We start from the raw sequence: 56,530 nt of genomic DNA, 5'->3' as shown, positions 1-56,530 counted from the left end.
GGGCACCATCGCCCAGCGCACCGCGCGCGTCGTGCCTGCGCCGTCGGTAAAGCGGAATGCGTTGATCCCGTAGTACGCGGCGTTCGCGAGACTCGACGAAGGCGGGTGCGCTTTGACCCAGTTCTGAAACGGCAAGGTCTCGGGGTTGCCCGCATAGAAGGCCTTGAGTTTGGCCGGGTCCGGTTTGCCGGTCGCCGGGTCGGGCTTCGCGGCGAGCAATTGCTGATAGAACTGCGCGGGTGTATGCACCGCGAACACGGGCGTCGAATTCATGCCGGTGCGCCATTGCTCGCCGTTCGCCAACTGGAACTGCAACGCGAGGCTGCGCACGGGCGAACTGGTATCCGGGGCGGACGGGTTGCCGCCGGGCACCGCGAAGCGTCCCGTCACCGGCGTGCGTCCCGGCGCGAACACCGCCGCGCGCGAGAGCGTGGCGCCGTTGCCGTTGCTGTCGAAGTACCCTTCGACGCACAGGCCCTTCGCATGATTGCGCCGATAGCCGGGATGCGGCTGACCGGCCACTGTTTCGAACGTGTTGATGAAACGCGACGCCGTCAGACGCGCGGGCGTGAGCCAGCCCGCCGTGTAGGCGAAGCCGCCGGCCACGGCCAGCACGAGTGCGCCGATCGCGGCGAGCCGGCATGGCACGCAGCGAGGCTCAGAGTTGGGAACGGAAGATTGGGTCACGACGACTCCTGAGTCGAATGGATGCACAGACCGGCTAACACACGATACGACGATCTATTCCACCGCTCCGCTCGACACCGTCGCCACTCGACACACCGGCGCGCGTTCCGTTCGCGCGCCGGCTGCCGACGCTTCAATTGGCGTTGCCTGCCGGCGCGCTGCTGCCGTTCGCGACACGGTTGGCCGCCGCTTGCGCAGCGAGCGCTTCCTTGTGATGTTTGACTTGTTGCGCGAAGACCGGGTTGACATCCGGATACGACGCGTCGGTGATGTAGTCCAGTCCGTTCTGTTGCGCCTCGATCAATTCCTGGTACACCTGAGCACGTGTCTTGCCTTGGGCAAACGCGCCCGACGAAGCGGCGAGAACGACAACGGACAAGGCGGCAATGGCGAGCTTCTTCATGATGAACTCCTGAGAGTGTTGTGCGGGATCGCATCACGGAGAACCACGGCCTGGCGGCTTTTATTCCTGCTTCGAGCGCGTGAAAAAAACATATCTGGAAACCGGGAATAAAAGCGGCCGCGCGACGGTTTGCTCGCCCGGGTTGCTCACCGTCCAGCGGCATTGAAAACGGCAAACGGGAGCCACCGCAATGCGCGGAATAAACCCGCGCGTGCCCGTGTTCACCAACCGATAGCCGCATTCCGAGCCCCCCCGTCACCATGACCTCGACCAACGCCCCACCCGACTCGCCGCTTTCCGAAGCCGACATCCAAGCCTACGCCGACGGCACGCTGTCGCCGGAACGCGCGGCGTTTCTGCGCGCCTATCTCGGCAAGGATCCGACGGAAGCGCGGCGTGTCGCGTTTTACGGCAGGCTGAACGCACAGATCCAGCAGGCGTTTCAAACCGTCGACGAACCCGCGACGAACGGCATCGACCGATGGCGGCGCGCAATCGCGCGCGTCAAGGCCATGAGACGTCTGCGCAAGCTGACGGGTGCGCTCGCGGTGCTCGTTCTGACGCTGGCAGCCGCGACGGGCTGGCTTGCGGCGACCCAGGTGTCGCCCCAAGCGCTCGACAACGCCGCGCTAATGGCGTTGGCGGAAGTCGCCGCGGGGCCGTTTTCCGCTGCAACGCCGACGCGCGCCGATCCGTCGGCACCCGAACTCGAGGCCATCGGCCTGCGACTCGTCGAGCGGCGAGCCGTGCCGCTCGGTCCATTTCAGCGCGCCAACGAATTCATCTATCTGAATCGCGACAACCAGCCGGTCGTGGTGATGTCGACGCTGGCGCTGCTCGCGCCGGCGCAGCCGCAGTGGGCCGCGCGCCGCATCGGCGAGATCCGGCTGTTGACGTGGACCGCGCAGCGTCAGCGCTTCGTGGTCGCCGGCGCCGCCCGCACCCACGGCCTGATGCGCGCCGCCGACGCGCTGACCGCGCGCTGACTTCAGTAACGGGTCAGAACGCTCGCCCAAACTCGCGGAATAAAATCCGCTGACCCGTGTTCGCCACTCGAAAGCATGTCACCGCCCAAGCCGCGGCCGCCCGCCCTATGCTTCAGGAAGAGCCCCATGACCGGGATCAGAATCGGGATGAAAAATGGATGTCCGTGACGAGTTGATGGAGCATGTGCCGCGCTTGCGGCGCTATGCGCGCGCGCTGATCAACAATCGCGATCTCGCCGACGACCTGGTGCAGGACACGCTCGAACGCGCGCTCGGCCGCACCGGCATGTTCCAGCCGGGCACCGACCTGCGCGCATGGCTGTTCACGATCATGCACAACGTCTTCGCGAATCAGGCGCGCAAGGCGTCGGCGCGCGCCGTCCACGTGTCCGTCGACGACGACAGCGTCGCCGAGAGCGAACTGGCGGTGTCCTCCGAGCAGACCCGCTCGCTGGAAATGCGCGACCTCGACTACGCGCTGCAGCGTCTGCCGATGGAGCAGCGCGAAGTCGTGCTGCTGGTCGGCCTCGAGGAAATGAGCTATGCCGACGTCGCGCTCGCGCTGGACATCCCGATCGGCACGGTGATGTCGCGGCTGTCGCGCGGACGTGAGCGGCTCAGGGCATTGATGGCGGGCACCCGGCCCGGAGCGAAATTACAGGTGGTGCGATGAGCGACCAACATATGCCGATCGGCGAAGAAGAACTGCACGCGTACGTGGACGGCACGCTGTCCGACGAACGCCGTCTCGACGTGGAACGCGCGCTCGAACAGAACCCGGAACTGGCCGCGCGCGTCAGCGATTATTTTTCGCTGAACAACATGTTCCACGAGCGCTATGACCGCGTGCTCGGCGAACCACTGCCCAAGCGCCTGCGAGCGCCCGCGCCGCGCCGCTGGCGCATCGCCGCGAACTGGCCGCAGTTCGCCGGCATGGCGGCGGCGCTCGTGCTGGGGGTGGGCATCGGCGTGGGCACGCAGATGGGGCGCGACATCGGTGCGCCCGCAGCGGCGGATCACGCCGACACGCGTCCGGTCAGCGCGGACAGCGCCGAGGTGTTTGCGCGGCGCGCGGCGGTGGCGCACGTGGTCTACATGCCGGCCATCGACCGGCCCGCCGACATGAGCGCCGACCACGAGCAGGATTTCGTGCAGTGGCTCGCCAACCGGCTGGGCACCGACGTGCATCCGCCGGTTCTGTCGAAGAGCGGCTTCGCGCTGTCGGGCGGCCGCCTGTTGCCCAGCGCCGACGGGCCCACCGCGCAGTTCATGTATCGCGGACCGAACGGCGAGCGCGTCACGCTGTGCATCTCGCATCGTCAGGCGAGCGCGAACACCACGGCGTTCAAGCTGTATCAGGACGGGCCGGTGAACGTGTTCTATTGGGTCGACGGCGACTTCGGCTATGCGGTGTCGGGCGGGATAGACCGCAAGGTGCTGTTGCAGCTGGCGCATGACGTGTATGCGCAATTGACGGGCGCCGCGCCCGGTTGACGGCGGCGCGTGTTCCGTGGGGCGCGCTAGCTTTTCTACCCGTTGCCGCGAGTCTGCAACGCAGTGCTCGTCACGTCGCCCGGCCGGGTGAAGCTCAGCTCGCGCGGCGTGACACCGAGCAGGTGCCCCATCCAGTGCGCCATTTGACGTCCTCCGCGCCCTCAGTCGTGACCGACTGCCGCTTGCGCGGAAAGGGCGGGGATTCCTCCTGCGAGGCGGTCACGTCCGACCGCGAGAATGTTGCGGGCAGCATTGCAATCACGATCATGTGTCGTTTCACAATGGATGCACGTCCACTCTCCTATTCCAAGGCCTGCGACACCTTTCGGCCCCGTGCGGCTCGCGCAGCACGAACAGGTCTGGGTAGAAAACGCTTCGTCAACCTCATCGAACCACACGCCTGCGTCATCGCACTTGTACCGATGGTCCGGAACGTCGACCAGCCCGCGTCGAGCACAGACTTGCTGTGCTGTCCTTTCGCGAGGGCCGAAGCATTCACGTTGCCGACAAAGATTGCACCATACTCGCGAGCGAGCCGGGTGCTGAGTTGATGCAGAAAGTCCTTCCTGCGGTTCGCGATCCTGGCGTGGATCGCCTTCACCCGGCTCTTCTTGCGTGCTCGCTGGGCAGTGGCGAGCGCGGGCTCGAGGTCGCGGTAGAAGCGCTGCGCGTCGACATTCGGAAGACGTTCGTCCGAGAAGCCGGCAAAGGTCTTGAGCCCGAGGTCGATGCCCAGATCCCGATTGGCTTCATTGGGCCGGGCAGACTTCACCTTGACCGTCACGTACAGATACCAACGGCCGCGGCTGTCTTCGGAGATGCAAGCGGCGCCGAACTCATAGCCGGCCAGGCCGTAGCTGTCCCAGACGCCAAGATGCAGGCCCTGAAAGTGGGCCTGACCATGGCGCCATACGACCGAGCGGGCTTTGAATGGAATCCATCCCAGCGAGCGTCGCACGCCGGCCGAGCGCCGCCATCGAAGCTTTACCTTGCGGTGCTGTTTGCGGCGCGTCGCGTACTCTTCGGCGATCTGCTGAAACACCGCCGAGCCGACCGCCAGGCCTTCTTTCGAGGCCCCGTTCAGATAACGCTGGATCTCAATGCCAGAGGCAAAGCGCCGCTCGCGGCGAAAGATCTGGAGCGACAGGTCATTGCAGTAGTTCCAGACAAAGTTCACAGCCCGCGCCATCTCGGCAAGCGACGGAGCATGCTTGTCCTTGATTCTTATGCGCAGAACTCGAACTGGATCCTTGCAACGTGCCACGCGTCGACTCACTCCGGTTTGACTGTATGGATATACAGTATCAGATCAATACGAAAAGGCAAGTCAGGCCTCGGTGGCGCGCGTGATCGACGGTGCGCACGCCGTGCAGATGTTGTGTCCGGTGCCGCGTGCGCACGATGATCCCGCGGCGGCGATGCGCCACATGATCGACGCGGGCATCGCGGCATTGCGCGCCGATCCGCCGCCGCGCGTCGTCGCGCTCTCCGACTACGGCGCGCAACATCCTGACGGCACGGGCATCACGACGCTGTTTCACTACCTCGAAACGCAATTGCGCGGCATCGATTCGCAACTGACGTTTCTACGCGCGGCCGAGCACATGCACAACTGGGCTCGTGTATTGCCGGTCGCGCTTGCTCAATCAAGGCGTGCTGACCAGCCTGCATCATCCGTTGACCAAGCTGTTTCCGACGGTCGCCTCACAGGATGTGGGGTTGCTGGCCGCCGAACTGTTGCTCGATACAAAGCCTGCGCCGGTTTCGCCGCGCGTCGTCAGCATCGAGAGTGAGCAGCGCGTCGGCGCGCTCGACGTTGCGCGCACGATCGGTGAACTGGCGGGCCGGCAGCTCGGCGCCCACGAAGTGCCGCGCGACGGATGGACCGCCGTGCTGCGGCGTGCCGGGCTCAGCGAGCAGCACGCGCGTCTGATCACCGAACTGTACGACGCGCATAACGCGGGCCGCATCGACGTCGACGCGGATATCAGCGAGCGGCGCTTCGGCTCGACGATCCTGCCGCACGTGCTTGGCGCATTGCTGCCGTCCGAAGCCGGGACCGGAACCGCTGCGTCAGTTGGCTGACCGGCAACCGTTCATCACCGTCACACTCACTGAGCCCGCGAACTAGCTCTCGTTGCGTCCGGCTGATGGCCAGTCCCTTTATCGGATGCCAGCCACCGGCGTCCCCTGGCGCTTCAGTTCGATCACTGTCAAGGCGGCTCCGCCGGAGTCGAAAACAGAAATAATTTGTGAAGTACGCTACAGTCGAGTAGTGTACTTTACATGAATACTCTAACCACTTGGGCTGTCCTCGTCCTGACGTTCCCAACCGAGAATGCCACCGCGCGCATGCGGGCGTGGCGGGCGCTGAAGGCGAAGGGGTGTGCCGTCCTGCGCGACGGCGTCTACGTGTTGCCGCATACCGTAGAGCGTGAGGATATGTTGCGCGAACTCGCTGGCAGCATTGACGAAGCCGGCGGCACCGCGCATCTGCTACGCGCGCAAAGCCTCGAAGCGTCGCAGGAAGCGGACTTTCGCGCACTGTTCGATCGGAACGACGATTACGCGACCTTTGTCGCGTCACTGGGCGCTGCGCGGAAAACGCTGGGAGGCCAGCCACCGGCAGACGTCACCCGGCTGTTGCGTCGCCTCCGCAAGGACTATGACGCGATCCGGACGATCGACTACTTCCCGGGCGCCGCTTCGACCGACGCCGAAGTCGCCTGGGAAGACTTTGTAGCGCTCGCGGATACGGTCCTGTCGCCGGGTGAGCCGCATGCGGCGGAGCGCGCCATCCGTCCGCTACGGCGCGACGAGTACCAGGCCCGCACGTGGGCAACCCGGCAACGGCTATGGGTCGATCGCGTCGCGAGCGCGTGGCTGATCCGTCGGTTCATCGACCCGACGGCACGGTTCCTTTGGCTGGCTTCGCCGGAGGCCTGCCCGCCGGATGCACTCGGCTTCGACTTCGACGGTGCCCCCTTTACGCACGTGGGCGAGCGCGTGACGTTCGAGGTGCTGGTCGTGAGCTTCGGTCTCGATGACGACGCGGCGCTTCTTCGGCTCGGTGAAATGGTGCACGCGCTGGATGTCGGCGGCGCACCGGTGCCCGAGGCGATCGGCTTCGAAGCGGTAATGGCCGGCGCGCGGCAACGCGCCTTGGACGACGATCAACTGCTCGATGAGATGGGCCGGGTGCTCGATTCGATCTACGCGCACTTTGCAGCGAGCACAAAAAACAGCAACGCGGGAGACCGGTCATGAACAGCACGACGGCGACCGCGCCCGGCTACACGCTCGGCCAGATGGTCCTTTACATGCTGCGGCTCGGCACGTTCGGCTTCGGTGGCCCCGTGGCGCTCGTCGGCTACATGCACCGCGACCTCGTCGAGCGCCGGGCCTGGATCAGCGAACAGGACTACAAGGAGGGCTTGGCGCTGGCTCAAATGATGCCGGGTCCTCTCGCCGCACAGCTCGGCATTTACCTCGGCTACGTCCATTACCGCATCGTCGGCGCAACGCTGGCCGGTATCGCTTTCGTCCTGCCTTCGTTCCTGATGGTCGTGGCGCTCGGCTGGGCCTACGCCCAGTATGGCGGCCTCTCCTGGATGCAGGCAGTCTTCTACGGCGTGGGTGCCGCGGTGGTCGGAATCATCGCGATGAGCGCGTACAAGCTGACCAGGAAGACCATTGGCAAAGACAGACTGCTGTGGGCGATATTCCTGACGCTCGCGGCCGTGACCGTGGTCACCGAATCCGAGATCGCGTGGCTGTTTATCGCGGGGGGCCTGCTCAACTGGTTCTGGCGGGCGCCGCCGAAATGGCTACACAAGGGCGGACTGAACGCTGTAGCCATCGCGCACCTGCCCGCGACCAGCGGCATCCTGAGCGGAATCGACTTGCCGCTGCTCGGCCAGATCGGCGTTTTCTTCGCCAAGGCCGGCGCGTTCGTCTTCGGCTCGGGACTCGCGATCGTGCCGTTCCTCTACGGCGGCGTCGTGACCGAACACCACTGGCTCAACGACAAGCAGTTCGTCGACGCAGTCGCCGTCGCGATGATCACGCCCGGACCGGTCGTGATCACAGTCGGCTTCATCGGCTACCTCGTCGCGGGATTTTCAGGCGCTTGCGTTGCCGCACTTGGGACATTCCTGCCTTGCTACCTGTTCACGGTGCTGCCAGCGCCGTACTTCAAGAAATACGGCAAGCTGCCCGCCGTCAAGGCGTTCGTCGACGGCATTACAGCCGCAGCCGTGGGTGCCATCACGGGCTCAGTGATTGTCATCGCGCGGCGCTCCATCGTCGACTGGCCGACTGTTCTGCTCGCCGTTGTGACTGTCGTGCTGCTCTGGCGCTTCAAGAAGCTGCAGGAGCCGGTGATCGTCGTTGCGGCGGCCCTGTTTGGTCTCGTTGTCTATCCGCTCGTCCAATCGCACGCCATCTAACGGCACGCGCGCGCATTCTACAAGGAACGTAACCATGGCAACACGTCGTACCTTCCTGCACAACACCGCTGCGGTTGGCGCGGGAATCATGCTGGCCCAGGCGCAAACCGTACGTGCCGCAGAAGAGCCGGGGTACATCGACAAGCTCACCGACGCGGACGGCAAGTATGCCGCTGGACCGCTGCCATTCGCCTACGACGCGCTTGAACCCGTCATCGATGCGCGCACCGTCGAACTGCACTACAACTTTCACCACAAGCCCGCTGTGGTTGCCGCGAACAAGGCTGAAGACGGCCTGGCGAAAGCGCGGGACTCAAACGACTTCGCGCTGGTGAAGTACTACGAGAAAGAACTCGCATTCCAGCTATCGAGCCACATCCTGCACACCATTTACTGGACCAGCATCTCGGGCAAAGGCGGTGAGCCGAAGGGCGAGCTGGCCAAAGCAATCGACAGGAATTTCGGTTCGTACGCGAAGTTCAAGGCCCAGCTGGTTGCGGCAACGATTGCAGTGGAAGCGTCCGGCTGGGGTGTCGTCGGCTACCATCCCGCGACGGGCAAAGTCATGATCCTGCAGTGCGAGAACCATCAGAAGCTGACCGCGTGGGGCATCCAGCCCATCCTCATCCTCGACGTTTTCGAGCACGCGTATTACCTGAAATATCAGAATCGACGCAACGAATACGTCAACCAGCTTTTCAGCCTGATCAACTGGGACAACGCGGCGCTGAGAATGCAGGCAGCGTCGCCGGCGCGGAGGCTGACATGAAACGGGTGACGTGCGAGCGTCCCAGGATCGATCGCATCGCCTGCCCGTGGCTGATCGCCCGTTTCATCGACAAGGAGCCCGAGTTCCTTTATGTCCATCGTGATGAGGTGACGCGGCTCGTACAGGAAACAGGGGCCATTCCGTTCGATGTCCCGGACGTTGAGCTCGGTCACAAGGGCAAGCTCTGCAGCTTCGATGCATTCCTGCAGAAATATCAACTGGACGATCCCGCGCTTCTCAGGCTTGCCCGCATCGTTCGTGGCGCCGACACTGGCCGGCTCGATCTTGCGCCTGAGGCGACGGGTCTTTACGCAATTTCGATTGGTCTGTCGCACAACTTCGGTAACGATCACGAGCAGTTACGACACGGCATGATCGTCTATGACGCACTGTATGCCTGGTGCAAAAGCAGCCATGAACACACGTGAGGAAGGTCGCACCGCTTCATTGGCGGACCGCATGTCGCGTTGGGTATTGCCGGCCGGCGTCGATAGCGCAGCACGGTTGCTGCTGGTAAGCCGCGGACTGCGCGGTTTCTGTGACGGATTCATCGCGGTTCTGCTGCCGGCCTATCTGCTCGCGCTTGGATTAGGCCAGCTCGACGTCGGGCTGATCAGCACCACGACGCTTATCGGCTCCGCCGTGGCAACGATCGCGGTCGGTGCGCTTGCCAATCGTTTCGCGGCACGCCGGATGTTCGTTTTTGCCGCCGCATTGATGATCGCCACCGGACTCGGGTTTGGCGGGTTATCGTCGCTCCTGCCGATCCTGATGGTGGCCTTCGTGGGGACGCTCAATCCGAGTTCAGGCGACGTCAGCCTCTTTCTTCCCCTCGAACAATCACGCCTTGCCGAAATGGCGGTCGGCGAAGCGCGAACGACATTGTTTGCCCGCTACAGCCTGATCGGCGCGATGTCGGCAGCGCTCGGTTCGCTCGCCGCAGGCCTGCCCGCGTGGCTGGTAACGCATACAGGCATGCCCGAACTCCTGGCCATGCGCACAATGTTCCTGCTGTACGCGGCGACGGGCATCGCCATCTGGTTCCTGTACCGTCGGCTGCCGCATTCCGGTACACCGACTCAACGCCGCACCGCACCGCTTGACCAGTCGCGCGGTATCGTGACGCGTCTCGCGCTGCTGTTCAGCGTGGACGCGTTTGCCGGTGGCCTGCTCGTCAACTCACTGCTGTCGCTGTGGCTCATGCAACGCTTCGGCCTGTCAGTCGGCGCGGCGGGCCGGTTCTTTTTCTGGGCAGGGCTGCTTTCCGCTCTCTCCCAGCTTGCGGCACCCCCTCTGGCCGGGAAGATCGGCCTGCTCAACACGATGGTCTTCACTCACATTCCGTCGAGCTTTTGCCTCATCGCCGCGGCCTTTACAGCTTCACTGCCAGTGACCCTGACGTTGCTGCTCATCCGAAGCGCATTGTCTCAGATGGACGTCCCTACGCGTACCGCCTACGTGATGGCAGTGGTCACGCCGTCCGAGCGGACCGCCGCTGCGAGCTTTACATCCATTCCGCGAAGCCTTGCTGCGGCGCTCGCGCCATCCCTGGCAGGCGGTCTGTTCGGGATAGGATGGCTCGGCGCGCCGCTCGTTGCCTGCGGCGTCCTCAAGATCGCCTACGACCTTTCGCTGCTCTTCGTCTTCCGGCACGTCAAACCGGATCGCTGAGCTCAGCCATCGAAAAAGATTAACCACACAGATGCGAGGAACCGGCCAGAACGCGCGGCCTCGTGTCGAAAACAACCACACGTGCGCGTACTACCCACTCACTGTCGACGGAGAATTTTCATGTCATCGCCAGGACCTCCATCAGCACATGACGGGCGAAACACCACGCATCCTGTTCCTGCACTACTGGGGCAAGGGCAAGGCCGTCGACCTGGCAAAGGGCGTCAAGGCTGCCCTGGATGCGCAGGGCGCGAGCGCGCGATAACACTTGCGCCGCTTATCGTGCGCGGCGCCGCCGATGCACCCGATGCGCACAGCGGCGGCGGTAGCGTCAAGGGAGGGTCTCATGAAAAGCTTGCAACACCGGCACTTGCTGCGCCCAGCAGTTCTGTGGTACATCGTCCTCCTCATTCTGTCTGCCGTTGCAGGCGTCCTGGTCCAGATGGTTCCATCCGCCGCCGGGGAGGAGCAAGCGCATAAACTGCCACTGAGCCACGTCGCTGATATCCCTTTGCCGGGCCGCACCACACGGCTTGACTACGAGAGTTACGATCCCGCCCGCCATCTGCTGTTCATCGCCCATCTCGGCGACGGGGAAGTGATCGTTTTCGATGCGGGCGCCTCGCGCGTGATCGCACGCATTGCCGGTGTCGCATCCGTTCATGGCGTGCTCGCCATTCCCGAGATGTCACGCGTGTATGCATCAGCAACGCGAACAGACGAAATCGTCGCCATCGACGAAGCGACGCTCAAGATAGTCGCGCGCATGCCAGGCGGCCATTATCCGGACGGGATGGCCTACGCGCCCGAGGTGCACAAACTCTACGTATCGGACGAGACCGGTAACACCGAAACAGTCATTGATGTCCGGGACAACCGGCGTGTGACAACCATTCCGCTCGGCGGCGAGGTGGGCAATACCCAATACGATCCGCAATCGCGCCACATCTTCGTGAACGCTCAGACAAGCAACGAACTCGTTGAAATCGACCCGACATCGGACAGGATCGTCGCCCGTCTCAAGCTTGCGGGGGCGGATCACAACCATGGGCTGCTGATCGATTCCCGGGACCGGCTCGCCTTTATCGCCTGTCAGGGCAATGACAGGCTGCTCGTGTTTGACATGGGAACCCGGCGGGTCGTCCAGTCGTTCGGCATCGGCGGCGACCCGGACGTGCTCGCGTTCGATCCGGCGCCGGGCACGCTCTATGTGGCGGGCGAAGCTGGCGTTGTTTCGATGTTCAGTGTCCGGGGCTCGAATGTCGCCAAGATCGGCGAAGGCCACCTTGGACCAAACGCCCATGTGGTCGCCGTCGACCCCACCACGCACCGCTCATATTTCCCGCTGAAGGACGTCGGTGGACGACCAGGGCTTCGAATCATGTCAGCGCAATGACACACCGCTTTTGGCCAGCGCCATCGTCACCTGACCGCGGGCATTACGTTTGCTCTCTTCGACGATACGCTGACCCTTACTGAAGCGCGCAAGCTTGGCGTGCGCTCCGTGCGCGATCTGTATGGCGGCGTCGTGCCGTTTCCCTTCGATGACAACGTTCCGTCCGTTCGGTCGTGAAGTTGTTGCGATTCGTGACGCTGGACAGCATGCGCCTCGGCCGGCCGGTCATATCAACTACGGTCATATCGACTAACGAACGTCTGCCAGCCGCGAAACTCGCGTGCGGGTCGCAACCGCTCTTGCGCCCCAAGCGATCGAAGCCCTCATCGCTCCGCCCTTGCGCTTGTTCGCAGGATCAACAGCGCTTACTGGCCGGCGGCCGGCGACACCACGCTCGGGGTTGCCAAGGTGTTGTTGCTCTTGGGCGCACTGGTGCCCGACGTGGATCTGCTGTTCGTGCTATTCGGAAGCCCCGAGTTGGGCGCCCTGGCGGCCATGCCACTGTCCGAGCTGGCGCCGCCTGGCGTGCCGTAACCGCTCGTTGCGCCGTTCACCTGGTTTGCCGAGCTAGCCGTGCTGCCCGACGAACCGCTGCCGCTCGGACCTCCCGCCGTCTGTGCATATGCGCCGGCCGACAGCGTGAGTGCAGCGACGGCCGCGATTAATGTGCTGCTTACCTGGCTCATGATCGGTTCCTCCTTGCAATATGACGCAGACGACCGCCGCCTGCTTGATCACGGGTACAGCAACCACCGTGCCGCCTGCTCTTATCCGCACCGAAACCCGAACGGTCTAATGCAACGAAGCGGGAAGCGGGCGGCATCGGCGCCGCCGAATTACCGACGATCTGCACACTGCCCTCGCCGACATACTGCGCAATCCTGAAGTTCGTTGTCGCCCAGCTCGGGAAGCGAGAGCTGGACCGGAGAACGAGTTTCGCTGCACACGGTCGCCAACGCCGCCGTTATCCGCCCTGTTCGCGCTGCTCGGTTTCCAGCCACACTGCGTCGCGCGGCGAGGTTGTCGGCCAGGATCGCATTGACCGTATCGTCGCTGACCCGGCCCATCCCATGCGACCGATCGCGGCGATGCGCAAATTTCGCTAATCGACCCACGCCGGGCGCAGGGCCAGGCTTCACCTCATACACAGCTTCCAGGGTACATCGGTCATGCGTGCCTCGTCACGCGCCACTAGCGTCGTGCGCCGCGCACTTTTCCTTTTGGGGAGGCTCGCTCGCGGCGCGCCCATCGCCCGTCGGCTTGTTCGCGGATCATGTCGATCAGGGCGCGCAGTCCGGCCGGCACATGGCGGCGGCCTGGATAGTACAGACAGAGGCCGTCGAGCGGCGGCGTCCAGTCTTCCAGCACGCGAACCAGCGTACCCGCCTCCAGGTCCGCGGCGACGGTCCACTCGGTCAGATACGTGAGACCGAGACCGGCGCGCGCCGCTGCCAGCATCAGGCCCGGCTCGTCCAGCGTCAGCGCACCCTTTCCGTCGACACGCACCGCTTCGCCGTGTCGTTCGAACTCCCACTGATAGATCGCGCCGCTTGGCATTCGCGTGCGGATGCAGTCGTGCGCGTTCAGATCCGCGGGCGTGCGCGGCGGCTTGCGCCGCGCGAAGTACGTCGGACTGCCGACGACGGCAAAGCGCTGCCTGTCACCGAATGGCACCGCGATCATGTCCTGCGGCACAGTATCGGCGAGACGGATGCCGGCATCGAATCCTTCGACGACGATATCGATCAGCCGTCCTTCGGTGACGATGTCGAGCTTCATTTCCGGATAGCGCTGCAGGAACGCGATAAACAGCGGCATCGCCTGCTTCGCCGCTCCCGCCGACGTATTGATCCGCAACGTGCCCGACACCGTGTCGCGAAAGGTACCGACCTGTTCGATCGCGACCCGGATCGTCGACAGCGCGGGCGCGATTGTGTCGACGAACTGCACGCCGGCCTCCGACAACAATACGCTGCGCGTCGTGCGATTGAAAAGCCGCACGCCAATGCGTGCTTCGAGCGCCGCCACCGCGTGACTGAGAGCGGACGTCGAGACACCCAGCTCGGTCGCCGCCGCGCGAAAGCTGCGACGACGCGCGACGGCCAGCACCGCTTCCAGTTCACCCAGCCCTGAAGTTTTCATTGTCCCAAATCACTCAACATGACATGCCAGATTGTACGGCTAGTCAACGCAATTGCGCCGGTCTATCGTGAGTCATTCACACAATGCAAACCGGAGCAACAATGCGGATCATCGACAAGGTTTATATCGACGGCACGTTCGTCACGCCGCACGGCGACGAACTGTTCGATCTCTTCAATCCCGCGACCGAACAGGTGATCGGCCGCGTGCGCCTCGCCGATGCGCAGGACGCGCGCGACGCGATTGCCGCAGCGAAGCGCGCGTTTCCCGCGTTTTCGCGCACGGACAAGCGCGAGCGCATCGACATGCTGAAGCGGATGCATGAAGCCGTTGTCGCGAGAGAAGACGAGCTTTTCGAAGCGATCATCGAAGAGTACGGCGCGCCGGTGTCGCGTGGCCGGTGGATGGCTCAGCATGCGAGCAGTGTGCTGCTCGAAGCGGCGAAGGTGCTACAGGACTACGCGTTCACGCGCCGGGCGGGCACCGCCGAAGTCGTGATGCAGCCGCTCGGCGTCGCGGGCCTCATCACGCCGTGGAATAGCGACGCCGGTTTCATCTGCGGGAAGCTGGCCGCCGCGTTGGCCGCGGGCTGCACGGCCGTCATCAAGCCGAGCGAAATGAGTGCGATCCAGACCCGCATCGTCACCGAAGCGTTGCACGAAGCGGGCTTGCCGGCGGGCGTATTCAACATCGTTACGGGACGCGGTGAGACGGTCGGCGCCCAGATCAGCGCTCATCCCGATGTCGCGAAATTGTCGTTCACGGGCTCGACGGCAGTCGGCAAGACGATACTGCGTGCCGGCGCCGATACGTTGAAACGCGTAACGCTCGAACTCGGTGGCAAGTCACCGGTGGTCGTGCTCGACGATGCGAACTTCGATTACGTGGTGCCGCTTGCGATTCAGGCCGGTTTCATGAACAGCGGCCAGGCATGCATTGCGGGCACGCGCATTCTCGTGCCCAGGCAACGGCTCGCGGAGTTCGAGGCGCACGTGGGGGAAGAAGTCGCGCGAACCCAGGCGGGCGATCCACGCGATCCCCAAACGAGCGTCGGCCCGATGGTCAGCAAGAAGCAATGGGAGCGCGTTCAGCGCTATATCCACATCGGCATCGACGAAGGAGCGCGTTTGATCGCGGGGGGCGAAGGCCGGCCGGATGGCGTCGACGCAGGATGGTTCGTGCGCCCCACCGTCTTCAGCGACGTGACGAACGACATGACGATTGCGCGCGAAGAGATTTTCGGCCCGGTGCTGTCGATCATCACGTACCGCGATACTGACGATGCAATCGCCATCGCCAACGATACGAACTACGGCTTGCAGGCGTACGTGTTCTCGGCGGATGGGAAGCGTGCGCGCGAGATCGCGTCGCGAATCGAAGCGGGACGCGTACTCGTCAATACGCTCGCACACGAACCGGCCGCGCCGTTCGGCGGCTTCAAGCAATCGGGTATTGGCCGCGAGTATGGCTCGTTTGGGCTGGAGGCGTTTCTCGAGCCGAAGGCCGTGATTGCGACATTGTGATTGCGTAGCACACGCGTTCGCTGGCGCGCCCCGCAGGGCTGATCAAGCGAGAACGCCAGCCTTGGGACTGCATGCTCCAGAAAATCGGAGCGCTTCGTGCAGTTCTACGGCCGACGTAGCGACATTCGTGGTCAGAGCACGAAGGTCCGTTGTCCGAAGTTGACGTTGGAATGGCTCTGGGCAAGCAACTGGAGGCACGAGGACAGATGCGCCTGGTGGACTGACCGCACGAACCCATGTCGACACGCCAGCCGTAGGATCTGGAGCAGACAAGCAGGTGATATGCGAGTGTGCAAACGGCGGCTTTGGTCGATGACTTGACGAGCATGACCGTGGCCGTTGTCCGGCGCAGCGGACGTTCGAATGTTCGCCTGAGGGCGTGGTCGAACGACCGTACCTGGCCCGTTCGGGGTCCGCGCACCTATTGAACGCCAGAGCCTCGACGCGTCGTCGAATGGAGTCAGCAGCAAAAGATCGCTTCGCGGTCCTCAATTACCTGATTGACCAGCTTTGGTGACGCCTGGACGCATCGGGCTATGCAGGCTCCGTTTAATCGGGGCAACGGCGCGCGAGGCTTCATGGGGAATCGCTGTTCAAACTTTCCCACCGCGTGCTGCGTTCCTCCGCTGCGCGCGACTCAGGCACTTCCATGTCGGTGGACCCAGTTCAAACGGTGAAGTGAAAGCACGCGCTGTACTACTCTCGGCGCCACAGCGCGGCAACTGCGAATCCTGCTGCGAATCCGGCATAGACATAGAAGATCGAACGTTTCGACAAATGGGCTTCGAAGCCGGGCGTGAGTCTTTTGGGTACGCCATGATAGTCCACCACATAGGCCACCGTTGCGACGGTAGCGGCGGTCCCCGCAACGGCCACGGGATCAGAACTGGCTTGCTGATTGCGGTATCGCCGGATCAGCAGCGATTCGAAGAGTGCGCCCCAGAAAATCGCGGCTGCATAGTGAATAGCGAGTCCCGAGAGAGTGAATCGGACGCTCGGCCCGGTCTCGGCGAATGCGCGCCGCGGCCATATCCAATGCGTGACCGCGTTGAACGGAGCGTACGGCGTGCTGCCATCGCCCGTTGCGCGAACTGCCGCCACCAGAGCCGACGTGCTGGCGGCCGCGCTGCCCGGGATCACGGCGCGGCGCAAAATCCTGGAAAGGCCCTTCATCACCACGCCGTCTTTGTCTGATTCGGTCGCCACTGTAGCCGCTCCATTTACTGCGAGCCCACGCCTTTCTTGGCGGCCAGATCCTGCGCCATCTTGTAGTGTTGCTGGATTCAGTTGCACCGTCAATTTCGTGTGATCGATCTGCACACGAAATCAGCCTGCTTCTCCTACTTCTTTCGGATCCGGCAAATCGCCGCGTTGATTCGGTTTCGGAGGCGCGGGCTGGTTCGTCAACGATTGTTTTTGCTCCTGAGTCAAATGGCGATCGCCGGCATTCGGATCGTTTTCAGTCTGGCGAGGCGGGGTTGGTCGAGCAGATTCGGCAGCCATAAAAAACTCCTTTTGTTCCGGGGGATGGGTGACGCACGATTGCATGCAGAGAAAGCGTCTACCACCGCGTCGTTTTGATAAAGCATCGAGCGTGCCGCGCCGCGACGGAACGCGGGCCGAAACGGTAGGCAGTGTCGACTATCCCTTTGGACTGTTTCGACGCGACCGGACAGAACGGGAGTGTCACGATGACCGACTCATTGATTGAAAAAATTACGCGTTCTTTTCGTAAGCGTGACGGTCGAACAGGCGTGCTTCGGTATGCCGATGCCTGCCGCGTTCTGGTAGGGCGCCGGCACATCCCTTGCAAGCTCACCACTCTTCCAAGCTGCACGAAACGGCAAAGCGCTTGCTGGCATTGGGGCGACGGCATGGACATCGCAGGTGACAGGAAATACGTCGTGGCATCTGTGCGTTGCTCGCCCGTGCTCGCGTCATTTGCGGCAGTAGTTAGGGGTTGATGTCGGATCGCGCCGCTCCCGGCGCCAGACTGAGTATTTCCGCAATCAGCCGTTCAGTCGAAACCGGCTTGCTCAACAACGCCTGAAAGCCCGCCATCTGTGCGCGCTGGCTGTCCTCAGAGCCGGTATAGCCGGTCAACGCAATAGCTGGCAATCGCAATTGCACCGGCAGTTGCCGTTCCAACTCCAGAGCCCGCAGCCGGCGCAACACATCGTAGCCGTTTTCGTTTGCGAGCACGATGTCGCACAGCAAGACATGCGGCCATTGGCTGTTCTGCGTCGGTCCTAGCCATTCGAGCGCCTCAGCACCCGACGACGCGAGTCGCACTCGCGCACCGTTCGCGGCTAACACCGCTTCGAGTGCGTCGCGCGCCTCTTCCTGATCGTCTATAGCCATGATCAGCAGGCCGTCGAGCGGCCTCGCGCCCTCAGTGCGCTCAACCGGCGGCGCATTCGCCGCGTCGGGATCGGCGACGGGACGCAGCGGCAACATCGCCACATACGCGAGTCGCCCGCGCCACGGCATCAGCGTAAAGCCGCCGCCCGTCGCGGTCAGCGCCGACTCCATCCGTTGCGCGTCTGACTGCGAAAGCTCCGCCGGCTTGTCACCTGGGCCGAGCACACTGACCCACGCATGATTGTTGTGGCGCTCCGCTCGTAGCGCAATGCGGTGCCCCGGCCCCGCGTGCGCCATCTCGTTGCGGCACAGGTCCGCGATTAGCGGCTGCAACGTGCCAGGGTCGCCGGTCACACGCAGATCGTCATCGCTCAGTTCCGCGTAGAGGGTCACGCGACGTGCCGCAATCTCGTCGTGCAATCCATCGATCACGGCGGCCACCAACGCGGCGAGACTCACCGACTGCGCGGTCACCTTGCGCTGCGCGTGTTCCAGTTCGCCCTGCTGCCATTGCAGCGACCACATCTTCGCGTAGACACCTTCGCACGCGAGCAAGTCGCGATGTGTGCCCTGCTCCACCACGCGGCCATGCTCCATGATCAGAATCCAGTCAGCGTCCACCACGGTGGAAAGCCGATGCGCGATCACGATCGATGTACGCCCTTGCGCGAGACGCGTCAATTCTGTCTGGATCGCTCGCTCGGAGCGCGTGTCGAGCGCGGAAGTCGCTTCGTCGAACACGATGATGCGCGGGTCCTTGAGAATCGCTCGCGCGATTGCGATGCGCTGCCGCTCGCCGCCGGAGAGCCGCACACCGCGCTCACCGACGCGCGTGTCGTAATGGTCGGGCAATCGCTCGATGAATTCGTCCAGTTGCGCGGCGCGCGCCGCGCGCACCACGTCCGCTCGCGTGGCCGTTGCTCGCCCATACGCGATGTTGTAGGCGATCGTCTCGTTGAATAGCACGGTATCTTGCGGCACGATGCCGATCGCCTCGCGCAAGCTTCGCTGTGTGACCTTGCCGATATCTTGCCCATCGATGCGTATCGCGCCGCGTTCGGGTTGATACAGCCGGAACAGCAGCTTCACCAGCGTCGACTTTCCCGACCCGCTACCGCCCACTACTGCGAGCGTCTTGCCCGCATACGCGTGAAAGTCGACATCACGCAGAATCTGGCGCGCGGCATCGTAGCCGAAATCCACATGTTCGAAATCTATCTTTCCGGCGGTGACGACCAGCGGCTTCGACGCAGGGTCGTCGACGTCCTCGCCCACGCGTCCGCGCGTGTCAAGGATGGCAAACATCCGCTCCACGTTGACCAGCGCATCGTTGGTCTCGCGGAACACGAAGCCCAACGTATTCAACGGCATGCAGATCTGGATGATGTACGCGTTCACCAGAATCAGATCCCCGACGCTCATCGTGCCCTCCACCACATGCTGCGCGGCAAGCAGCATGATCGCGCCTATGCCGAGCGCGATCACCGCGCTTTGTCCGACATGCAACGTGCTCAACGCATTCTGATTCGCCGTTCTTGCATGAACCCACTTCTCCAGCACTTCGCTCAAGCGTCTGGTTTCGGTGTCCTCCGTCGCGAAGTATTTGACGGTGTCGTAGTTCAGCAAGCTGTCGACGAGCCGGCCGTCCGATTGCGCTTCCAGCACGTTCGTCGCGCGTTGGAACGCGATCCGCCGCCGCGTGAAGATGAGGGTATACACCGCGTAGCAGACGAACGTGACCGCGATCGTCAGCACGAACTCGCCTGCGTACTTGTGAACCATGATCGCGACGATCGTCGCGATCTCGAAAGCGGTCGGCACGATCGTGAAGAGCGCGACGCCGAGCAGAAATCCGATCCCGTCCGCGCCCTTCTGCACGTCGCGTACGATCGCACCGGTCTCGCGCCCTGCGTGAAAACGCGCGCTCATCCGAAGCAGGTGCGCGAAGGTCCGTTCGGTGAACGCGGCGACCGTGCGCTGCGTGACAATGCTGAACACGACGTCGCGCGCTTCGTTCAGCGCATCGCCGAAAAACCGCAACAACGCGTAAGCCAACACCAGAAAAACCGGAAACAGCGCATGCGCGAGCGGATGACCCAGCTCGTCGACGATGTGCTTCAGCACGAGCGGCATCAGCACGATTGAAAACTTCGCCGTGACCATCAACAACAGGGACACGAGGGCCTGCTTGCGGTAGCGCCACACGGCGAGCGTCAGATCGGCGGCAATGCGGCCTGTCAGACGTGAGCGAGGCGACCCGTTGGAATTCGGCATGGTGATCCAGAGAGACGGCGCGGCCAGCAAGCACCTCATTGGCATCGAAAGACAATGCGGAAAGGATTGCATGACGAAGGGACGGGCGAGCAAGCGGCGCGCCTGCCTATCGGTAAAAGCGGCCCCGCACGAACGTGGTGGCAGTGCACCGCCGACGCTCATCGGCACGATCCATCGTAGTACTGAAGCAAGGGTTTGCCCGAAGTTACATCCGCCTTTGTAGAAACAGGGAACGCCAAAGCGCTTCCCCGAATGAAAACGGGGTATGCCACAGCGCTTCAATGGGTTGCGACAAAGCGTGGGGTTCTTCGGAATGTCTTTCTATAGCGATTGGCACCCCGCCTGCTACCGGCCGCCATCAGCGGGGACCGCGCACATTCGCGTCCGCTGCGCGGCTAGGCGCCACGAGCCGCACAGATCATCGTGCGTCAGGAATTCGCCGCCTCTAACTGGACGTCGCTCGGCACCCGAGGCACGCCATGAACGCCTCGTCAGCCGGATATTTCATGCGCGCGCGAGTTGCTCGGCTGGCAACCGTATACTTCGCTCGACGATGGTTTGCGGCTGACCGCCCGCTATTTCCATGCGCGGGCGGCAAGCGGCTTCGCCGCATCACCGCATGCGGCTGGCGCGCCGCTCGACCTGGACGTGTGCGCGCCGTGGCGTACCGGCGGTCGGCGCTGTCGCTCACATTCAAGCCGTGCCGGAGCAGGAATCGGACACGAGCTAGGGCTCGAGCTTGACCTTGATCCAGCCGGGCTCGCGCAGGTCGAATGCGCGGTACGCCGAGATCGCGTCGGCAATCGGTTCGCGTTGCGTCAGCACGGCCAGCGGATCGAACGACCCGTTACTGACCAGTTCGACCAGATGCGGCGTGATAGCGCGATGGTTGCAATTGCCCATTCTCAGCACGAGGTTGCGGTTCATCGCCTCGCCGATCGGAAACACATGGTCGGTCTGTGGATAGACGCCGATGATCGAGACAGTGCCCGCCTTCGCGACGGCCCGCACCGCCCACGACAACACCTGCGACGGACCGCTCCCTGGCCTCCAGTTGTCGCCATCGGGTTTGGCTTGCGGTGCGACCTGCTTGACCTCCTCATCGAAGGCCTGCTGCTTGTCCTTGTCTTTCTCCGCGGCGGGCCCCTGCGCCGCGCGCACCGCGTCCACGCCGACCGCGTCGATCACCCGGTCCACGCCAATTCCGCCTGTGAGTTGCAAGATCATGTCGACGGGATCTTCTTCGTCGAAGTTGATGACTTCCGCACCCTGCGCGCGGGCCATCTCGAGACGCGACGCAACCCGGTCCACCGCGATCACGCGTCCCGCGCCCATCAGCCTGGCGCTCGCAACCGCAAACTGCCCAACCGGCCCCGCGCCGAAGACTGCCACCGTGTCGCCGGTTCGCACCCCCGCCAGTTGCGCGCCGAAATAACCGGTCGGGAAAATATCGGACAGGAGAATCGCGCGATCGTCGTCGATTGCGTCAGGCAGGCGGATCAGGCTCGCGTTCGCCAGCGGCGTGCGAGCGTACTGAGCCTGCAAGCCCTGAAACGGGCCCGTCATCTTCGGACCGCCGAAAAACGCGGTGCCCGCGGCTGCGCCGTGCGGATTCGCCGTATCGCACTGTGCGGTGTAGCCAGCACGGCAATATGAACAGAACCCGCAGGAGATGGTGGACGGAATCAGGACGCGGTCGCCGCCGCGAAAATTACGCACCGCGCGGCCCACTTCCTCGATTATGCCGACACCTTCATGGCCGAGGATAGTGCCGGGCACCATGTCGCCCAGCGTACCCCGCACCATGTGCAGATCGGTGCCGCAAATGGCGCTGGAAGTGAGACGCACCAGCGCGTCAGTGGGCTGTTGTAGTTCCGGTTCCGGAACGTTGTCGAGACGAATGTCGCCGACGCCGTGAAACACCACCGCTTTCATCATGAACTCCTTCCGACGACGCGCGTTCAAGGCCGTCGATCACGTTCTGCAAAATATGTTGCGCCTTATAAGAAGTCCGACGGCTCCACTGGCGCTCTGCGTCCGTGTCGTCGGCAAGGTTCGGCCAGCTCATATCGCCCGCACAGCATCGCAGCCTTAACGCTCGTTGCCAGCGGCGCATTGGCGGGACTGGAAACGCCCCATGCCACTGACGGCGCCTTATTGATTGCCGACTGATTTTGAGACCTCGGCCGGGCTGCTGGATTGCTGTTCAGGCAAAGCAGCAGCGCCTTCTGCACCTCGACGAATTTTCGGCTCGCACCCCGGTCACCTGCGACGTCGTCATCTAAGCCTTGCTGAACCAGGATAAAAGTACGGTCGCGGTATGCCGATCTACACCAACGACTGTTCCCGCGCAATTTTCTATGCTCTCGCGTCGAATGTCGCCGTGGCGCTCTGCAAGTACCTCGTCGCTACTTACAGGCACTCTGGATCGGCGCTCGCGCAAGCCATTCATTCGAGCGCCGACTGCCTGAATCAACGCTCCTTCACTCCACGAGCACTCGCACCGCCTGGTCCGACTGGTTACGGGAGGCAGGCGCACCAGGCCTGCAGGGTATCCGCCATCTCGACTTCGATCATGTCTTTCTCCGATTGGGCGCAGCCACTGAAGACCTCGGCGTGACGTTGGCGTCGCTGCCGCTCATCGAGCGCGAAATCGCAACAGGGCGTCTCGTGTGTCCGATATCAGAGCCGGCGTGGCGCGGACCCGATTACACGTTGGTCGTGAACACGGATCGCGCGGACGACGACGCAGTCACTGCATTCAAAGAGTGGATCATGGCGACGGCGGCGCAAAATCCGGTCGAGTCGGCTCGGCGCGACCCTACACACAAACTTCGTCGAACTACACCGGGTACGAAACGATCGCGGCGCTAGTTGTGATAGTGACGTAGATGAGCCATTACACCGAGTCAGTCAGACCGTCGCCGGTAACTCTTATTCGAACAACAGGGCTACGATGAACTTGGCCGGTGCGCTCCTTTAAAGCGTAACGGTATGTGTGAAACATCGAGGCCGGCTACAAACACGTGCCCCTCCTTCCGAGCGTGGGACGGTCTTTAAGTATCCCTCCATGGTGTGTCCTCTTCATACGTTGCCCGGATTGATACATTGGCGGTGAACAGGCGACGAGTATGCGTGCGCACTCGGGCGATTCACGGTGCGATCATTTAGCGCGGACAGTTCCAAGACCCGGGTGAAGCGGATCGCCGCACTTGCGCTCGCGTTTCAGCCGTACGGCCGGTTCGCGTTACCCGGCTTCTCGCAGGCGCGCAAGTTCTGGTACCAATGGTTCATGGCGCTCGATGGCGGCCCGGATGCCGTGCGAGCCGATCCGAAAGGTTTCGCACGGATTCAGTGGGAGACCTGGTCGCCGCCGGGCTGGTTCGATGACGAAGAGTTCGCTCGGAGTGCGGCGAGCTTCGACAATGCCGACTGGCTGCCGATCACTCTGAATGGTTATCGCCGCCGCTGGCGGCAAGATGAACCATCCGATCCGGCTTACGCAGAGCTACGGCAGCAGCTTGCGACGATCGGCCGTATCGGCGTGCCCACGTTGATGGTGTAAGGAGGCGCGGACCTGTGCGATGAGCCGGCAGAGTCGGAGGGTATGGAGGCGCATTCTAGCGGCGGCTATCGTCGGATCGTGATGGAGGGCGTCGGCCACTTTCCGCTACGCGAAGCCCCGGAAGCGGTGTCCGATGCGTTGATCGAACATGTGAGCTGATGCCCGCAGCATGCCTTCGGCAGGGTGGGGCCGCTGGTGTCCTTCGCGAGCGCACCAAACCCAAGGCGCGGCGCCACCCACGCAACTCGCAACGGCCACCTGCCGATCGCCGCGGCTGAGCGGGACGGCACAGGCGCCATCGGGGCTGGGCGCGCCGGCACCGGGGCAAGCCGCCCCGTAGCGCGCAGACAAAGGTGCCGATACCGAGGGCGACAATGACGGCAACAACGGCGGCGACAAGAGCAGCGCTTGGGGAAAAGACAAAGCCTCCGGCAAGCATCCCGGCAAAAAACCTTTGATCGTGCTTTCAGTCGTGCTCGTCGTGCTTGCTCTGGGAGCGTTCATCTGGTGGTTCGCGACGCGTAACCAGATGAGCACCGACGATTCCTACGTCGACGGCAATGCCATCACCATCGCGCCGAGAGCCTCGGGCTACGTGGCGCAGCTCGCCATCGATGAAAGCGTCGTCGCGCGGCAGCGCGCGCTCGATCTCGCGCGCGACAGCTATCGCAAAGGTTTCGTCTCGTTCATCGATGTGCCCGACGCCGCGCGCCAGACTAGCGAAGCGCAGCGTACCGTGCAGCAGGCCAGCTTCAGGTCTGCACCGATCTCGTCTCGCTTTACAAGGCGCTCGGTGGCGGCTGGAATGCGCAGGCGACTGCACCGGTGGGTCAATCGTGTAATTGGTGCGCGTCACGCTTATATTGCGGCCAAACCGGGCGTGGAAAGGCGGCGATGGCTCTGATCGCTTGCAGTCCACGCTGTTTCCGCGGACGTCAGGTACTACTTAGGAGTCCACTCCTTCCCTTCCTCTGGACGCATCGCGCTGTGCAATTCCGGCACCGGAAGACGCCGGCACGCAAGCGATGATGGGGTATGCAATTTGCTGCGACCGTTAATGGGAAGCGGGTCGCCGAAGCATCGGACATCGCTATCGAACGCGGCCGCGACGGACGTTTGCCAGTTTCAACAAAGGACGACTGCGAGCTTGACTGATAGAGGAGCATCACGCGGTTAGATAAACAGATACGTTGGCCTTTTCGAATCCCTTAGCCTCGGAGGCAATCATGCAATGTGGGTACCATGGGTGGATCATTGATGCCACGCCGGATTTTGGTTTCGGGAAGTTCTTCGCGCATGCCCGGCTGGTCCGCGCGACCACCGACGACGACGTAGACGGGGAAATGCACATTGAACGTAATCTTTCGTGGTTCGATACCGAGGAAGAGGCAATCGAGGTCGCCCAGCAATGGGCATTCGCATGGATCGGCAAGCGCGACGGGGACCTGGCAGCCAGGCAGTTCGTGACGCCGACCATCCAAAGTGACATTTCGGCCGGAGTGTCGGCGGGATGAAATGCTGCAGGTCGCATCGCGGGCCTGACGTAACGAGTGGATAGTGGCGCCCGGCTACCGGTCGTTAGGCCGGCGGTAATCGACGGGAGCGTAGTTCATGAGGGCGAGTGTCGAGCCCTCATGAACTACGTCCTCATGCGTCCTCTGCATGCGGTCCTCACAAATTACCGATTTCGCTTAAGCGGCAAAAAAATCCGGCGACTGCGGTGGTATCTAACTGCTAAATGATATGCGGCTCCTGCTTCCGCGCCTCTGTAGACCGGTGTACGCTGGGCAGTCGGCGCCCTCGCCGCCCATGCAGCCGGGCCCGCGGCTATGGATTTGCGCGTGTTGCTGGTTGACGATTCCGAAGACACGCTCGATGCCTTCCGCGCATTGCTTGAAATGAAAGGCGCGAAGGTCCGTGCCGAACTCAGCGGAAAGGCGGCGCTTGCCGCAGCAGCCGAAGCCCGGTTTGATCTGATCCTGTCGGATATCGGCATGCCAGGAATGAGCGGCTATGAACTCATGGCGCAGCTTCGCAAATCACCCCGGATGGCAACCACGCCAGCAATCGCCTTGACCGGATTTGGACGCGAAAAAGACGCGTCCGAAGCGCTGCAGGCCGGCTTCAATGCCCACGTTGCCAAACCCGTATCGCTGGCTGCGTTACTCGCCGCAGTCCGCCAATCCGGTTTGGCTCGCGACGACACGTAGAAACGCCTGGGCCGCCGGCAATAATTTGATACGCTGCCATCCGGGTGCGGACTCAACCGGTCGATGCAGAGTAATGTGGCGGCTGGAGTGTTGCCATGAAGGAGAGACCCCGGATCTACTACAGCGAGAGCCAGAAGGCGTTCATGTGGGAGCGCCCGCGCAAAGGCGACACGCCTCATCAGATTGCGCGATTGCTCTCGGCGCGACCTCTTCGGTCGCCCCAACTCTCATTGCTTCATCTTGCCCGTCGTCTTGGCACCCGGCGCGCCTTGCGGAGACATGCCGCTCTCACGCTGCTGCATTAATGTCCCGCTTCCAGGTTTCGGGCTGCCGACGTCCGCAGCGCGGCCCATGCTTTGGCTATCGGTGCCCGGGTGCGTGTTTTTCGTGCCCTGGTCATCGGGCGTCGCGGTGCTTTTATCGGTCTGCGCAACCCCAGAGGTACCAGCAATGAGAGAAAAAATGCCCACTGTCGCCACTATCCACTTCATGATCGTCTCCAGTTCGAGTAGCGCCATTAGCGCTGCCTCCGTGCACTCTGGCGAGCATGTGTCATACCAGACGCCGCCTGCACGGCGAGGCATTCCTGGCAAAACGCGAGGGGTGACGCAAAACCCAACGTTTTGACTGGCCGGTCATTTCATTTGCGGGCCGACCTTCGCGTGGTCGTTCCGGACCGCAACGGCGAGTTGCTCACGTTCGCTGAAACGCGGCAATTTCCGGGCAACAGAAACGACGTGCGCTCGGCAGCCGCGCTGTACGCGCTGTCCCGCATCGAGCATTACTTCCATCAACTCCCGCGCACGCAGCGAGAACAATCTCATAGGACTACGCCCTGACCCTGCCAACTGCTATCGAGAGGAATGCCAGGCAACAGGCCGTCATTCGCGAACTTGGCGTTGCGCGCGACTTTGACGTCGACATAGAGCGGGAACAACTCGTCACTTTCCTTCGACTATCTCATGCCACGGGGGCTTCGCGCTTGCGTGCCGAGCATCAGCGGCCGCGTGGACTTGCGGATTTAACCGATCGGTGCAACACAAAGGAAGTCGCACGAGCGCTACGAACGGGTGCCCGCGGTTTCTTTTTACGGGGAGCGTCTTGAACTGCCTCCTCCCGGAAATGCCCACCCTCGGGGCGCTCAAAAACTGCGGCGTGATCCGGCCGGCCAACATGCGACGCGGCCTCCCATTACTCCAGCCCTTCGTGCTTCAAGGCAAGCTGTACGGCCGCACGCGAGCGCATCCGTGCCGAAAAATCAGTCAACTTTTGCGGCATTTCGATTCCCACTTTTTCCGCCCAGAGCAGCATGGTGAACAAATAGGCATCTGCCACGCTCGCTTCGCTGCCAAAGAGGTAATCTCCCTTGAACATGGCCGCAATCTGTTGGAAGCGCTGGCCGACCTTTTCGCGTGCTGTTGTTGCGTCGGCATCCGAGGTGGGCTTAAAAACATGGCCGAACTGCTTGTGAATTTCAGTCGAAATGAACGCTAGCATTTCCAGCAGGCGCAGCCCGCCGGGTTCGGCGTTCGGCGCAAGCGCCGGTTTGCGCTGGGCGACCCACGAAAGGATTGCGATGTTTTCAGTGAGTCGCTGACCATCGTCCATCTCTAGCGTTGGGACGTAGCCTTTTGGATTGATTTGCTCGAAATTCTCTCCGGTCTCGGTCTCCTTGGTCTTCAGGTCGACACGAACCCTGTCGAACGTGAGATCGGCCTCGTGCATCGCGATATGGTCGGCAAGGCTGCAGGCACCGGGTGAATAGTAGAGCTTCATGATAAGCGTCTCCTTGTCGTAAAAGGGCTGGGCCGTCCTCAGGAGAGCAAGGGTCGTGCCGTCGCCCATACACGGAATCGATTGGCTGGGACCGTAATGCGCGGGAGAGGCGATGAATCAGGTCGCCTAGGGCGTTGGGCCCCGCGTCGGTGCAGCGGTGATGTCAGGTACGGTTCGGCTCGATTTTAAAAACGCGCTCTACCGCGAGGAAGCACTGAACAGTATTCTTCCGCTCTAGCGCAGCGCACGGTCGCCATAGCAAAAACGACCGGCTGCTGGTCGCAATGCAGATACGTGGAACACTAACTCCGGGACCTGTCCCAGGAAATCCGAGCACTTCAGGTGAACTGACGCAGTTATCTGGACCTGTCCAGGAAATCCGAGCAGTTCACCGTCTCGCACACGTCCGGGTTTTGCGCTATTCGTTCTCGTCGAAGTAGTGCCCGAACTTGAGCTGCTTGGTGCGGATATAGCGCTCGTTCTCCTCGCGCATCGGAATCGCCAGCGCGACCCGCTCGCACACCGGAATGCCATGCTTGGACAGCGTGTCGAACTTCTCCGGATTGTTGCTCATCAAGCGCACCGAGGTGACCTTCAGTGTGCGCAGAATACCCGCGGCCGAATCGTATTCGCGCGAATCGTCCGGCAGGCCGAGGTCGAGATTGGCCTCGACGGTATCGCGCCCCTGCTCCTGTAGCGCATACGCGCGAATCTTGTTCGACAGGCCGATGCCGCGCCCTTCGTGGCCGCGCAAATACAGCAGCACGCCGCAGCCTTCGGCCGCGATATAGCGCAGCGCGAGGTCGAGCTGCTCGCCGCAGTCGCAACGGTACGAACCGAGCACGTCGCCCGTGAGGCACTCGGAATGCAGGCGCGTCAACACGGACGACTGGTTGGCGACATCGCCCATCACGAGCGCGAGATGTTCGGCGCCGCTTTCACACACGCGGAACACGTAGGAAGTGAACGTGCCGTAGCGCGTGGGAAGCGTGGCAGTGGCGTCGAGAACGACGCACTCGCCGTTGATTGCGCCGTCTGCTGCGGGCGATGGATCGTGAGACGTGAGCATGGCGTTGGACAGTGGTGCTGACATGAACCCGATCAAACCGGGGATAAGGTATGGAGTGCGAGTTTACCGCTAATCCGCGTAGCGCACCCGTATGACCCTGCCTGGTGCACGGAGCGGCGCATGGCGCGCTGCGGCGCGGCAGCGCTACCTCAATTGAACGCGCGGCGCGCCACACGTATTCCCGAACTACTGGGGCGGCGCGTCCCGCCTATACTGGAATGGCCTGTCCCACACGACAGCGCGCCGTGCCGGTGCGCTGCACTGCGAAACGGAGCCGCTCCATGACAAGCGTTGCCCAGCTTCTTAAAACGAAACCGACCAACACCGGCGTCTTCACGATCGGCGCCGACGATTCCGTCTACGAGGCGATCCGACTGATGGCCGAAAAGGGCATCGGCGCACTGGTCGTGACGGACGGTGACAGCATCGCCGGCATCATCACGGAGCGTGACTATGCGCGCAAGGTGGTGCTGATGGATCGTTCTTCGAAGGCCACGCCGGTGCGCGACATCATGAGCAAGGCGGTGCGCTTCGTGCGTCCCGACCAGACCACCGAAGACTGCATGGCGCTGATGACCGAGCGGCGCATGCGCCACTTGCCGGTGATCGAGAACGACCGGCTGGTCGGCATGGTGTCGATCGGCGACCTGGTGAAGAACATCATCGCCGAGCAGCAATTCACGATACAGCAGCTCGAGTTCTATATTCACGGCGAGCGGCCTTGAGGGCCGGCGCGGCATGTTGATCGCCGCCAGAACGGCAGCGCGAGCGCGAAAAACGGTGCAAAAAAAGCCCAATCTTCAATAGGTTGGGCGAAGCTACCTTGCGGCAGCGGAGGTTCCTTGAATTGAACCGGGAGCGTCTCGCCTCACGCGCGGCATGGCGCAAGCGGGTGCGTGCACCGCTGCGATTGCCGGATCGCGGATCGCGCACGGCTTGATCGCGTTGCGATGCCGTCCGGGCATGTCATCGACACCCCCGCACTGACGCCGTGACCACCTCAGATTCCTCGTAGACGTGCAGGCGTACGTAGCTCGGCGCACGCTTGTGAGCCATTCGCTGCGCCGCGCAACAGGTGGCCGCCTACACCGGCCACCCGTTTCCCGATTCGACTACTGCCCCTGGCGAAAACTCAATTGCCGAAATACACGCCCTTCGGCCCGCTCATCGGCTGCAGCATGCCGCCTGCTTGCGACGAACCGCTCATCGGCGCTCCGTACCCGCTTGTATCGGCGACCGGGTGGGTCTGCGCGACAGTCGGGTTCTGTGCCTGCACACGGCGCTCGGCGGCCTGGACGTCGGCCGGGTAGCTGACGTCGTTCGAGGTGGCCGGGTTGTAGCCGGCCTGTTCAATCTGGATCAATTCGTTGCGAACATCCGCGCGCGTCACGGGTTGCTGGCTGGCCTGCGCGAACGCGGCGACCGGAGCTGCAAGAATGGCTGCAATTGCGACTGCCTTGATGAGCGATTTCATGATGACGTACCTCCAGACTTGGTGTCTTTGCATCGCTTTCCACACAAAGTGCGAAGCGAATGAATTGAGTCTAGTCACCAGAATGGCACGGGAAAACCCTAAATTTGGCGATACATAATTGCTTGATTCGCAAGCTTTCCCGGAGATTACCCAACGTGATGCGAGTTAAATTTCCATTTCCGGTAATAATTGTCGCCTCGTAAGCCGTTGTGTCTGATGCTTCTCAGATATGTCTAATCTGAGCAGTTTTTACCACGATGCATGGCGTCGGCGGTCGAATTTGCGCAGGGTTTTTATGCACCGGAATGCGGCATCATCAGCAGTTTGCGCGGGCCGCTGACGAAGGCGCTGCCCGGTTCGAAAAACCGCAGCGGTCGATGCATTTCGCGCGACAAGCCGATGCGCGTCGTCACGCCGATCGGCGTGTCGCCCCGCTCGATCACGCCGATCCACAGCCCGCGTCCTGTGCACAGATCGCGGCCATCGAATGTCTGGTCGATCCCGAACGCCATCGTCAGACGGCCCGGACCGCGCGCGAGATCGCGCAGCGGCACGCCGGGGCGCCGCGCTTCCATCAGCGGCAGCCCTTCGAGCGGCTCGACCGCGCGCACCAGGATGCCGGCGCCGATCTCATGCGCTTCGGCGGACAGATTGAGCATGTACGACAGTCCATAGGTGAGCCGCACATAGGCATGCCCGGGCGCGAGAAACATCGAGCCGTTATGCGGACGGCGGCCGATAGACGCGTGACTGGTGGAATCGCCGAGCGGGTAAGCCTCGGTTTCGACGATCCGCCCGCTCATGCGCCCTTCCGGCAGATCGTGCACGAGATATTTGCCGACCATGAAGCGCGCCAGTGCGACCGTGTCGACCGGTAAATCGTCGCGGCGCAGCGGCGCAATAGAAAGCAGTTCATTTCGCATGCGTTGTCCCCGATTATCGAAATCCGATCGACGAAGTTTCAAATAAATGCCCACGATCCGTAGGCGCAGGTTATTCCAAAGCCTGGGAAAGCCACGCCGAAAGTGGATTAAATATCATGCAAACACGGAATCAAAGAACCTAAACCCCGACATCACCCTGTTCTCATCAGTCCAATCGTTGTGTCAAAGCCTCATTTCGAGACAGCCTGGCGTCAACATGGCACTAATTGTTGTATTGTTCTCTCCTGCCGGCAGTCCGCCTTTGCCGGGTTGCGCACGCTCGTACACAAGCTTGTACACGACCCGAATCGGCATACGGATTGAAAGCTTTCGCACGGCGCGCATTACCGTTCCATTCAGATTTGATCCGGTTTTACTCGTTGGTGTAGCAAACCGTCCCCACCCGGGGACTGCGTACTTATGACAATAGGAGAAAGTTGAATGAAAGCATTCCCGGCAATGAAGATGATCGGCGGCGCGCTGATCGTTCTGGCGTCCCTCAATGCCTATGCGCAAAGCAGCGAAGCTGCCGCATCTGCGGCCACGACGGCGGCGCCGACGGCCAAGCAGACCAAGGCGGCTAACCGCGCCTTGCAACGCAAGGTCCGCAGCGCACTGTCGAAGACGAAGGGCGTGAGCGTGGCGCACATCACCGTGCGCGCGCGCGACGGTAACGTGACACTGGAAGGTTCGGTGCCGGAACAATCGCAACTCGACCTCGCGACGACAGCAGCGCAAGGCGTGCCGGGCGTGAAGTCGGTCAAGAATGCGCTGACGATTCGTGCTGAAGGCGGCCAGTAATCGGATAGCTTTGCTGTAGAGAACCAGGTGGGCGCCAGTGTCCGGCTGCGCGACATTGGTGCCCCCGAATGGTGTCGAACCGGTTGGTTGGCGCCATACCTTTCGGCCGACACGACTCGCGTGCGCCCAGCGCAATCGCCGTTCATCCCAACCCACCGCCCACCAGCTGCGCAGTTCTGCGCAGGCGATCTGTCTCCCCGAATCTTCTTCCTTTGCGTCGCGACCAGCGCGCCGCTTGGGGCATCATTACGTCTGCCGTCAATGCAGCGCCAGAACACGGTGAAATCACGGCCGCCCAAAATTATCTCTTATAATTTAATACGTTACGTACCATTGTTGACACATTAATTTAACTATAGGCCCGCTTCAATCCGGGGCAATGCCGCGCCGTCCCAGTCATCGACAAGCCTTTAAAGGAAGCCCGCATGACCGCACCCACGCCTGTCCTGCCCCGCTGGACCCTGATCGCGCCCTTTATCGCCTGGCTAGTGCTCGGCGCCGCGTATGCGATGCCGGGCAATGCGCTGCTGCTCGCGGTGATCGGCGTGGCGCTATGCGCTGCGGTGTTCACAGCGGTGCACCACGCGGAGGTCGTCGCGCATCGCGTCGGCGAGCCGTTCGGCACGCTGGTGCTGGCCGTGGCGGTGACCGTCATCGAAGTCGCGCTGATCGTGTCGGTGATGCTGTCCTCCGGCCCCGAGAAGGCCGGCCTCGCGCGCGACACCGTGTTCGCGGCAGTGATGATCGTGTGCAACGGGATCGTCGGTCTTTGCCTGCTGGTGGGCGGCATCCGCCACCTGGAGCAGGACTTCCAGAGCCGCGGCGCGGCCGCCGCGCTGGCCGTGCTCGCATCCTTGTCCGTGCTGACGCTCGTCATGCCGAACTACACGACCACCAGCGTCGGTCCGATCCTGTCGGCGTCGCAGCTGGCGTTCGCCGGATTCTCGTCGCTGGTGCTCTATTGCGTATTCGTGTTCGTGCAGACCGTGCGCCATCGCGATTACTTCCTCGCCGGCGTGCCCGACGAAGACGTGCACGCCGCGCCGCCGAGCGCCGGCCTCGCGCTCCTGAGCGGCGTGCTGCTGCTGGTGTGCCTCGTCGCCGTGGTGCTGCTCGCGAAGGTGCTGTCGCCGGTCGTGGAAACCGCGGTGCAGAATGCGGGCGCGCCGCCGGCGGTGGTCGGGATCATCATTGCCGCGCTGGTGCTGTTGCCCGAAGGCCTTGCCGCCGTGCGCGCGGCGCGCGCCGACCGCTTGCAGAACAGCCTGAATCTCGCGCTTGGCTCGGCGCTGGCCAGTATCGGCCTCACCATTCCAACCGTTGCCGGCGTGTTCCTGTACACGGGGCAGCCGCTCGTGCTCGGCATCACCGGCAAGGAGACCGTGCTGCTGGCGCTGACGCTGGTGGTCGGCACGCTCACGCTCAGCACCGGACGCACGACGATTCTGCAAGGCGCCGTGCATCTGTCGCTGTTCGCGGCCTATCTGTTCCTGTCGTTCGCGCCCTGAAGCAGTGGCCGGCGCGCTGCCTGCCGCTGCTCCGCGCCGCTCTACTCCTGCCAATGCGCCGCGATCCAGTCGCGGAACAGGTTCAGCTTCTGCTGATGCGCGACCGAGTCCGGATAGACGAAGTAATAGCGCCAGCCGGTTTTGAGCACGGTATCGAACGGCCGCACCAGGCGCCGCGCCGCGACATCCTCGTCGATCAGCGCAAGGTCGCTGATCGCGACGCCGAAGCCCTGCAACGCGGCGTTGGTCGCCATGTCGAGCGTATCGAAGCTCGGGCCGTGTTCGGCGTCGATCGTGGCGGCGTCGGCGCCATCCGCCTCGCCCACCTTGGCGAGCCACATCTTCCAGTCGCGATGATCGCGCGTGGGATGCAGCAGCGTATGGCGCGCGAGGTCCGCCACCTGCGCAAGCGGCTTATCCTTCAGCAGCTCGGGCGCGCATACCGGCGTTAGACGCTCTTCGAACAACGGCACGGTCTGCACGTCCGCACCCGGCGACGACGCGTAGATGATCGCGGCGTCGAACGGCTCGCTCTGGAAGTCGACGGCATGCTGCCAGGTCGTCGTGATCTGCACGTGCAGATCGGGATATTCGCCCTGGAAACGCATGATTTTCGGCAGCATCCAGCGCATCACACAGGTCGGGACCTTCAGCGCGAGATCGGTGCGTTGCCGGGTCAGACGCAGCGAAATCTCCTCGATGCGGGCAAAGCTCTCCTTGACCGCGGGCAGCAGCATCTCGCCTTCGGCGGTCAGCGTCAGGCCTTTCGCGTGCCGTCTGAAGAGCGGGAACTTGTAGTAGTCCTCGAGCGCGATGATCTGCCGGCTCACTGCGCCTTGCGTCAGGCACAAGTGATCGGCGGCGCGCGTAAAGCTGCGATGACGCGCGACGGTTTCGAAAATCTGCAGCGCATTGAGCGGCGGAAGGCGTCGCATCGGGATATCCAGAATCAGAAAAAGTCATTGCGCTGGCAGCGCGGCGCGAATCGCCGATACGCCCGCCAGGCCCACAGGATACGCGATCCGAAATAGCCGCACGAGAGGCGAATACGCAATCCGGCATGCATTCGGCTCATGGTGCGCCGTACGGACAGCGGGTCCGCGAGCCTTTTCGCACCGGCGCGGGGCGAAACGCTGCGTCCGCCGCACCAGAACCGAGCTTTCCTCATGGCTCGGTGACGATCGTTCCGGCGCGCCAGGCATGGACGTTAACCCGTATGCGCCACTGAATCGGCGCTCCCGCCGGACGAACGGCGCCGGCACCGCCCGTCGCTCATGCATCGAAGCATGAGCTTACGTCATGCCGCCCATGCGCATATTTCGTTTGTTGAGGGATTTTGGCAAACCTAGAGTGCATCAACGCGGCGCATCCGGGCAAACAGCAGGCAAACCGGCCACGCACGGCAACGCAAGTCAGCGGCGCAGCGGCAGCGGTCACTAGCGAATCTCACCAGGCAACAGGCGTTCATCACAGGAGACCGCCATGCAAGACATCAAACGGACCAGAAGGCAGGTCATCAAAACGATCGGCACGGCGCTGGCGGCGTCCACGCTGCCGATGCCGTTCATCAGCTTGCGCGCCCAGGAACAGAACTTCAGCGGCAAGACGCTGCGCCTCCTGACCTGGTCGGACGACACCGGCGCGGCCGCGCTGCGCAATATCGCCGCCACCTTCACGGCGAAGACCGGCGCCAAGGTGATCGCCGATCGCGCCGACGGCACCTCCGGCATGGTCGCCAAACTCAAGGCCGCGGGCGAGCGCCCGACCTACGACGTGATCACGCTGGCCGGCGTCGGCGCGGCGGGTCTCGGCGACGCGGGTCTGCTGATGAAGCCCGATCTCGACAAGCTGCCTAACCTCAAGGACGTCGCGCCGCAATACCGCACCGGCGCGAACGGCTTCGGCGTCGGCTATCTGCTGTGGTCGGACGGTTTGATCTACAACACGGCGACGGTCAAGAACGCGCCGACGTCATATGAAGCGCTGTGGGACCCGAAGTACGCCGGCCGCGTGTTCCTGCCGCCGCCCGAGTGGGCCGAAGCGGTGGACCTCGCGATCATTGCCGCGAAGATGAACGGCGGCTCGCAGCAGAACATCGAGCCGGGTTTCAAGAAGCTGATGCAGCTGAAAGACCATGTGATGACGCTCGGCGAGAACCCGAACCAGGTGGCCGACCTGTTCCGCACCGGCTCCCTCGATATCGGCGGCATCTATTCGCCGGCCTTTTTCCCCGACCAGATCCGCAAGCCCGAGTACAAGATGGCCGTGACCTACGGGATGAAGGAAGGCTTTGCGACGCAGCTGATGTTCACGGTGATCCCCAAATCGCATCCGGGCGACAGCGATCTGATCCACGCGTTCATCAATCACTCGCTCGACGCGGGCGTGCAAGGCCGCATGGCCGCCGACGTGCTGAACGGCCCGGTCAATTCGAAGGCGGTGATTCCCGCCGCCAGCCGCGCGTTCGTGCCGAGCCCGCAGCAGATCGCCGAGAAAGCCGTGCTGCACGACGACAAGGCGCTCGCCGTCGTGCAACCGGCATGGATCAAGCGCTACACCGAAATCTTCTCGGCATGACGGCGATGCTCGCGCGCTTTTCGCGGCGTGCTTCGGCGGCGCCGGAGCCGGAGTCGAAGCCGCAGGCTGAGTGGGACGCGGCGCCCGGCACGCCGCCGGACCAACCCGCCGCCAGCGCGTTGGCGAAGGCCCGGCCGTGGCTGCTGCTCACGCCGATCCTGCTGTTTCTCGCGTTGCTCGGCGCGGCCGCGCTGGTCGTGCTGCGCATGAGCTTCGGCACGCCGGGCAACGAATGGCGCGGCTTCACGCTGCAAAACTACGCGGACCTGCTCGACGGCTACTTCATCAAATCGTTGTGGCTCACGTTGCGGCTCGCGTTTCAAAGCATGATCTGCGCGGTCGTGCTGGCGATTCCCGTCGCGCTGGCCATGGCGCGCACGAAATCGCGGCTCGCGCGCCGGCTGCTGCTCGCCGGCGTCCTGCTGCCGCTGCTCGTCAATCTGCTGCTGCAAGGCTACGGCTGGCTGATCATTCTCGGGCCGGCCGGACTGCTCAATCACGCGTTGCTCGCGAGCGGTCTCGTAGAGCGTCCGGTGATGTGGCTGTATCGCGAGCATGGTGTGTTGCTCGGCCTGATCCAGACCGCGTTTCCGCTCGCCGTGCTGCCGCTTTCCAGCGCGATGCGCGCCGTCTCGCTCGCTTATGAAGAAGCCGCCGCGACGCTCGGCGCGACCCGCTGGCAAACGCTGCGCCACGTGTTGTTGCCGCTCGCGATGCCGGGCCTCGTGTCGGGCGCCCTGCTGGTGTTCGCGTACAACGCGAGCGCGTTCGCCGTGCCCCTGCTGCTCGGCGGACGGCGCGTGCCGATGCTCGCCGTGCTGGTCCACGATCAGGTCGCGCCGTTGCTCAACTGGCCGGCGGCGTCTGCATCGGGTGTCGTTCTGATGATCGCCACGCTCGCCGTGATGGCGGTTTCGCAGCGCCTCGTGCGCCGCACGCAGCGTCTCGCCGAGGAGCCCCACGCATGAGCACGCCGCTTCCCACCCCGCGTTTGCCGGGACGCTCGCCACGCCTGCCGCGTTTTCCGTTGCTGCCGCGTCTGCCGAACACCATGCCCGGCCAGCTCGGCCGCGCCACCGCGCTGTTCGCCGCGATCGTGCTGTTCCTCGCCGCGCTGCCCATCCTCACGATGATCACGATGTCGTTCAGCGCGGCCGACACGCTCGAATTTCCGCCGCACGCGTACAGCCTGCATTGGTATCGCGCCGCGTGGCACAGCTTCGTGTCGCCGGATGCGAGCGACTCGCTGTCGATGGGCGCCGCGCTGACCACGAGTCTCGTCGTCGCGCTCTCGACGATGCTGATCGCCACCCTCGTCTCGGTGCCCGCCGCCTATGCGTTGAGCCGCTACCGCTTTCTCGGCAAGCCCGCGGTCGAACAACTGGTCGCGCTGCCGCTCGTTTATCCGCTGGTGATGCTCGGCCTGTCGCTGCTGCTGGTGTTCAACGTGCTGCCGGTCGAACTCGGCGTGTTCCGCCTGATCATCGCGCATGTGATTCTGGCGCTGCCGTTCACGGTGAAAAATTGCGCGGCGTCGGTTGCGTCGATCGGCCCGGAGTTCGAGGAAGCCGCCTGCGTGATGGGTGCAAGCCCCGGCCGCGCGCTCGTCGACGTGATTCTGCCGCTGATGCGCCCAGGCATTCTCGCCGGCATGCTGTTCGCGTTCATCGTGTCGTTCAACGAGTTCACGGTGACCTTCTTCCTGTACGGCATCGATACGATGACGCTGCCGGTGTGGCTCTACAGCCGCACGGTGTCCTCGCTCGATCCGACCGTGTTCTGTTTCGCCGTCGTCATCGTCGTGATCGACTTCGCGCTGATCTGGCTGCTCGAAAAGCTGATCGGCGACGAAGGGGTCGCACTTTGAGCGCGCCGCTCATTTCACCCACGGCGCGCGCATGACCTCACTTTGCTGGAGCATCCGATGACCCATCTGACCTTGCAGGCCGTGAGCCGCCGCTTCGGCGCGGCGCATGCTGTCGACAGCGTCGATCTGAGCGTTCCCGACGGCAAGCTGGTGTGCTTTCTCGGCCCGTCCGGCTGCGGCAAGACCACGCTGCTGCGGATGATCGCCGGCCTCGAAACGCCCACTGCGGGCAGCATCCATTTCGCCGGCCGCGACATCACGCGCTTGCCGGCCAATCAGCGCGACTTCGGCATGGTGTTCCAGTCGCTCGCGCTGTTTCCGCACATGACGGTTGCGCAGAACGTCGCGTATCCGCTGAAGGTGCGCAAGACCCCGAAGGCGCAGCAGACGCGCCGCGTCGCCGAGCTGCTCGAGCTGATCCAGTTGCCGCATATGGCGAACCGGCCCGTCACGCAACTCTCGGGCGGCCAGCGCCAGCGCGTGGCGATTGCGCGCGCGATCGCGTCGCAGCCGAAACTGCTGCTGCTCGACGAGCCGCTTTCCGCGCTCGACGCCAAGCTGCGCGAAGCCATGCAGGTGGAAATCCGCCTGCTGCAACAGCGTCTGGGCATCACGACGATCATGGTCACGCACGACCAGCGCGAAGCGATGACGATGGCCGATGAAATCGTCGTGATGGAGAAAGGCCGCATCGCGCAGGTCGGCAAGCCGCTCGACATCTATCGCGATCCGGTCAGCGAGTTCGTCGCCGACTTCATCGGCCTCGGCAATATCCTCCCCGTCACGTACGATGGCGGTGGCGGCGTGAGCTTGCCGGGCGGCCGGCGCATCGCGCTCGCGCAAAGCACGCGCGTGCCGCAGTCCAGCACCGCGATCCGCTTGCTGATCCGGCCGGAAGACATCTGCGTGAAGACCGCGGCGACAGCGTCGGCGGCCGCCGGCGCAGCCGGACCGAACCGGCTCGCCGGCACCGTCACGTTCATTCGCGACGTGGGCGCGTCGCTCGAAGCGACGATCGACTGCGCGGGCTTCACGCTGACCGCCGCGACCACGCCGCGCGAAACGCCGGGGCTCACGCTCGGCATGCCGGTGCTCGCGGAATTGCCGCCGCACGCGTGCAAGCTGATCGCGGCGCGTTCCACGCATTGAGCGCCGCCCCTCGATTCCGCTTACCGCAACCCATTCCAATTCCAACGCTTTCGACAGAGGACCCATCATGAATCAGCGCGCCGTTGCTCACTCGCAGATCCGCCGCGTGTTCGCCACGCTCGCCGCCGCGCTTGCCTTCACCGGCGCCGGCGCACTCTGCGCATTGCCGTCGGCCGCGCATGCCGATGCGCTCGACAACATCGCGAAGTCGGGCACGGTGCGCATCGGCGTGTTCGAGGACTATCCGCCGTTCGGCTCGATCGGTCCGGACATGAAGCCGATGGGCTACGACATCGACGTCGCCAATCTGATCGGCAAGGCCCTCAACGCGAAGGTCGAACTCGTGCAGGTCACGGGCGACAACCGCATGGCCTACCTCGCCGACCACAAGGCGGACATGCTGCTGTCGGTCGGTCAGACGCCGGAGCGCGAAAAGGTGATCGACTTCTCGCAGCCTTACGCGCCCTACTACCTCGCCGTGTTCGGCCCGAAGTCGCTGCCCGTGAAGAACGCCGCCGACCTCGCCGGCAAGTCGATCTCGGTCGCGCGCGGCACGCTGGAAGACCTGAGCGTCACGAAGATCGCGCCGCCCTCCGCCAACATCAAACGTTTCGACGATCCGAACGGCGCAATTTCGGCGTTTCTTTCTGGTCAGGTACAGTTGATGGTAGTCGGCAACGACGTCGGCGCCACGATTCTCGCGCGTCATCCGGCGAACGATCCGGAGCAGAAGTTCTCGCTGTTCAGCTCGCCGGATCACGTCGGCCTGAACAAGAACGAGCCGCGCCTGAAACAGAAAGTCGACGAAACGATTGCCAAGGCCCGCAAGGACGGCACGATGAACGCGATTTCGCAGAAATGGCTGCGCGCGCCGCTGCCCGCGGATCTTTGATTTTTTTGCGCGGAGTTTGACCTCACGATGAGCGCGACGCCATGACCTATGCGTTCGATTTCAGCGGCTTCGGCCTCTATGCGGGGATGCTCGTGCGCGGCCTCGCCGTGACCCTTGGGCTCACCGCGGTCTCCACGGTGCTCGGCGGCCTCGTCGGGATCGGCGGCGCGAGCATCGCGGTGGCCGGGCCGAAATGGGCGCGCTGGGTGGTGGCAAGCTATGTGGAATTGATCCGCAACACGCCGTTCATCGTGCAGCTGTTCTTCGTGTTCTTCGGCTTGCCGAGCCTCGGCATCCATATCGACGAAATTCAGGCCGCGATCCTCGCGATGACCGTCAACCTCGGCGCGTATGCGATCGAGATCGTGCGCGCCGGCATCGATTCGATTCCGCGCGGCCAGGTCCAGGCGGCGCAGGCGCTCGGCCTGCATGGACGGCAGGTGTTCCGCCACGTCGTGCTGCCGCAGGCGATCGCCAACGTGTTTCCCGCGCTGTTGAGCCAGGTGTTGATCGTGATGCTCGGCTCGGCGGTGGTGTCGCAGATCTCGGTGCCCGATCTGACCTATGCGGCCAACTTCATCCAGTCGCGCAACTTCCGCTCGTTCGAGAGTTACCTGATCATCACCGCGACCTATCTGCTGATGTCGATCGTGTTGCGGCAGATCCTCAACCGCTTCGGGCGCGGCCTGTTCGCGGGCCGGGTCGCGCGCGGCAACGACAGCGCGCCGCGCAACTGGCGCAGCCGCCTGATGTGGCGCGGCGCGCGCACCCTGCCGACGGAGCGCTGATCATGATCGAATTCACGCTGTGGGACATCGCCCGCAATCTGTTGCTCGCCGCCCGCTGGACGGTGCTGCTGTCGTTGATCGCGTTCGTCGGCGGCGGTGTGGTCGGGCTGCTGCTGCTCGCGATGCGCGTGTCGCCGGTTGCGTGGCTGCGCCGCATCGTCGTGCTGTATGTGGAAGTGTTTCAGGGCACGCCGCTCCTGATGCAGCTGTTTCTTGCGTTCTTCGGTTTGCCGCTGCTCGGGGTCGACGTGTCGCCGTGGGTCGCGGCGACCGTCACGTTGACGCTCTATACGAGCGCGTATCTGGTCGACATCTGGCGCGGCTGCGTCGAAGCGGTGCCGCGCGGGCAGTGGGCCGCGGGCGCGAGCCTCGGCATGACGTTCAGCCAGCAGTTGCGCTACATCGTGTGGCCGCAGGCGCTGAAGATCGCCGTCGCGCCGACGGTCGGCTTTCTCGTGCAGGTGGTGAAAAGCACGGCGCTCGCGTCGATCATCGGCTTCACCGAACTGACCAAGACCGGCACGATGATCACCAACGCCGCGTTCCGTCCGTTTCCGATCTACGGGATGGTCGCGATGATGTATTTCGCGATGTGCTTCCCGTTGACGTGGTACGCCCGGGTGCTCGAAAAGCGGCAGAAGGTCGGGCAGCATCGCTGAGGACGTGGCGTGCGCGAGTTGTCCTCGGCACGCGCATCTGTAAAAGCGGCAACCGCGTTATGCACGGTTGCCGTTTTTTTTGCACCGGGTCTTGCGCTTTTTTTGCACTGCCGGATAGCACCGCACTAACGCCCGATGCCTAACGCGCCGCCTGCGTCGACTTGCGCAGCTTCGCCACGTCAGCCGCGGTCACCGCCGGCGCGCCGTTGTTCCAGCCGGCCCGCACGAAGGTGAGCACGTCGGCGATCTGCTGGTCGTCGAGCACCGGCGCGAACTTCGGCATCGGATACGGCGCGGGCACACCGCCGACCACGAGGTCCTCCGTGCCGTTCAGCGTGACGTTGATCAACGACGACGGGTCCTGCTCCAGCACATTCGGATTGCCGGCCAACGGCGCGAGCATCGGCGCGAAGCCACGGCCGTCGACACCGTGACAGTGCATGCAATAGGCCGTATAGACGCGCGCGCCGGCATCGTTCGCGGGACGGTTCAACGAGATTTTGGTCGCCTGCGGATCGAACGTATAAGGCGGCGCGCCGCTGCCGCCCGCCGGCGGCAATGACTTCAGATAGGTTGTCATTGCTGCGATGTCGGCGTCGCTCATGTGCTGCGTGCTGTTGTTGATCGCGCTGGTCATCGAGCCGAACGCCGACGCATGGCGATTCGCGCCGGTCTTCAGGAACGCCTGCAAGTCCTGATCGTTCCAGCGGCCCAGCCCGACATTGTGCGCGCCGGTCAGATTCGCCGCGAACCAGCCGTCGAGCACGCCGCCGGTGAGAAACGCGCTGCCGCTTTCATCGAGCGCCTTCTCCTGGAACCCGATGCCGCGCGGCGTATGGCACGACCCGCAGTGCCCGAGCCCCTGAATCAGATACGCGCCGCGATTCCATGCGGCATCCTTGCCCGGCTTGTCCTGATAGACGCCCTTCTCCAGAAACGCCATATTCCAGGACTTCAGCGGCCAGCGCAGGTTCAACGGCCATTTGATGTCCGGCTCGCGGTTCGCCTGCTGCACCGGCGCGACGCCGCTCATGAAAAACGCGTACAGCGCTTTCATGTCGTCGTCGTTGATTTTCGCGTAGGACGGATACGGCATCGCCGGGTACAGGTTGTGGCCGTCTTTCGCGACGCCTTCGCGCATTGCCCGCGCGAAGTCCTGTTCCGTGTAGCCGCCGATGCCGGTCCGCGAATCGGGTGTGATGTTGGTGGTGTAGATCTGGCCCATCGGCGTATTCATCGGCAGGCCGCCCGCGAACGGCTTGCCCTTCGGCGCCGTGTGACAGGCGACGCAATCGCCGACTTTCGCCAGATACGCGCCACGTTGCACCAGCGCCGGGTCCGCCTGCGCGGCCGCATGAACCGGCGCCTGTCCGATGAACGGCAGCGCCACGCACAAAGCCGCGCCGAAACCCTTCAGTGTGTTTTTCATGTCCGGGCTCCCGTCACGCGGTTTTCAACTGGCTGCCGACCGGCAATTGCCGCAGCCGCTTGCCGGTGGCCGCGTAGATCGCGTTGGTCAACGCGGGCGCAAGCGCCGCCGTGCCGGGCTCGCCGATGCCGCCGGGCGCCTCGCTGCTCTTCACGATATGCACGTCGATCGGCGGCGTCTGATTGATGCGCAGCATCCGGTAGTCCGTGAAGTTGTTCTGCTCGACGCGGCCGTCCTTGATCGTGATCTCGCTGTAGAGCGCCGCCGTGATGCCGAAGATGATGCCGCCTTGCACCTGTGCTTCGATCGTGTTCGGATTGACCACCATCCCGCAGTCGACCGCGCATAAGACGCGCTTGACCGCGACCTCGCCCTGATCGACCGCGACCTCGACGACGATCGCGAAGAAGCTGCCGAAGGCGTGCATCACCGATACGCCGCGCCCTTGTCCTTGCGGCAACGCGCTGCCCCAGGTCGCGGCCTGCGTGGCGGTGTTCAGCACATTCCGCGCGCGCGGGGTTTTCCCCAGCAGGTCTTGCCGGTATTTGACCGGATCGATCTTCGCCTGCGCGGCGAGTTCGTCGACGAAGCTCTCCACCACGAAGGTGCCGCGCGTCGGCCCCACCCCGCGCCAGAATGCGGTGGGCACCGCATGCGGTTCCTGGCGCACGTAGTCGATCAACTGGTTCGGCAGGTCGTACGGCAGGTCCGAGGCCACCTCCACGGCGTCGGGGTCGAGCCCGTTCTTGAACGCGGGCGGCGCGAAGCGCGCGAGGATCGACGAACCGACGATCCGATGCTGCCACGCGACCGGCTTGCCGTTCGCGTCGAGCCCGGCGGAAATCCGGTCGTAGTAGTACGGCCGGTACATGTCGTGCTGGATGTCTTCCTCGCGCGTCCACACCACCTTCACCGGCGACGACACCTGCTTGCCGACCTTGACCGCCTGCGTGACCATGTCGAATTCGAGCCGCCGCCCGAACCCGCCGCCAATCAGGTGGTTATGCACGACGATCTTTTCGGCGGGCAGGCCCGTGACCGCCACCGCGGCATCCACCACGCGCGTCGGCACTTGCGAGCCGAGCCAGATTTCGCAGCCGTCGGCGCGCACGTGCACCGTGCAGTTGACCGGCTCCATCGTCGCGTGCGCGAGGAACGGCTGCTGATACACGGCGTCCACGCGCGACTTCGCGTTGGCAAACGCCTGGCCGACGTCGCCTTCCTTGCGCGCGACTGCGCCCTTGCGCTGCGAAGCATGGGCGAGATCGTCGACGATCTGCTGCATCGAAATCTGTGCGCCCGCGCCTTCGTTCCACTTGATGTCGAGCGCCTGCACGCCGCGCTTCGCGGCCCACGTGTGGTCGCCGATTACCGCGACCGCGTTGTCGAGCTTGACGACCTGGCGCACGCCGGGGATTTTCTTCGCGTTGGTATCGTCGACGCTCGCGAGCGTGCCGCCGAACACCGGGCAATTCGCGATCGCCGCGTAGACCATCCCGGGCACGCGCACGTCCAGTCCGAATAGCGCGGTGCCGTCCACTTTCTCCGGCGAATCGAGGCGTTTCACCGGGGTGCCGATCAGTTTGAAATCCTTCGGGTCCTTTAGCGGCACGTTCTGTGGCGCGGGCAGCGTGGCCGCGGCCTCCACCAGTTGACCGTAGCCGATGCTGCGATTGCTGGCCCCGTGGATCACCTGCCCGCCCTGCGCATGACAGCTCGCCGGATCGACCTGCCATTGCTGCGCGGCCGCGTTGATCAGCATCATGCGAGCCGTGGCGCCGGCGCGGCGCATCGGCTCCCATGCAAAGCGGATCGAGGTCGACCCGCCGGTCAGCTGGCCGCCGAGCAGCGGGTCCATGAAGAGCTTTTCGTTGGGCGGCGCGTGGTCGAGCGTGACCGCGTCGAGCGGCACTTCGAGCTCTTCGGCGATCAGCATCGGGATCGACGTATAGACGCCCTGGCCCATCTCGACCTTCGGAATCACCAGCGTGACCTTGCTCGCGGTGTCGATCTGGATGAACGCGTTCGGCGCGAACACGCCGCTTTGCGGCGCTTCGACCGCGTCGCCGCCGATCACCGATTTGCCGGTCTTCTGATCCTGACTCGCGGCCGGCATGCTGAAGCCGAGCAGCAAGCCGCCGCCGGCTGCCGCGCCGACCGTGACGCTGAATTTCAGAAAGGCGCGGCGCGAAAGGGTACCCGCACCGCCTGTGTCCTCTTTCGACGGCTGCGCGCCGTTCTGTGCATCGAGCAGTCCCTGGGACATGTCAGACTCCCTTCGCGGCTTGCCTGATCGCCACGCGGATCCGGTTGTACGTCCCACAGCGGCAGATGTTGCCGGCCATTGCCGCGTCGATGTCCGCATCGGTGGGATTGGGATTGCTGGCGAGCAGCGATGCCGCCGACATCACCTGCCCCGACTGACAGTAGCCGCATTGCACGACGTCCAGTTCGCGCCAGGCCTGCTGCACCTTCTGCCCCGCGGGCGTGCCGCCGACCGCTTCGATCGTGATGACTTTCCTGTCGCCGACCGCCGCCGCCGGGAACACGCACGAGCGCACCGCGACGCCATCGAGATGCACGGTGCATGCGCCGCATTGAGCGATGCCGCAACCGAACTTGGTGCCGGTCAGGCCGACGAGATCGCGCAACACCCACAACAGGGGCATGTCGGGCGGCGCGTCGACGGTATGGGTCTGACCGTTGATGTTGAGCGTTGTCATAAGCGGCTCCGGGTGGGATTTATTGTTGGTGAGGTGTTTATGCAGAGAAAGTCGAACAGGAATGGAAAAACTCGCTGTGTTTGTTCGACTTGGCAAACTAATCCGCGCGGCGCATGGACTGCGGTTGCAACGGCGCATGATGCGCGGCGTGCATGTGCCGAAAGTGACCGGCAAATTGTAGCCGTGGAAAAGGAAGTCTGCCGTGAAGGGGGCGCGCGGCCGCTTCGCGCGGCAGACGCTGCCGCCGCCTGTCTCATATAAGGTTCAAACGGAATTCGATTCATGCGTTACCATCGCCGCATCGACGCGAGCCACTTGCCCGGCTCGACCGGCCAGACACTCCGAAGGAGCAGCACGATGAACGACCAGCAATGCACCCAATTCCTGTCGGACATTCGCAGGCCGTTGCTGGCGCTGCACAAGGCCATCCTCGATCACGAACGCGCGATGTATGAGAAAGAATTCGGTCCGGTGACGCCCGCCGCTTTTTTGCAGGTGCTGATCAACGGTTCGGGTTTCCGCTGGCTCACGCCGCTTTCAACGGTCATTGCGAACGTCGACGAAATCCTCGACGACAAGGAAGCCGACGCCGCCGACCGGCTCGCCGCAGCCGAAGCCGTCACCGGTCTTTTCTCGCCCGATCTGCCGCACAATATGTTTTTGCCGCGCTATCTGCCGTTGTTGCAGGCCGACCCGGCGATCCTGCATCAGCACGGCCAGGTGTCGCAACTGTTGCGCGCCGTTCAGACGAAGTAAGTGCCGAGCGCGGCGGTGCTTGCGCGGCCCGCTCCCGGATTTCCTCACCGTTCGGAACGCAGGATTCTGAGCGACCGGGCAACGCTCTTCATACACCGCACTCGCTTGCGGCGGCTCGATTACCAGGCTTGTCTGCGGTAGACGACGTAAAAAGCACTGTATTTCAGGCCAATTTATCTCCGACTCGCAACAGTGCGGGTGACGCGCGCCATCGAGCCGCCCATTCAATCGCCCCGTTTCCGAATTTGCCTGGTTTTGCTCACTAAAACAAAGGTGAGCTTCTGCGGGAGAGGTTGCATGCCCCTCGAACGCCGCCTACGAAACGCCGCGCAGCACGCAACGCGCAGTCCTGCTAAGGTAAGCGGACTTCATTGCGAATGCTCACCGCCATGCAAGCCTGGCCACTCCCCGAAAGCTATACGTTCCGCACTCAAACCGTGCGCTACAACGTGACCGGCAACGGTCCGCCGCTGGTGCTGGTTCACGGCACACCGTTCTCTTCGTACGTGTGGCATCGGATCGCCGCGCATCTCGCGCCGGTGCGCACCGTGTATTACTACGATCTGCTCGGCTACGGCCAGTCGGAGCGGCGCGACGGACAGGACGTTTCGCTCGGCATTCAGAATGTATTGCTAGCGGAACTGCTAGCGCACTGGAAGCTGGCGAGCCCGGATGTCATCGCGCATGACTTCGGTGGCGCGACCTCGTTACGCGCGCATCTGCTCGACGGCTGCGAGTACCGCAGTCTCACGCTGATCGATCCGGTGGCGCTCGCGCCGTGGGGTTCGCCATTCGTGCGGCATGTGCGCGAACATGGCGACGCGTTCGCCGGACTGCCGCCTTATATTCATGAAGCGGTGGTCAAAGCGTACGTGCGCGGCGCGATCGCCCGCGAGATGGCGGATGCCGAGCTTGCGCCGTATGTCACACCCTGGCTTGGCGCCACCGGTCAAGCCGCGTTCTACCGGCAGATCGCGCAGATGGACCAACGCTACACCGACGCGGTTCAGGCGCGCTACCCGCACCTGCGTTGCCCGGTGCAGATTTTGTGGGGCGAACAGGATCAGTGGATTGCGCTCGAACGCGGCCGCGAGCTGGCTGCCGCGATTCCCGCAGCGCGCTTTCAGGCGGTGCCGAACGCCGGCCATCTGATGCAGGAAGATGCGCCGGAAGCGATCGTCGCCGCGGCGCTGCGGTGGTTCGATTGACGGCAAACGGTGCGTGACTAGCCGCGCCCTTGCGGCAGATACGGCAGCGGATTGACCGGCTTGCCGTCGTGCCGCAGCTCGAAGCCCACCGACACGCGCGAGTTGTTTTCGTCGCCCATCTCCGCGATCTGCTGTCCTTGCCGAACGATGTCGCCGATCTTCACCAGCAGCTTGCGGTTATGCGAGTAGGCAGTCAGAAAGTCCTTGTTGTGCTGCACGATGATCAGACTGCCATAGCTGTTCAGACCCGTGCCGGCGTACATCACCTTGCCGTCGGCGGCGGCCCGCACTGGATCACCCGGCTTGCCGCCGATTTCGATGCCGCGCGTTTCGCCCGGCTGGAACGCTTCGACCACACGGCCGCCCGCCGGCCAGGCCAGCGCCATGCCGTTCGCATGCCGCATGGTCCGCTGCGTGACTTCGCGTGCCTCTTCGGCCGTGGGCATCGCCGCTGCGGATTGTGCCGGGACCGTCGCCACCGCTGCCGATGATGATGATGACGCCTGCTGCGCCGCGAGCGAAGCGGCCGGCGCGGAAGCCGCCGCTGCCTTGGAGGCGGCTGCGTTGGCGGCATTCACTGCCCGCACCGTTTCCGGCGACGCGACATGCAGCACTTGCCCCAACTTCAGCCGCGACGATCCCTTCAATCCGTTCCACGCTTGCAGCTGTTTGACGCTGCAATGATGACGCTGCGCGATACGCGCCAGCGTGTCGCCACGTTTGACGCGATAGACGAGCGGCGGCGCTTTCGCGAGCGGCGTGCCTTCGTCGGCGCCGATCGACAACTGCTTGCCCGCCGCCGCGTGATCGGCAGCCGGCACGCTCGCCGCCGGCACGCCGGAGGCAGCCGCCGGATTCGCCGCCGCGCCACTCTGCGCGTCCTGCTGCCCCACGTTCGCGCACCCGCTCATCGCCAGTGCGACCCACACGCCGGTCAGACTGGCCATCATCGTTCTGTCGAAGCGCTTTCCCATCTTTGTCCGACTCCTGCGTTATTCATAGGCGGGCCGGATGCCGCGATGTCGCATGCGAGTCGCGCGATGATGCCGCGGACTCCTTCGACACGGCGAGGCCGCCTCGTGCGGCACTCATCCAATGCCCTGCCGACTATCCACCCCTTTAGCACTTGCCGGATCCCCGGCGCCCGGTGTCTCGCGACCACCGGACTTCGGCAAAAAGAGCCCGTTTGCCGATTAAAAATTCAGCGGAATTGTAAAGTGCGTTTTACTGAAAACGCGCAGCCTCACACACTCTGATACAAATCTTGCGCCTGTCCGCAAACATCGTTGCAAATGCAACGTGTAGGAGCCGCGCAGACCCCGTTCAGGGGCCTGTTGTGCGACTCCTGGCATCACTGGCTGATTGCGTGGAAATGCGCGCGCCGAGTCGCGCCCCGATCCGCGAGAACGCGCGTGAGCGCGTGCATGCGCGAGCATCGCGAACGGACGATTCCGGTTGTTTTATCGGCAGATCGGCGCCGGAACTTGAATGACGCTTGTCGCAAGCAACGGCGAGCGGTGGACGGACAGCCGGGCGGGCCGCGCTTGCGGGCAGGCGGCCGTCCGAACCGAGCAGACTGCGGCCTAGCTGTAGTACTGCCCCTCGTACTTCACATAGCCCACCGGATGATGGGTGAAGTGCAGCACTGGCAGAACGGGATTGGAATTGTCGGCGGTGGGATAGGCGCTGGCTTCGGGAATGTATTCGCCTTGCGCCTCGATTGGCTGGCCTGCCTGGAGGCCGGGGATTTCCTGCGCGAGTCCTTCGTTGTCGCCGAAACGCACGGCGACGAATACCTCGGTGCCTACCAGATTCTGCGTGCCGCCTTCGAACTTCAGCACCTTGTCGATCTTGATGACGAAGTGCTGATGATTGGCGCCGTGGTGGTTTTCAGGGCCTGCGAACACCTTGCTGATCGTGCCTTGCACACAGGCGAGCGGTGCGCCCAGCGAATGAACATAACGATGATGTGGAAGAATCTGCGTGGCGCGATTGTTCATGAAGTCTCCGTGAAAAGAAGCGTGGCTCATTGACGTGCTCATTGACGTGGCTTGCTTACGGCGAACCTGACGCGCGACACCGGGCGGCATCGGCGCGATACCGTTTGATGGAGCCATCGCATGGGAGTTCAGTACGCGAATTCAGTGAGCAGGATGAGCGGCGCACGCGCTGGGCGAGCCGGCGCGTACGCGACACTTATGGAAAGCTTCGCACTCGTCTTTCGGATAGGTCTGATTCGTGGCGCAGCCCAAAGAAAATGTGATGCGGGTCTGCAATGCCGGCGAATTTTATCCGTCCATCGCAACGCTGAATGCGCTGCACCAGCTCGTCGCGATTGCGCTCGTTTCTCTCGTCATGGTCGATGCGAAACTTTTGGCCTACAAGACCGTCTAGCAGCGAGCACCGCTGCGGCTTCGTGCTCGACGAGGACCTGAGCGACACTCTGCGCGGCAGAACGTTCGGCATTCCGGCGGTGTGATAGCCGGCCTTCTGGTTCAGAGCTTCGTGGTGAACTCACCGCGCAGTTGCCGCAACCTGCTACGCGTCAAAAGCGCCAGGGCAACTGCTCGCTCAATGCCCGTCGTGCTCGCTGTCCAGATGCGCCATCTGCACTTCGTTGTAGCGCGTGCCGGCCACGGCATCCGGCGGAATCGCCGCTTCGATGCGCGCGAGTTCCTCGGCGCTCAACGCCAGTTCGGCGGCGGCCAGTGCGTCGGTCAACTGTGTGCGGCGACGCGCGCCGACCAGCGGCACGATGTCCTCGCCACGCGAGAACGCCCACGCAATCGCCAGTTGCGCCGGGTTGGTGCCACGGGCATCGGCAATCGAACGCAGCGCGTCGACCAGCGCGAGGTTGCGTTCGAGATTCTCGCCCTGGAAGCGCGGGCTGACGCTGCGGAAATCCTTCTGCGCGCCACGCTCTTTCGACCACGTGCCGCTCAGCAAGCCACGCGACAGCACGCCGTAAGCCGTCACGCCAATGCCGAGTTCGCGGCACACCGGCAGGATCGCGGCTTCGATGCCGCGCGACATCAGCGAGTATTCGATCTGCAGATCGGCGACCGGTGCGACCGTCTGCGCGCGGCGCAGCGTCTGCACGCCCACTTCCGACAGGCCGATCTGCCGCACGTAGCCGGCTTTCACGAGATCGGCGATCGCACCGACGGTCTCTTCGATCGGCACCGCCGGATCGAGCCGCGCGGGCCGGTAGATATCGATGTAATCCGTGCCAAGCCGCCGCAGCGTATAAGCGAGAAAATTGCGCACGGCCACCGGCCGCGTATCCAGGCCGATCCAGGCGCCCGCCGCATCGCGCAGCCCGCCGAATTTCACGCTGATCACGACGTTTTCGCGCTGGCGTCCTTGCAGCGCGTCGCGAATCAGCATTTCGTTATGACCCATCCCATAAAAGTCACCGGTGTCGAGCAGCGTGATACCGGCGTCGAGCGCCGCGTGAATCGTGGCGATGCTTTCGTCGCGGTCGGCTGGTCCGTAGAGATCGGACATGCCCATGCAGCCGAGGCCGATGGCGGAAACTCGCGGGCCCTGGCGGCCCAGTTGACGTGTATTCATGGCGTGCATTCCCAAGGTCGTTGGCTTGCGTCGAGGAAGGCGCGGGACAGGCCACGCCCGAACGGCATTCTGCGCCTCGCGGACGCGGGAAGAAAGCTGTTCGGCCGGTCGGAACCGCGGCGGCGTGCCGCCATGGATGCCGGCAATGGACCACCGCTGCGCAGCGCCCCTAGAACTTATGCCGGATCGCCGCGCGCACCACGACCTGCTTGTTGGTCGATGACGGCGCCTGGGTGCCGGGGGTGAACGCGAAGTCGAGAATCGAGAAAGTCTGATCGCCCGTCACCTGCTGATATTCGCCCTGAATATAGACGTCGGTGCGCTTGGACAGGTTGTAGTCCGCCATCAGGCCGAACGAGTGGATGTGCGGCTTCACGCCGCCGTTCGAAGCGTCGTAGGTCTCCATCGTGTACACGTACTGCGCGCCAACGAATAGCACCGGCGAAATCTGGTATTTGCCGTTGACCTCGAAGTTCTGGTACTTCAGCGAGTTCAGCAGCACGCCCGGCGGCACGAGCGGCGTGATGCCGAGATAGCCGTTGCCGGTCGGGTTCAGATAGTTCGAGTTGCTGTAGACGAAGCCCGCCGTCGCCGGGCCGAAGGTATAGGTGATGCCGCCGCCGAACACACGCATGCGCGCGGCGATGAAACCGGCGTCGTTGGCGGTGATCGCACCGTTCGCGCCGTTGCCGGGATTGTCGGCCTGCAGATACGCGGCCGCCACCAGCAAACCGGCATACGCGTACTGGCCGCCAATGCTGTACGCGCGATTGTTCGCGAAGCCCGTGTCGTTGCTGAAGCTGTAGGTGCCGCCGAACTGGAAGCCGGAGATCGAGGGGCTGGTGTACTTGACCGTGTTGTCGAGGCGGAACGTGTTGTCGGTGTTGTCGTTGTCGAGCGGATGGGAGAACAGCGTACCGGCCCAGTTGCCGTTGGCCGTGGTCTGCGCCAGATAGTCGACCACCGAATCGTACTGGCGGCCGAAGGTCAGCGTGCCGTACGACGCCGAACTCAAGCCGACGAACGCCTGACGGCCGAACATCCGCCCGCCCTGCCCGAGCCGCCCCGAATTCAGGTCGAAACCGTTCTCGAGCTGGAAGATCGCTTTCAGGCCGCCGCCGAGTTCCTCATCGCCCTTCAGGCCCCAGCGGCTGCCTTGCGCGAAGCCGCTCGCCAGTTCGTACACATGGCCGCGGCCGACGTTATTCGTGTAGTTGATCCCTTCGTCGATCACGCCGTATAGCGTGACGCTCGTCTGCGCGTTGGCGGGTGTGGCAAAAGTGGCAGACACAGCGGTGGAGACAGCCAGCGCGAACACTTGCTTGTTCATGAAGATCTCCCTGCACTCGAGTCATGGGACCACTCGATCTGGCCGCTTTGCTTTTCGCTTCTTTGCGCTTCTTTTTGCTTCTTCGTATCTCTGCTCGTAACCGGCGCTTCGGCATGCCGCTCTCAGTCCCCGCCGCGCTTTAGGAAATCCTCACACGCCGTTCGCTGGCCGTCCATTGGGGGACGTGAGCATCGATTAAAATGTTGCGAAATCTCCACTTCGCGCGACTGCCTCTTTTTTCCAGACGCGTGTTCAGGTAGGCGGCATCGCCGGCCAGGGCGCGCATCCGGCGGCGCGCGTCGCCACGTCGACGCCCTGCACGGTCCGCCGCCGCTTTGTGACAGAAAGAAATATAATCGGCGGCTTTTGCGGCAGCGCAGCGGAACTCCCGTACCTTCGCAAGGGTCCTTTTTACTGCCCCCTGACACCGCGCCTCGCGAGGCCGGTCGAACGCGGCGCATCGGCCAGCGGGCCGAATGGGTCCTGGACCCGCCGCAGCACCCCATCCAATTTCAAAAGCCTTGTGAGACGCCTGCCGCGCTGCATCAGCGCGCCGTCGCACGGGCTGCTTTTGGCGCAAACAATGCAACAATCGTCTTCCCGTCTGGTCGAGCTGGACTTTTTCCGCGGACTGGTCCTGCTGATCATCGTCGTCGACCACATCGGCGGCAGCATTCTGTCGCGCGTCACGCTGCACGCGTACGCGTTGTGCGATGCCGCCGAAGTCTTCGTGTTCCTCGGCGGCTTCGCCACCGCGACGGCCTATACGGCGCTCGCCGAGCGGCGCGACGAGACGATCGCGCGCAGCCGGTTCCTGCGGCGCTCGCTGGAAATCTATCGCGCGTTCCTCGTCACCGCCGGGCTGATGCTGCTGGTCAGCGCGGTGCTGAGCGCGTTCAGCATCGACGGGCCGAATCTCGCGACCACCGATCTCGACGATCTGATGACCACGCCGCTCGCCGCGCTGCGCGACATCCTGCTGTTGCGCCGCCAGCCCTATCTGGCCTCCGTGCTGCCGATGTACGCATTCTTCGCGCTGCTGGTGCCGATGATCCTGCCGCTCGCGCGCAGCAAGCCGTGGCTGCTGCTGGCCGGCAGCGTCGCGCTGTGGGCCGGCGCGCCGATCATCGACGCCTATCTGCCCGCCGCGCCCGACATGCACTGGGACTTCAACCCGTTCGCGTGGCAACTGTTGTTCGTGCTCGGCGTGCTCGCGCGCTGCCAGCCGGTCTATCAGCGCGTGAGCGCGCACCGGCGCGGCTGGGTCGTCAGTGTGCTGGCGTTCGCGGTGGTGGTCGCGGCGGCTTATTTCAAGCTCGTTATCGAACATGGGCCGCTGGCCAGCAGCATGAAGCAGAATCTGTCCTACCTGCGGGTGGGCAACTTCCTCGCCATCGCGTGGCTGGTCGCGAATCTGATCCAGCTCGGCTGGGCGAAGAAGCTCGCGCAATGGCTGCCGTGGATCGGGGTGATCGGGCGTAAAGGCTTGCTGTGCTTCATCGCCGGCGCCGTGATCTCGCTGGTGGTCGACTCGGTGCTGTATGCGGCCACCGACGGCTATCTGAACTACCCGCTCGGGCTGCTCGCCGACGCGATCGCGGTCGGCGCGCTGCTGGTCGTCGCGCTAGGCGTGGAGCCGCTCAAGCGTTTCGTGGGGCGCGTCGTCGGCGCGCGGCTTGGGACGTCGCCCTGAACGGCGTGGCGAGCGGCAGGCGGTGAGCGGCAAGCGCAGCTCATACGCGCTGACAGCCCCCCATCCGCCGCAGCCCAATCGCCTCAAATTCACGCCGATGCTGATAGCATGACGGCCGCGCGCAAGCTCCGCGTCAGCCTACTACCGTGACATGCGTTTATTCCTACATTCCGCACTCGTGCTGCTAGCGCTCCCCGTCAACGCGCCGGCGTTCGCCAGCACCGTCATCAGCCGCAGCTTCCATTCCGAGGCGCTCGGGCGCGACTGGAACTACACGATCTATCTGCCGACCGGTTATCACCAGGACGGCGCGCGCATCCCGGTGCTCTATCTCCTGCACGGCAACAACGGCGACGCCAACGACTGGCTCACCCAGGGCCACCTGCAAAGCACCGCCGACGCGCTGATCGGGCGCAAGGACATCCCGCCCGTGGCGATCGTGATGCCGCAAGGCGGCACGGACTGGTACGTCGACCGCAAGGAGAAGATGGAGACTGCGTTCTTCGACGATCTGTTGCCCGACATCGAGGCGCACTACGCGGTGTCGACGCAGCGTGGCGGCAGGATGATCGGCGGTGTGTCGATGGGCGGCTTCGGCGCGCTGCGCTACGCGCTGACGCAACCGCAGCTGTTCTGCGGCGCGCTGCTGCTGAGCCCCGCGATCTACGCGAACGAGCCGCCGCGCGAGTCGGCCGCGCGCCATGTCGGCGTGTTCGGCGACCGGCAGTTCGATCCGCGTATCTGGCACGAGCTCAACTATCCGGCGCAGTGGGACCGTTACATGAGCCGGCCGTATCGCCTGCCGATGTTCATCGCCTCGGGCGACGACGACCTCGCGATCCAGGCCGACGCGTCCACGCTGTACACGCATCTACGGCTGGCGGGCAATCCGGCGGCGCTGCGCATCATCGGCGGCGGCCACACCTGGGATGTCTGGAGCGCGCTGCTGCCCGCCGCGTTGAAATACACGCTGGGCTGCGTGAAGCCGCCGGCGCTGGAGCATCCGTCGAATCAGCGGCCATGAGCGGACGGACGCACGAAATGCGCAGCCGGCATTCGCAACGCGCGCGACGTGCGCGTGAAATCCGCATGAAAGAACCGTCCGCCTAACGCACGAGATCGGTCCACAGCACCATCAGCACCGTCATCAGCGCGGGGCCGACGAAGATGCCGAGCAGCCCGAACGTCTCGGCCCCGCCGAGAATGCCGAACAGCACGAGCAGGAACGGCAGCCGCGTCGAGTTGCCGATCAGCACCGGCCGCACGAAGTGCTCGGCGACGAACACCACCACCGAGCCGAACACGGCCAGCCCGACGGCGGCCGCAACCGAGCCTTGCGCAAGCAGCCACAACGCGGCGAGGCCGAACGTGATCGGCGCGCAGAACGGCAGCATCGCGGCAATCGCGGTGACGAAGCCGAGCAGCGCGACATGCGGCAAGCCCGTCACGAAATAGGCAACGCCCAGCAGCGCCCCCTCGCCGAGCCCCACCACCACCAGCCCCGACACCGTGCCGCGCACCGCCGCGGCCATCCGTTGTATCAGCTCGGCGCCGTCGTCGCCGAAGCCGCGCCGCACCCCCTTGATCAGCGAGCCGGACAAACGCGGCCCCGCCTGGAAGATCACGAACAGCGTGACCAGCATGAACACGAACACCATCACGGCATGCAGCGCGCGCGCCCCGAAGCGGCGGCCGAGCATCATCACCGTGGTGCTGTGCAGCCCCTTCATCGCCGCAGAATCGCGCAGCGGCTGGGCGAGGTTTTCCTGCCACCACGCTGAAACCTGCTGCGCGCCGAACGGCAGACGCTCGATGAACTCCGGCATCGCGATACCGTTTTCCCGCGCGCCCTTGAACCACTCGTTCAGGTCGTGCGCCTCGCGCAGCGCCTGGGCGATGCCGACGCCGACCGGCAGCACCACCAGTAGCGCAATCGCGAGCGTGAGCAGCGCGGCGACCAGCGTCGTGCGGCCGGTGAGCCAGCGGTTGCGCTCGACCTTGCGCAGCAGCGGCCACAGCGCGATCGCGACCACGCCGGCCCACGCGACCACCGCAATGAAATCGCGCACGACCCATAGCGCCAGCAGCACCAGGCCGATGTACAGCACGAGCGAGGCCGCCCGCTGTTTTTTCAGGCGATCGGATGGGCTGGGCCGTTCGGCGGGGTTCTCGGGTGGGCGTGAAATCATGTGATCTCTGGTCTTTTTGGAGAGGTGCGGCGAGCCGACCGCAAAATGGCAAACCCGCTACACTTGCGCGCACGGTCGGTTCGTCGACAGCCATATCTTAAAGGAAGCGCCGCCCCGCCTTGGCAGACGCCGCTTTCGTCGCGCTGCGGACAACACAGCGTTGCAAAAATGCGCGCTATTAAAAATTTACATAATAATACCGATAACCCCCGTCATT

52 protein-coding genes and 6 pseudogenes (1 of these 58 cut by a window edge) are annotated in these 56,530 nt (G+C 63.7%); 34 read left to right on the top strand and 24 right to left on the bottom strand.

Annotation, left to right across the window (positions count from 1 at the left end):
- Together PQR02_RS22560 and PQR02_RS22555 are read right to left on the bottom strand one after the other, a co-directional pair.
- Nucleotides 1–687, bottom strand: partial view of a catalase family peroxidase gene (locus PQR02_RS22560; protein WP_408236043.1) — the 5' portion only. Its footprint begins 405 nt before the window's first position; 687 of the gene's 1,092 nt are visible here — the first part of the coding sequence; the start codon lies at nt 685–687; its stop codon lies beyond the left edge, outside the window.
- 133 nt (nt 688–820) lie between these two features.
- Nucleotides 821–1,090, bottom strand: a complete 270-nt coding sequence (locus PQR02_RS22555) for a DUF4148 domain-containing protein (RefSeq protein ID WP_408236040.1) — start codon at nt 1,088–1,090, stop codon at nt 821–823.
- A 260-nt stretch (nt 1,091–1,350) separates the two neighbouring features.
- Between PQR02_RS22555 and PQR02_RS22550 the strand changes: the two genes are divergently transcribed.
- From PQR02_RS22550 to PQR02_RS22540, 3 genes are all read left to right on the top strand, one after another.
- Nucleotides 1,351–2,076, top strand: a complete 726-nt coding sequence (locus PQR02_RS22550) for an anti-sigma factor family protein (RefSeq protein ID WP_408236037.1) — start codon at nt 1,351–1,353, stop codon at nt 2,074–2,076.
- A gap of 154 nt (nt 2,077–2,230) precedes the next feature.
- Nucleotides 2,231–2,749, top strand: a complete 519-nt coding sequence (locus PQR02_RS22545; protein WP_408236035.1) for a sigma-70 family RNA polymerase sigma factor — start codon at nt 2,231–2,233, stop codon at nt 2,747–2,749.
- Nucleotides 2,746–3,570, top strand: a complete 825-nt coding sequence (locus PQR02_RS22540; RefSeq protein WP_408236032.1) for an anti-sigma factor family protein — start codon at nt 2,746–2,748, stop codon at nt 3,568–3,570. Before PQR02_RS22545 ends, PQR02_RS22540 begins: the two co-directional genes overlap by 4 nt.
- Before the next feature lie 161 nt (nt 3,571–3,731).
- Here PQR02_RS22540 and PQR02_RS22535 read toward each other — a convergent pair whose 3' ends face one another.
- Together PQR02_RS22535 and PQR02_RS22530 are read right to left on the bottom strand one after the other, a co-directional pair.
- Complete coding sequence (locus PQR02_RS22535) at nt 3,732–3,968, bottom strand: zinc ribbon domain-containing protein (protein WP_408236029.1); 237 nt, start codon at nt 3,966–3,968, stop codon at nt 3,732–3,734.
- Entirely contained in the window at nt 3,872–4,747 is an 876-nt protein-coding gene (locus PQR02_RS22530) for an RNA-guided endonuclease InsQ/TnpB family protein (protein ID WP_408236026.1), read from the bottom strand. The genes PQR02_RS22535 and PQR02_RS22530 overlap by 97 nt, the downstream gene beginning before the upstream one ends.
- 154 nt (nt 4,748–4,901) lie before the next feature.
- Here PQR02_RS22530 and PQR02_RS22525 point away from each other — a divergent pair.
- The 9 genes and pseudogenes from PQR02_RS22525 to PQR02_RS22485 form a co-directional block, all read left to right on the top strand.
- Nucleotides 4,902–5,655, top strand: a pseudogene (locus tag PQR02_RS22525) (Rossmann-fold NAD(P)-binding domain-containing protein); the annotation flags it as partial.
- Nucleotides 5,656–5,856: 201 nt separating this feature from the next.
- A complete protein-coding gene (locus PQR02_RS22520; RefSeq protein ID WP_408236023.1) occupies nt 5,857–6,837 on the top strand; it encodes a chromate resistance protein ChrB domain-containing protein in 981 nt (326 codons plus the stop codon).
- Nucleotides 6,834–8,018 (top strand): chromate transporter, encoded by a 1,185-nt coding sequence (locus PQR02_RS22515; RefSeq protein ID WP_408236020.1) that lies wholly within the window; start codon nt 6,834–6,836, stop codon nt 8,016–8,018. Before PQR02_RS22520 ends, PQR02_RS22515 begins: the two co-directional genes overlap by 4 nt.
- A gap of 34 nt (nt 8,019–8,052) precedes the next feature.
- Complete coding sequence (locus tag PQR02_RS22510) at nt 8,053–8,787, top strand: superoxide dismutase (RefSeq protein ID WP_408236017.1); 735 nt, start codon at nt 8,053–8,055, stop codon at nt 8,785–8,787.
- Nucleotides 8,784–9,215, top strand: coding sequence for a chromate resistance protein ChrB domain-containing protein (locus PQR02_RS22505; RefSeq protein WP_408236014.1), 432 nt, complete (start codon nt 8,784–8,786; stop codon nt 9,213–9,215). Before PQR02_RS22510 ends, PQR02_RS22505 begins: the two co-directional genes overlap by 4 nt.
- Nucleotides 9,202–10,458 (top strand): MFS transporter, encoded by a 1,257-nt coding sequence (locus PQR02_RS22500; protein WP_408236011.1) that lies wholly within the window; start codon nt 9,202–9,204, stop codon nt 10,456–10,458. The genes PQR02_RS22505 and PQR02_RS22500 overlap by 14 nt, the downstream gene beginning before the upstream one ends.
- Nucleotides 10,459–10,594: 136 nt before the next feature.
- Nucleotides 10,595–10,723: pseudogene (locus PQR02_RS22495) on the top strand (DUF1259 domain-containing protein); the annotation flags it as partial.
- An 81-nt stretch (nt 10,724–10,804) separates the two neighbouring features.
- The gene (locus PQR02_RS22490) at nt 10,805–11,854 is read left to right on the top strand and encodes a hypothetical protein (RefSeq protein ID WP_408236008.1); all 1,050 of its coding nucleotides are present in this window, start codon (nt 10,805–10,807) and stop codon (nt 11,852–11,854) included.
- A 30-nt stretch (nt 11,855–11,884) separates the two neighbouring features.
- A pseudogene (locus PQR02_RS22485) lies at nt 11,885–12,001 on the top strand (DUF3182 family protein); the annotation flags it as partial.
- Between the two features lie 218 nt (nt 12,002–12,219).
- Here the strand turns inward: PQR02_RS22485 and PQR02_RS22480 are convergent.
- Both PQR02_RS22480 and PQR02_RS22475 read right to left on the bottom strand, forming a co-directional pair.
- A complete protein-coding gene (locus PQR02_RS22480) occupies nt 12,220–12,540 on the bottom strand; it encodes a hypothetical protein (protein ID WP_408236005.1) in 321 nt (106 codons plus the stop codon).
- A 505-nt stretch (nt 12,541–13,045) separates the two neighbouring features.
- Complete coding sequence (locus tag PQR02_RS22475; protein ID WP_408236002.1) at nt 13,046–13,996, bottom strand: LysR family transcriptional regulator; 951 nt, start codon at nt 13,994–13,996, stop codon at nt 13,046–13,048.
- Between the two features lie 101 nt (nt 13,997–14,097).
- On the opposite strand from PQR02_RS22475, the gene PQR02_RS22470 reads away from it, so the two are divergent.
- Nucleotides 14,098–15,519: an aldehyde dehydrogenase family protein gene (locus PQR02_RS22470; RefSeq protein WP_408235999.1), complete on the top strand. Its 1,422-nt coding sequence runs from the start codon at nt 14,098–14,100 to the stop codon at nt 15,517–15,519.
- 696 nt (nt 15,520–16,215) lie between these two features.
- On the opposite strand, the gene PQR02_RS22465 is transcribed toward PQR02_RS22470, so the two are convergent.
- From PQR02_RS22465 to PQR02_RS22450, 4 genes are all read right to left on the bottom strand, one after another.
- Entirely contained in the window at nt 16,216–16,725 is a 510-nt protein-coding gene (locus PQR02_RS22465) for a hypothetical protein (RefSeq protein WP_408235996.1), read from the bottom strand.
- 120 nt (nt 16,726–16,845) lie between these two features.
- The gene (locus tag PQR02_RS22460; RefSeq protein ID WP_408235994.1) at nt 16,846–17,022 is read right to left on the bottom strand and encodes a hypothetical protein; all 177 of its coding nucleotides are present in this window, start codon (nt 17,020–17,022) and stop codon (nt 16,846–16,848) included.
- Nucleotides 17,023–17,472: 450 nt separating this feature from the next.
- Entirely contained in the window at nt 17,473–20,154 is a 2,682-nt protein-coding gene (locus PQR02_RS22455; RefSeq protein WP_408235991.1) for an ATP-binding cassette domain-containing protein, read from the bottom strand.
- Nucleotides 20,155–20,880: 726 nt separating this feature from the next.
- Nucleotides 20,881–22,089 (bottom strand): zinc-dependent alcohol dehydrogenase, encoded by a 1,209-nt coding sequence (locus PQR02_RS22450; RefSeq protein ID WP_408236111.1) that lies wholly within the window; start codon nt 22,087–22,089, stop codon nt 20,881–20,883.
- Between the two features lie 528 nt (nt 22,090–22,617).
- Between PQR02_RS22450 and PQR02_RS22445 the strand changes: the two are divergent.
- The 6 genes and pseudogenes from PQR02_RS22445 to PQR02_RS22420 all read left to right on the top strand — a co-directional run.
- A pseudogene (locus tag PQR02_RS22445) lies at nt 22,618–23,028 on the top strand (LysR substrate-binding domain-containing protein); the annotation flags it as partial.
- Between the two features lie 283 nt (nt 23,029–23,311).
- Nucleotides 23,312–23,719, top strand: coding sequence for a hypothetical protein (locus PQR02_RS22440; RefSeq protein WP_408235988.1), 408 nt, complete (start codon nt 23,312–23,314; stop codon nt 23,717–23,719).
- A 433-nt stretch (nt 23,720–24,152) separates the two neighbouring features.
- A pseudogene (locus PQR02_RS22435) lies at nt 24,153–24,345 on the top strand (HlyD family secretion protein); the annotation flags it as partial.
- Nucleotides 24,327–24,544 (top strand): annotated as a pseudogene (locus PQR02_RS22430) (efflux transporter outer membrane subunit); the annotation flags it as partial. The pseudogenes PQR02_RS22435 and PQR02_RS22430, both read left to right, overlap by 19 nt.
- Nucleotides 24,545–24,909: 365 nt before the next feature.
- Nucleotides 24,910–25,233 (top strand): hypothetical protein, encoded by a 324-nt coding sequence (locus tag PQR02_RS22425; RefSeq protein ID WP_408235986.1) that lies wholly within the window; start codon nt 24,910–24,912, stop codon nt 25,231–25,233.
- Nucleotides 25,234–25,560: 327 nt separating this feature from the next.
- Nucleotides 25,561–25,929 carry a response regulator gene (locus PQR02_RS22420; protein ID WP_408235983.1) on the top strand — a complete coding sequence of 123 codons (369 nt, stop codon included), beginning with the start codon at nt 25,561–25,563 and terminating at the stop codon, nt 25,927–25,929.
- 227 nt (nt 25,930–26,156) lie between these two features.
- Here the strand turns inward: PQR02_RS22420 and PQR02_RS22415 are convergent, their stop codons facing one another.
- The 3 genes from PQR02_RS22415 to ribA form a co-directional block, all read right to left on the bottom strand.
- Entirely contained in the window at nt 26,157–26,447 is a 291-nt protein-coding gene (locus tag PQR02_RS22415; protein WP_408235980.1) for a hypothetical protein, read from the bottom strand.
- A 673-nt stretch (nt 26,448–27,120) separates the two neighbouring features.
- On the bottom strand, nt 27,121–27,705 hold the full coding sequence (locus PQR02_RS22410; RefSeq protein WP_408235977.1) for a glutathione binding-like protein: 585 nt from the start codon (nt 27,703–27,705) through the stop codon (nt 27,121–27,123).
- 418 nt (nt 27,706–28,123) lie between these two features.
- Entirely contained in the window at nt 28,124–28,774 is a 651-nt protein-coding gene (ribA, locus tag PQR02_RS22405; RefSeq protein ID WP_042328071.1) for a GTP cyclohydrolase II, read from the bottom strand.
- A gap of 281 nt (nt 28,775–29,055) precedes the next feature.
- Between ribA and PQR02_RS22400 the strand changes: the two genes are divergently transcribed.
- Nucleotides 29,056–29,499, top strand: a complete 444-nt coding sequence (locus PQR02_RS22400) for a CBS domain-containing protein (protein WP_408235974.1) — start codon at nt 29,056–29,058, stop codon at nt 29,497–29,499.
- 407 nt (nt 29,500–29,906) lie between these two features.
- Here PQR02_RS22400 and PQR02_RS22395 read toward each other — a convergent pair whose 3' ends face one another.
- Together PQR02_RS22395 and PQR02_RS22390 are read right to left on the bottom strand one after the other, a co-directional pair.
- A complete protein-coding gene (locus PQR02_RS22395) occupies nt 29,907–30,248 on the bottom strand; it encodes a DUF4148 domain-containing protein (RefSeq protein ID WP_408235971.1) in 342 nt (113 codons plus the stop codon).
- A 293-nt stretch (nt 30,249–30,541) separates the two neighbouring features.
- A complete protein-coding gene (locus PQR02_RS22390) occupies nt 30,542–31,171 on the bottom strand; it encodes a DNA-3-methyladenine glycosylase (protein ID WP_408235968.1) in 630 nt (209 codons plus the stop codon).
- Nucleotides 31,172–31,612: 441 nt separating this feature from the next.
- On the opposite strand from PQR02_RS22390, the gene PQR02_RS22385 reads away from it, so the two are divergent.
- Nucleotides 31,613–31,972: a BON domain-containing protein gene (locus PQR02_RS22385; protein ID WP_408235965.1), complete on the top strand. Its 360-nt coding sequence runs from the start codon at nt 31,613–31,615 to the stop codon at nt 31,970–31,972.
- Between the two features lie 425 nt (nt 31,973–32,397).
- Nucleotides 32,398–33,480 carry a calcium:cation antiporter gene (locus PQR02_RS22380; RefSeq protein WP_408235962.1) on the top strand — a complete coding sequence of 361 codons (1,083 nt, stop codon included), beginning with the start codon at nt 32,398–32,400 and terminating at the stop codon, nt 33,478–33,480.
- A gap of 41 nt (nt 33,481–33,521) precedes the next feature.
- Here the strand turns inward: PQR02_RS22380 and PQR02_RS22375 are convergent, their stop codons facing one another.
- Nucleotides 33,522–34,415 (bottom strand): LysR substrate-binding domain-containing protein, encoded by an 894-nt coding sequence (locus PQR02_RS22375; protein ID WP_408235959.1) that lies wholly within the window; start codon nt 34,413–34,415, stop codon nt 33,522–33,524.
- Nucleotides 34,416–34,962: 547 nt separating this feature from the next.
- Between PQR02_RS22375 and PQR02_RS22370 the strand changes: the two genes are divergently transcribed.
- The 7 genes from PQR02_RS22370 to PQR02_RS22340 all read left to right on the top strand — a co-directional run bounded on the left by PQR02_RS22370 (nt 34,963) and on the right by PQR02_RS22340 (nt 41,412).
- Nucleotides 34,963–36,057 (top strand): ABC transporter substrate-binding protein, encoded by a 1,095-nt coding sequence (locus PQR02_RS22370; RefSeq protein WP_408235956.1) that lies wholly within the window; start codon nt 34,963–34,965, stop codon nt 36,055–36,057.
- Nucleotides 36,054–37,025, top strand: a complete 972-nt coding sequence (locus tag PQR02_RS22365; protein ID WP_408236108.1) for an ABC transporter permease — start codon at nt 36,054–36,056, stop codon at nt 37,023–37,025. The genes PQR02_RS22370 and PQR02_RS22365 overlap by 4 nt, the downstream gene beginning before the upstream one ends.
- Entirely contained in the window at nt 37,022–37,924 is a 903-nt protein-coding gene (locus PQR02_RS22360) for an ABC transporter permease (protein WP_408235953.1), read from the top strand. Before PQR02_RS22365 ends, PQR02_RS22360 begins: the two co-directional genes overlap by 4 nt.
- A gap of 57 nt (nt 37,925–37,981) precedes the next feature.
- Entirely contained in the window at nt 37,982–39,073 is a 1,092-nt protein-coding gene (locus tag PQR02_RS22355; RefSeq protein ID WP_408235950.1) for an ABC transporter ATP-binding protein, read from the top strand.
- A 67-nt stretch (nt 39,074–39,140) separates the two neighbouring features.
- Complete coding sequence (locus tag PQR02_RS22350; protein ID WP_408235947.1) at nt 39,141–39,965, top strand: transporter substrate-binding domain-containing protein; 825 nt, start codon at nt 39,141–39,143, stop codon at nt 39,963–39,965.
- Between the two features lie 41 nt (nt 39,966–40,006).
- A complete protein-coding gene (locus PQR02_RS22345; protein WP_408235944.1) occupies nt 40,007–40,753 on the top strand; it encodes an amino acid ABC transporter permease in 747 nt (248 codons plus the stop codon).
- Between the two features lie 2 nt (nt 40,754–40,755).
- Nucleotides 40,756–41,412 (top strand): amino acid ABC transporter permease, encoded by a 657-nt coding sequence (locus PQR02_RS22340; protein ID WP_408235941.1) that lies wholly within the window; start codon nt 40,756–40,758, stop codon nt 41,410–41,412.
- 139 nt (nt 41,413–41,551) lie between these two features.
- Here the strand turns inward: PQR02_RS22340 and PQR02_RS22335 are convergent, their stop codons facing one another.
- The 3 genes from PQR02_RS22335 to PQR02_RS22325 are packed head-to-tail and all read right to left on the bottom strand — an operon-like array spanning nt 41,552 to nt 45,564.
- On the bottom strand, nt 41,552–42,841 hold the full coding sequence (locus PQR02_RS22335) for a c-type cytochrome (protein ID WP_408235938.1): 1,290 nt from the start codon (nt 42,839–42,841) through the stop codon (nt 41,552–41,554).
- A 13-nt stretch (nt 42,842–42,854) separates the two neighbouring features.
- Entirely contained in the window at nt 42,855–45,107 is a 2,253-nt protein-coding gene (locus tag PQR02_RS22330) for a xanthine dehydrogenase family protein molybdopterin-binding subunit (RefSeq protein WP_408235935.1), read from the bottom strand.
- Nucleotide 45,108: 1 nt separating this feature from the next.
- Nucleotides 45,109–45,564 carry a (2Fe-2S)-binding protein gene (locus PQR02_RS22325; RefSeq protein WP_408235932.1) on the bottom strand — a complete coding sequence of 152 codons (456 nt, stop codon included), beginning with the start codon at nt 45,562–45,564 and terminating at the stop codon, nt 45,109–45,111.
- A gap of 357 nt (nt 45,565–45,921) precedes the next feature.
- On the opposite strand from PQR02_RS22325, the gene PQR02_RS22320 reads away from it, so the two are divergent.
- Both PQR02_RS22320 and PQR02_RS22315 read left to right on the top strand, forming a co-directional pair.
- Entirely contained in the window at nt 45,922–46,320 is a 399-nt protein-coding gene (locus PQR02_RS22320; RefSeq protein WP_408236105.1) for a hypothetical protein, read from the top strand.
- A gap of 389 nt (nt 46,321–46,709) precedes the next feature.
- Complete coding sequence (locus PQR02_RS22315; RefSeq protein WP_408235929.1) at nt 46,710–47,528, top strand: alpha/beta fold hydrolase; 819 nt, start codon at nt 46,710–46,712, stop codon at nt 47,526–47,528.
- Between the two features lie 17 nt (nt 47,529–47,545).
- Here the strand turns inward: PQR02_RS22315 and PQR02_RS22310 are convergent, their stop codons facing one another.
- Complete coding sequence (locus tag PQR02_RS22310; RefSeq protein WP_408235926.1) at nt 47,546–48,502, bottom strand: peptidoglycan DD-metalloendopeptidase family protein; 957 nt, start codon at nt 48,500–48,502, stop codon at nt 47,546–47,548.
- A gap of 609 nt (nt 48,503–49,111) precedes the next feature.
- Complete coding sequence (locus PQR02_RS22305; RefSeq protein WP_408235923.1) at nt 49,112–49,528, bottom strand: hypothetical protein; 417 nt, start codon at nt 49,526–49,528, stop codon at nt 49,112–49,114.
- Between the two features lie 238 nt (nt 49,529–49,766).
- Between PQR02_RS22305 and PQR02_RS22300 the strand changes: the two genes are divergently transcribed.
- Nucleotides 49,767–49,922: a hypothetical protein gene (locus PQR02_RS22300; RefSeq protein WP_408235920.1), complete on the top strand. Its 156-nt coding sequence runs from the start codon at nt 49,767–49,769 to the stop codon at nt 49,920–49,922.
- Between the two features lie 177 nt (nt 49,923–50,099).
- Here the strand turns inward: PQR02_RS22300 and PQR02_RS22295 are convergent, their stop codons facing one another.
- Both PQR02_RS22295 and PQR02_RS22290 read right to left on the bottom strand, forming a co-directional pair.
- Complete coding sequence (locus tag PQR02_RS22295; RefSeq protein ID WP_408235917.1) at nt 50,100–51,101, bottom strand: aldo/keto reductase; 1,002 nt, start codon at nt 51,099–51,101, stop codon at nt 50,100–50,102.
- A gap of 169 nt (nt 51,102–51,270) precedes the next feature.
- Entirely contained in the window at nt 51,271–52,431 is a 1,161-nt protein-coding gene (locus PQR02_RS22290) for a porin (RefSeq protein ID WP_408235914.1), read from the bottom strand.
- A gap of 583 nt (nt 52,432–53,014) precedes the next feature.
- On the opposite strand from PQR02_RS22290, the gene PQR02_RS22285 reads away from it, so the two are divergent.
- Both PQR02_RS22285 and PQR02_RS22280 read left to right on the top strand, forming a co-directional pair.
- Complete coding sequence (locus PQR02_RS22285) at nt 53,015–54,124, top strand: OpgC domain-containing protein (RefSeq protein ID WP_408235911.1); 1,110 nt, start codon at nt 53,015–53,017, stop codon at nt 54,122–54,124.
- Between the two features lie 151 nt (nt 54,125–54,275).
- Nucleotides 54,276–55,148, top strand: a complete 873-nt coding sequence (locus PQR02_RS22280; RefSeq protein ID WP_408235908.1) for an alpha/beta hydrolase — start codon at nt 54,276–54,278, stop codon at nt 55,146–55,148.
- An 82-nt stretch (nt 55,149–55,230) separates the two neighbouring features.
- On the opposite strand, the gene PQR02_RS22275 is transcribed toward PQR02_RS22280, so the two are convergent.
- Nucleotides 55,231–56,313 (bottom strand): AI-2E family transporter, encoded by a 1,083-nt coding sequence (locus PQR02_RS22275; protein ID WP_408235905.1) that lies wholly within the window; start codon nt 56,311–56,313, stop codon nt 55,231–55,233.
- Between the last annotated feature and the right edge of the window lie 217 nt (nt 56,314–56,530).

It is taken from the genome of Paraburkholderia sediminicola (assembly GCF_046026895.1).
GTDB lineage: Bacteria > Pseudomonadota > Gammaproteobacteria > Burkholderiales > Burkholderiaceae > Paraburkholderia > Paraburkholderia sediminicola_C.
This window is presented reverse-complemented; position numbering and strand designations above follow the sequence as displayed.

Coding starts and splice junctions, on each gene's coding strand:
- PQR02_RS22555 (WP_408236040.1), bottom strand. CDS start 1,090: ATGAAGAAGCTCGCCATTGCCGCCTTGTCCGTTGTCGTTCTCGCCGCT.
- PQR02_RS22550 (WP_408236037.1), top strand. CDS start 1,351: ATGACCTCGACCAACGCCCCACCCGACTCGCCGCTTTCCGAAGCCGAC.
- PQR02_RS22545 (WP_408236035.1), top strand. CDS start 2,231: ATGGATGTCCGTGACGAGTTGATGGAGCATGTGCCGCGCTTGCGGCGC.
- PQR02_RS22540 (WP_408236032.1), top strand. CDS start 2,746: ATGAGCGACCAACATATGCCGATCGGCGAAGAAGAACTGCACGCGTAC.
- PQR02_RS22520 (WP_408236023.1), top strand. CDS start 5,857: ATGAATACTCTAACCACTTGGGCTGTCCTCGTCCTGACGTTCCCAACC.
- PQR02_RS22515 (WP_408236020.1), top strand. CDS start 6,834: ATGAACAGCACGACGGCGACCGCGCCCGGCTACACGCTCGGCCAGATG.
- PQR02_RS22510 (WP_408236017.1), top strand. CDS start 8,053: ATGGCAACACGTCGTACCTTCCTGCACAACACCGCTGCGGTTGGCGCG.
- PQR02_RS22505 (WP_408236014.1), top strand. CDS start 8,784: ATGAAACGGGTGACGTGCGAGCGTCCCAGGATCGATCGCATCGCCTGC.
- PQR02_RS22500 (WP_408236011.1), top strand. CDS start 9,202: ATGAACACACGTGAGGAAGGTCGCACCGCTTCATTGGCGGACCGCATG.
- PQR02_RS22490 (WP_408236008.1), top strand. CDS start 10,805: ATGAAAAGCTTGCAACACCGGCACTTGCTGCGCCCAGCAGTTCTGTGG.
- PQR02_RS22480 (WP_408236005.1), bottom strand. CDS start 12,540: ATGAGCCAGGTAAGCAGCACATTAATCGCGGCCGTCGCTGCACTCACG.
- PQR02_RS22475 (WP_408236002.1), bottom strand. CDS start 13,996: ATGAAAACTTCAGGGCTGGGTGAACTGGAAGCGGTGCTGGCCGTCGCG.
- PQR02_RS22470 (WP_408235999.1), top strand. CDS start 14,098: ATGCGGATCATCGACAAGGTTTATATCGACGGCACGTTCGTCACGCCG.
- PQR02_RS22460 (WP_408235994.1), bottom strand. CDS start 17,022: ATGGCTGCCGAATCTGCTCGACCAACCCCGCCTCGCCAGACTGAAAAC.
- PQR02_RS22455 (WP_408235991.1), bottom strand. CDS start 20,154: ATGCCGAATTCCAACGGGTCGCCTCGCTCACGTCTGACAGGCCGCATT.
- PQR02_RS22450 (WP_408236111.1), bottom strand. CDS start 22,089: ATGAAAGCGGTGGTGTTTCACGGCGTCGGCGACATTCGTCTCGACAAC.
- PQR02_RS22415 (WP_408235980.1), bottom strand. CDS start 26,447: ATGGCGCTACTCGAACTGGAGACGATCATGAAGTGGATAGTGGCGACA.
- PQR02_RS22410 (WP_408235977.1), bottom strand. CDS start 27,705: ATGAAGCTCTACTATTCACCCGGTGCCTGCAGCCTTGCCGACCATATC.
- ribA (WP_042328071.1), bottom strand. CDS start 28,774: ATGCTCACGTCTCACGATCCATCGCCCGCAGCAGACGGCGCAATCAAC.
- PQR02_RS22400 (WP_408235974.1), top strand. CDS start 29,056: ATGACAAGCGTTGCCCAGCTTCTTAAAACGAAACCGACCAACACCGGC.
- PQR02_RS22395 (WP_408235971.1), bottom strand. CDS start 30,248: ATGAAATCGCTCATCAAGGCAGTCGCAATTGCAGCCATTCTTGCAGCT.
- PQR02_RS22390 (WP_408235968.1), bottom strand. CDS start 31,171: ATGCGAAATGAACTGCTTTCTATTGCGCCGCTGCGCCGCGACGATTTA.
- PQR02_RS22385 (WP_408235965.1), top strand. CDS start 31,613: ATGAAAGCATTCCCGGCAATGAAGATGATCGGCGGCGCGCTGATCGTT.
- PQR02_RS22380 (WP_408235962.1), top strand. CDS start 32,398: ATGACCGCACCCACGCCTGTCCTGCCCCGCTGGACCCTGATCGCGCCC.
- PQR02_RS22375 (WP_408235959.1), bottom strand. CDS start 34,415: ATGCGACGCCTTCCGCCGCTCAATGCGCTGCAGATTTTCGAAACCGTC.
- PQR02_RS22370 (WP_408235956.1), top strand. CDS start 34,963: ATGCAAGACATCAAACGGACCAGAAGGCAGGTCATCAAAACGATCGGC.
- PQR02_RS22365 (WP_408236108.1), top strand. CDS start 36,054: ATGACGGCGATGCTCGCGCGCTTTTCGCGGCGTGCTTCGGCGGCGCCG.
- PQR02_RS22360 (WP_408235953.1), top strand. CDS start 37,022: ATGAGCACGCCGCTTCCCACCCCGCGTTTGCCGGGACGCTCGCCACGC.
- PQR02_RS22355 (WP_408235950.1), top strand. CDS start 37,982: ATGACCCATCTGACCTTGCAGGCCGTGAGCCGCCGCTTCGGCGCGGCG.
- PQR02_RS22350 (WP_408235947.1), top strand. CDS start 39,141: ATGAATCAGCGCGCCGTTGCTCACTCGCAGATCCGCCGCGTGTTCGCC.
- PQR02_RS22345 (WP_408235944.1), top strand. CDS start 40,007: ATGACCTATGCGTTCGATTTCAGCGGCTTCGGCCTCTATGCGGGGATG.
- PQR02_RS22340 (WP_408235941.1), top strand. CDS start 40,756: ATGATCGAATTCACGCTGTGGGACATCGCCCGCAATCTGTTGCTCGCC.
- PQR02_RS22335 (WP_408235938.1), bottom strand. CDS start 42,841: ATGAAAAACACACTGAAGGGTTTCGGCGCGGCTTTGTGCGTGGCGCTG.
- PQR02_RS22330 (WP_408235935.1), bottom strand. CDS start 45,107: ATGTCCCAGGGACTGCTCGATGCACAGAACGGCGCGCAGCCGTCGAAA.
- PQR02_RS22325 (WP_408235932.1), bottom strand. CDS start 45,564: ATGACAACGCTCAACATCAACGGTCAGACCCATACCGTCGACGCGCCG.
- PQR02_RS22320 (WP_408236105.1), top strand. CDS start 45,922: ATGAACGACCAGCAATGCACCCAATTCCTGTCGGACATTCGCAGGCCG.
- PQR02_RS22315 (WP_408235929.1), top strand. CDS start 46,710: ATGCAAGCCTGGCCACTCCCCGAAAGCTATACGTTCCGCACTCAAACC.
- PQR02_RS22310 (WP_408235926.1), bottom strand. CDS start 48,502: ATGGGAAAGCGCTTCGACAGAACGATGATGGCCAGTCTGACCGGCGTG.
- PQR02_RS22305 (WP_408235923.1), bottom strand. CDS start 49,528: ATGAACAATCGCGCCACGCAGATTCTTCCACATCATCGTTATGTTCAT.
- PQR02_RS22295 (WP_408235917.1), bottom strand. CDS start 51,101: ATGAATACACGTCAACTGGGCCGCCAGGGCCCGCGAGTTTCCGCCATC.
- PQR02_RS22290 (WP_408235914.1), bottom strand. CDS start 52,431: ATGAACAAGCAAGTGTTCGCGCTGGCTGTCTCCACCGCTGTGTCTGCC.
- PQR02_RS22285 (WP_408235911.1), top strand. CDS start 53,015: ATGCAACAATCGTCTTCCCGTCTGGTCGAGCTGGACTTTTTCCGCGGA.
- PQR02_RS22280 (WP_408235908.1), top strand. CDS start 54,276: ATGCGTTTATTCCTACATTCCGCACTCGTGCTGCTAGCGCTCCCCGTC.
- PQR02_RS22275 (WP_408235905.1), bottom strand. CDS start 56,313: ATGATTTCACGCCCACCCGAGAACCCCGCCGAACGGCCCAGCCCATCC.